This is a genomic window from Mycobacterium sp. UM_WGJ (assembly GCF_000455125.1).
Taxonomy (GTDB): domain Bacteria; phylum Actinomycetota; class Actinomycetes; order Mycobacteriales; family Mycobacteriaceae; genus Mycobacterium.
Genome location: NZ_AUWR01000008.1, coordinates 1 through 56,819 on the forward strand (window position 1 = coordinate 1; position 56,819 = coordinate 56,819).

Sequence of the window (56,819 nt, forward strand, 5' to 3'; positions counted from 1 at the left end):
CGGCGGCAACGGTGCTGCTGTCGGGCTGTGGCGGCCACCCGCCGGCGGAGCCGGTGGCCGAGATCCCGGTGACCTCGACGACGGCGGTTCCCGGCCCGGTTCCGTCGGCGGCCCTGCCGGCTCCCGAGGCGCTGACCGATGTGCTGTACCGGCTGTCGGACCCCGAGGTGCCCGGCGCGGACAAGCTGGCACTGGTCGAGGGCGCCAAACCCGCCGACGCCGCGACCATCGACAAGTTCGCCACCGCCCTCAAAGACGGCGGCTATCTGCCGCTGAGCCTCGACGCCGCCGCTCTCGGCTGGTCCGACCGCAACCCGGGCAACGTGACCGCGGACGTCACGGTGACCACGGCCGATCCCGCCACCGGCACGTTCTTCTTCCCGATGGAGTTCACTCCCCAGCACGGCGACTGGCAGCTGTCGCAGGACACCGCCAAGACCCTGCTGGCGTTCGGCAACGCCCGGACCGGCAAAACAGAGCCGGCGGCGCCGCCGACACCCTGAGTCTCACCCCACAGCGACACCGGCAGGGGCCGCAAAAACCAGTCGAAACCGGCGCGGCGAACCCGCGATAAACCGCTCACAACCGGCGCATACTCCGAGAATGCCCATCGAGCAACGGCTGATCGTCAGCGTCGTTGACGAGACACCGGATTCCATACCGATCATCACGTATCAGCGTGACGATCACTCGTGTAGCGGGGCGTGGTCACGCCCGAAGGTGCCAGCGCTGGTCTTCGCCGACAACTCCCACGACGGGTCGGCGGTGGCCTATCACCACGGCGTACTCGGCGGCGCACAGACGCCGGTACAGCTGGTGTTCTGGGGTGCCTGGTGGAACGGCGCGGGTTCGGCTCAGCGCGGTCTGATCGAGTCCCGCACGCAGGCCCTCTTGGCGAGCCGCTATTTCAGTGAGCTGGCGCAGTACTACATCGCCGGCGCCCCGACCTGGCGAGGCTCGGTCACCGTGCTCTCCCCCGCTCCGCCGCTGGGTGCCGTGGATTCCACCACGACAATGCGCCGGGTACTGGGGCTGATCGAGGACAGCATCGACGACGGCGTGTTCCCCGATCCCGACGACGGCCCGCGACTCGCCTTCATTGTCCTGATGCCCCAGGGCTTTACGGTGGCCGGCGGCGCCGTCGCGGGCGCGCATTCGACGGACTACACGTTCGATTTCCCGTTCGACACCGATCGCTACTGGGCGGGCTGGGTGCGCTACTTCGACCCGGCGACCGAGGATATCGAGCTGACGATGTCGACTCTGGGCCACGAGCTGGTGGAGATCCTGACCGACCCCGAGGCGGACGGCTGGCGACGGGAACCGCTGGACGGCAACTGCGAGATCTGCGACTGGAGCGATTCGACAGTCAGCGGCCGAACGGTACGGCAGCGCGCCTGGGTCAACGATGTGCGAGTGCAGTCGTACTGGTCGATCCGGCACGGGGCCACCATCATCCCGATCGACGACGACTACGGCGCGCAACTCGAGGCCAAGGTGACCGAGACCGGCCGGCGCGAGGTGTCGCGAGGAACCCTGACGACCGACCCCGCCGTCCGCCGTGCCTGCGCGACCATCCCGGCGTGCTGCATCGCCGACAACCACTACGAGTACGTGTTGTACTCGGTGTCCGAGACCGCTCGGATCCGGCTGGTGTGGACTCGGTATCGCACCCCGCGCGCAAGCTGGAGCATTCGGGGAATCGCCGTATCCGGTTCGGGCACTGTGCAAGTGACGCTCCCGGTGGACGGCTACACCGGCGAGAATCCGGTGACGTCGGTGCGGCGGGTGCGAGTGGACTACACCGCGAGCGACACCGTGCTGGATCTGACGGTGAACGATCCCGGCGGCAACTTCGATCTAGCGGTCAGCTGCACCGTGACCGATGCCTCGATCGCGGGGAACGTGGCGACGAACGTGATCGCCGCTCCCAGCATCGTCGTCGGCTTCGTCGGAGCCAACCTAGTCGCCGACGCGAATTACCTTGCCGCGCTGAGCCGCTGCTACAAGGCGATGCTGGACAAATACAAGGTCCAGTACCAGCCGATGGGACGACCGGGCCCGGGCGACCCGATCAAGTACGACCCGACGGTGCTCAACACCGGACTACCGGCGTACGCCGGCCTGACCGGACACCAGCAGCTTCAGGAGACCGGCAAGCTGATCCGCGCCGCGGCCTATCTGCTCGACACCGACGACGCCTACGCCTTTGTCGGACATCTTGTCCGGTCACAGCCGGCACTGGTGCGCGCCCTGCAAACCCGCACCGAGACCGATGTGGTGGCCTCGCTGCTGACGACGACGTCCTGAGCCGCTACGGCCGACCCCGTTTGCGCCCCAGCCGGGTGGGGGTGACGGTGTCCGGCGCCAGCCGGCGAGCGCAGACCAGGAACGCGGTGTGGCCACGCATCGCGTGCTGGGGCCGCACCGCCAAGCCGACGACGTTCCAGCCGCGCTGCATGGTCTCCCAGGACCGCGGCTCGGTCCAGCACTGCTGCTCGCGCAGCGCCTCGTTCACCTGGGACAACTGAGTGACCGTGGCGACGTAGATCACCAGCACCCCACCGGGAACCAGTACTCGCGACACGGTGCCCAGCACCTCCCACGGCGCCAGCATGTCCAGCACCACCCGATCGATCGAGCCGTCGGGCAGGTCGCAGTCGGCCACATCGCCCATCACCAGCTGCCAGTTGTCGGGCTGACGCCCGAGGAAGGTCTCGACGTTGGCGCGGGCATGCACGGCGTGATCGTCACGCAGCTCGTAGGAGATCACCTTGCCCTCGGGCCCGACCGCTCGCAGCAGTGACAGCGTCAGGGCCCCCGATCCGGCGCCGGCCTCGAGCACCCGCGCCCCGGGGAAGATGTCGCCCTCGTGGATGATCTGCGCGGAGTCCTTGGGATAGATGACCTGGGCTCCGCGCGGCATCGACATCACGTAGTCGACCAGCAGTGGGCGCAGCACCAGGAAAGGGTCGCCGTTGGCCGACTTGACCACGCTGCCGTCGGGCAGCCCGATCACCTCGTCGTGTGGGATGGCCCCGCGGTGGGTGTGGAAGTCACCGCCGGGGACCAGCACCGTGGTGTAGCGACGCCCCTTCGCGTCGGTGAACTGGGCCCGATCGCCCGCCTGAAAAATCCCGGATTCGGACACAGCCGTCCACCCTACGCAGCGTGTGCGAGCGGCGTTGTCGGTGCATGCCCGTAGGGTTCGCAAGTATGAGCAAGCCTGCGTTATCCCCGTCGCGGGCGGCCGACTTCAAACAGTGCCCGTTGCTGTACCGATTCCGGGCCATTGACCGGCTCCCGGAGCCGCCGTCGGCTGCGCAACTGCGTGGTTCGGTGGTCCACGGCGCCCTGGAGCGGCTCTACGCGCTGCCGGCAGCTCAGCGCGATCCCGAGACTGCCCGGGAGCTGGTGACACCGGCCTGGGAGCAGCTGATCAGCACCTCCCCGGAGGTGGGCTCGGGGCTGGACGCCGAGCAGCTCATCGCCGAGGCACGCAGGCTGCTGGCCGGCTACTACCGGCTGGAGGATCCCCGCCGATTCGACCCGCAGAGCTGTGAGCAGCGAATCGAGGTCGAGCTGGCCGACGGCACCCTGTTGCGCGGCTTCGTCGACCGCATCGATGTCTCGGCGACCGGAGAGCTGCGGGTGGTCGACTACAAGACCGGCCGCGCGCCGTCGGCTAGCGGGCGGCTGTCCGAGGCCGCCGAGTCGAAGGCGCTGTTCCAGATGAAGTTCTACGCGGTGGCCCTGCTGCGGTCCCGCGGCGTGATGCCCGCACGGCTGCGGCTGATCTATCTGGCCGACCGGCAGCTGCTGGACTACTCCCCCGATCACGACGAGTTGCTGCGTTTCGAGAAAACTCTGATCGCCATCTGGCAGGCCATCCAAACCGCCGGGGCCACAGGCGATTTCCGCCCGCAGCCGTCACGACTGTGTGACTGGTGCGCGCACCGCGCGCTGTGCCCGGCATTCGGGGGAACCCCGCCGCCCTACCCCGGCTGGCCGGCCGACAGTGCGGCATGACCGGCAGCTATTACCGGCGCGCGGCCGGGTCCGGCAGCACCGACCACGTGGTCTATGAATCCACCGACCTGACCCGCAGCAACTGGGGCCGGCTACAGCACGGGTCTCCACCGCTGGCGCTGCTCACCCGCGAGATCGAGCGACTGCTCGACGGATCGGATCAGCGGATCGCCCGACTGAGCCTGGACATCCTGGGGGCGATACCGGTGGCCCCGGTGCGGGTTTCGGCCCGGACGCAGCGGCCCGGCCGGCGGATCGCGCTGCTGGAAGCGCAGATGTTCACCCGCGACGACGACCGGCCGGTGGCGCGGCTGAGCGCCTGGACACTGGCCACCTCCGACACCACCGCGGTGTCCTGCGACCGGTATGCGCCACTGGTCAGCGGGCCGTCGCTGCCGCCGCCGGAGTGGTTCGCCCAGGCCAGCGGTTACGCCCAGTCGGTGCGCTGGCGAGTCCAGCCGGATGCGCCCGACGGCTCCGCGGTGGCCTGGCTGAGTCCGCAGGTCCACCTGGTGGACAGCGAGCCGACCACCGCCCTGCAGCGGCTGGCGATGGTGGTCGACTCCGCGAACGGTGTCGGTGCCGCCCTGGATGTCGACGAGTACATGTTCATGAACACCGACACCGTCGTGCACCTGCACCGGCTGCCGACCGGAGCGGATTTCGGACTGCGCGCCCGTGCCTCGATCGGCCCCGACGGGGTGGGCGTCACCACCGCCGAGTTGTTCGACGCCGACGGATTCATCGGCACGTCTGCGCAGGCGTTGCTGGTGCAGCGACGCTGAAAGGGCTCAGACCACCGCGGTCAGCGCGGCGATCGCGAAACCGCCCAGCACCGCAATGGCGTCCTCCGCCAGCGCGATCGGCAGATCGCGGCCGCCGTTGGCGGCGACCAGGCGCTGGCGTACCCGGAAACCGACCAGGGTGCCGATCACCGCACCGATGATGCCCGCGCCGAGCGCCGTCCAGGTGTAGTTCCAGGCCGTGCCGAGCACCGCACCGGCGAACCCGCCCAGCACGATCCGCGCGCCGAACTGCATCGGCACGGTACGCGCCGGTGTACTGGGCAGTTGGTCGGTGACGAGTTCACCGACCGCCAGCAAAGTCAAAACGGTGACGGTCACCGGATGGCTCAGCCACTCGACCCACGTCCCGTTCAGGTTGATCCACTGCAGGGCGGCCGCCCAAGCCATGACTGCCGGCGCGGTAAACGCGCGCAGTCCGGCAACGGCACCGATGAAAAGCGCGAGCACCAGCACGATGAAATGCGTCACCATTACCTCCCGGGCCAGTCGAGTCGATCACCGGACGCTAACACGGCAAAGGCTCAGCTACCGGGACTGCTCAAAATCGGCAGAATCTGATGTCCGAGGCGAGGATGGCCTTCGCACCGATCGCGGCCAACTGGTCCATGATCGCGTTGACCTCGCGCCGCGGCACCAGAGCGCGTACCGCGGCCCAGTCGGGGTCGGCCAGCGGAGCGATCGTCGGCGACTCCAGGCCCGGGGTGATCGCGACGGCCTGTTCGAGCACCGCACGCGGACAGTCGTAGTCGAGCATCAGGTACTGCTGACCGAACACCACGCCCTGCACCCGGGCGGCCAGTTGGTCGCGGGCGGCAGCAGTCTCGGCACTGCGGCCGTTGGCCTGCGCGCCTTCGATCAACACCGCTTCGGAATCGCACAGCGACTCCCCGAAAGCCACCAGACCGTGCTGGCGAAGGGTGCGCCCGGAGCCCACCACGTCGGCGATCGCGTCCGCCACCCCGAGTTGGATGGAGATCTCCACCGCTCCGTCGAGCCGGATGACGGTGGCCTCGATGCCCCTGGCCGCCAGGTCCTTGCGGACCAGGTTCGGGTAGGCGGTGGCGATGCGCTGGCCGGCCAGGTCCGCCGCAACCCAGTCCCGCCCGGCCGGAGCGGCGTAACGGAACCGCGAGTAGCCGAAACCCAGGGCCAACCGCTCGGCCACCGGCGCCCCCGACTCGGCCGCCAGATCCCGTCCGGTGATCCCGAAGTCGAGTTCACCGGACCCGACGTAGATGGCGATGTCCTTGGGCCGCAGGAAGAAGAACTCGACCTTGTTGGCCGGATCGATGACGGTCAGATCCTTGGCGTCGGCGCGGCTGCGGTAGCCGGCCTCCGACAGCATTGCCGCGGCAGCCTCACTGAGCGCCCCCTTGTTGGGCACCGCAACACGCAACATGCTCACAGCTTCCCGTAGACGTCGGACAGCGTCAGCCCGCGCGAGATCATCAGCACCTGGGTCCAATACAGCAGCTGGCTGATCTCCTCGGCCAGATCTTCATCGGACTGGTGTTCGGCGGCCAGCCACACCTCGCCGGCCTCCTCCAGGATCTTCTTGCCGATCGTGTGTACACCGGCGTCCAGCGCCGCCACGGTGCCGCTGCCGGCCGGCCGGGTCGCGGCACGCTCACCGAGCTCGGCGAACAGTTCCTCGAAGGTCTTCACGAGCAGGGATTGTTTCATGCGGCATCAGGACGGGTCACGCCGGTTTCCGGCGGCAACCGCTTGCGAGTCGGCCAGCTGGGCGCAGATTTCGTGCAGGTCGCTCAGCCCGAGCCCGGTCAGGGACCGCACCTGGTGGCGCCGGGCGCCGGCCGGCACCGGCAGCGCATTGGGCACCACCAGCACCGCGCATCCGGCCGCCTCGGCCGCGGCGGCACCCGTCGGCGAGTCCTCCACCGCCAGACACCAGCGCGGATCGGTGTCCAGCAGCTCGGCGGCACGCAGGTAGGGATCCGGGGCCGGTTTGCCCGCGGGCACCTCGTCACCACAGACCACCGCCGCGAAGTAATGCCGGCCGATGCTGCCCAGCGCCCGCTCGGCCAGCATCCGCGGGGTGTTGGTCACCAGGGCGGTCGGCATCCCCGCGCCGGCCAGCTCGTCGAGCAGCTCCCGGGCGCCGTCGCACCAGGGCAGGCCCGCATCGAACAGCTCACCGGTGAAGTCATGCAACCAGCGCGCCGAGGCCGCCATGGCCGCCGGATCGAGCGGCAGCCCTAGGTCGTGGTACACGATCCGCATGGTGTCCTCGGCGCACCCGCCGACCGTGGACGCCCGGACTTCCGGGGTCAGCACCCCGCCCAGGCGGTCGTAGAGCGCGTCCATCGCCACGTCCCACAACTTCTCGGAATCGACCAGGGTGCCGTCCATGTCGCACAGCACCGCGCGCAGCACCAGGGCTCAGTCCTCCGGGTTGTAGCCGAGGTTGGCGGCCAGCCAGCGCTCGGCTTCGACCAAGGTCCAGCCCTTGCGCTTCGCATAGTCGGCGACCTGGTCCTGGGCCAGCCGGCCGATCACAAAGTACTGCGACTGCGGGTGCGAGAAGTACAAGCCGCTGACGGCGGCACCGGGCCACATCGCCATCGACTCGGTCAGCTCGATGCGGGTCCGCTCGTGGACGTCCATCAGCTTCCAGATCGTCGCCTTCTCGGTGTGCTCCGGGCAGGCCGGGTAGCCCGGGGCAGGGCGGATGCCCTGGTACTTCTCGGCGATCAGTGCCTCGTTGTCCAACTGCTCATCCGGCTGGAATCCCCAGAACTCCTTGCGAACCCGCTGGTGCATCCGTTCCGCGAAAGCCTCCGCCAGCCGGTCGGCGACCGACTCCAGCAGGATCGCGCTGTAGTCGTCGAGATCTGCCTTGAACTCCGCGATCTTCTCGCCGCTGCCGAGTCCCGCGGTGACGGCGAAGGCGCCGATGTAGTCCGCCAGGCCCGTTTCTTTGGGGGCGATGTAGTCGCCGAGGCTCCGGTTCGGGATGCCGGCCCGGTGCTCACCCTGCTGGCGCAGGTTGTGAAACGTGGTCAGCACCTCGGTACGGGTGTCGTCGATGTAGACCTCGACGTCGTCACCGACCGCGTTCGCCGGGAAAAAGCCGATCACCGCGTTGGCCGTCAGCCACTTCTCCGCGATCAGGGTGTCGAGCATCTGCTGGGCGTCGTTGTACAGCTTGCGGGCAGCCTCGCCCGAAGCCGGATTGTTGAGGATGTCGGGGAAGCGCCCCTTCATCTCCCAGGCGTTGAAAAACGGCTGCCAGTCGATGAACTCGCGCAACTCAGCGAGGTCGTAGTCCAGAAACTCCCGCACGCCGAGACCCTGAACCGGCACCGGCGGTGTGTATCCGTCCCACTCGATCGGCGTGCGGTTCGCACGGGCCTTCTCCAGCGGCACCATGGGCCGCTCGTTCTTCTGCGCGTGGCGTTCCCGCAGGGACGCGTAGTCGGCCGCGGTCGACTCCAGCAGCGCCGGCCGCTGCTTGTCGTCGAGCAGCGCGGCCGCGACCGGAACGGAACGCGAGGCATCCTTGACCCAGACCACCGGACCGCTGCGGCGCGGCGCAATCTTCACGGCGGTGTGGGCACGCGAGGTGGTCGCGCCGCCGATCAGCAGGGGGATCTCGAGGCCTTCGCGCTCCATCTCGGCGGCGAAGCCGGCCATCTCCTCCAGCGACGGGGTGATCAGGCCGGAGAGGCCGACGATGTCGGCGTTGTATTCCTTGGCCGCAGCCAGGATCTTCTCGGCGGGCACCATCACACCGAGGTCGACCACGGTGTAGTTGTTGCACTGCAGCACCACCCCGACGATGTTCTTGCCGATGTCGTGGACGTCGCCCTTCACCGTCGCCATCACGATGGTGCCGTTGGTGTGCTCGGCTTCACCGGGCTGCTTCTCCGCCTCGATGTACGGCAGCAGGTAGGCCACGGCCTTCTTCATCACCCGGGCCGACTTCACCACCTGGGGCAGGAACATCTTGCCCGCGCCGAAAAGGTCACCGACCACGTTCATGCCGTCCATCAGCGGGCCCTCGATCACCTCGATGGGGCGACCGCCCCCGGCGGCGATCTCGGCCCGCAGCTCCTCGGTGTCGGTCTCGACGTCGGCGTCGATGCCCTTGACCAGGGCGTGCGTGATCCGCTCGCGCACCGGCAAGGATCGCCATTCGGCCGCCGCGGGATCTTCCGCCTTCTCCGCGGAGTTGAACCGTTCGGCGATCTCCAACAGCCGCTCGGCGGCATCGGGACGCCGGTTCAGCACGACATCCTCGATCCGTTCCCGCAACTCGGCGTCGATCGAGTCATAAGGCACCAGGGCGCCGGCGTTCACGATGCCCATGTCCAGACCGGCCTTGATGGCGTGGAACAGGAACACCGCGTGGATCGCTTCGCGGACCGGGTTGTTGCCCCGGAACGAGAACGACACGTTCGAGATGCCGCCGGAGATATGCACCCCGGGAAGGTTCTCCTTGATCCAGGCGCAGGCCTCGATGAAGTCGATCCCGTAGGTCGCGTGCTCCTCGATACCGGTGGCCAGCGCGAAGCAGTTCGGGTCGAAGATGATGTCCTCGGCCGGGAAGCCGACCTGTTCGGTCAGGATCCGGTACGCGCGTCCGCAGATCTCCTTGCGGCGCTCCAGGTTGTCGGCCTGCCCCTGCTCGTCGAAGGCCATCACCACCACGGCGGCACCGAATTTGCGGCACAGCCGGGCCTCGCGGATGAACTTCTCCTCGCCCTCCTTCATGGAGATCGAGTTGACGATCGGCTTGCCCTGCACGTTCTTCAGGCCCGCCTCGATGACCTCCCACTTGGAGGAGTCGATCATCACCGGCACCCGACTGATGTCCGGCTCGGACGCGATCAGTTTGGTGAACCGGTCCATCGCGGCGACGCCGTCGATCATGCCTTCGTCCATGTTGATGTCGATGACCTGCGCACCGACCTCGACCTGCTGCAGCGCGACCGACAGCGCGGTGTCGTAGTCCTCGGCCTTGATCAGGTTGCGGAACCGGGCGGAGCCGGTGATGTTGGTGCGTTCACCGATGTTGACGAACAGCGAGTCGTCGGTGATGTTGAGCGGTTCGAGGCCCGCCAGCCGGGTGGCGATCGGGATCTCCGGCAGCTCACGCGGCGGCTTGCCCTCGACGACCTTGGCGATCTCGGCGATGTGCGCCGGCGCTGTGCCGCAGCAACCGCCGACCAGGTTGACCAGTCCGGCGTCGGCGAAGTCCGCGATGTAGGAGGCCTGAGCCTCCGGCGACTCGTCGTACTCGCCAAATGCGTTGGGCAGGCCGGCGTTCGGGTAGCAGGAGATGTAGGTGTCCGCGATGCGTGACATCTCGGCGATGTAGGGCCGCATCTCCGGGGCACCCAACGCGCAGTTGAGGCCCACCGCGATCGGCTTCGCGTGCCGGATCGAATTCCAGAACGCCTCGGTGACCTGGCCCGACAACGTGCGCCCGGAGGCATCGGTGATGGTGCCGGAGATGATGACCGGCCAGCGGCGACCGCGCTCCTCGAACAGCGTCTCGACGGCGAACACCGCGGCCTTGGAGTTCAGCGAGTCGAAGATCGTCTCGATGAGCAGGATGTCCGCGCCGCCGTCGACCAGGCCGTTGGCGGCCTCGAGGTAGGCGGCGACCAGCTGGTCGTAGGAGATGTTGCGGGCGCCGGGGTCGTTGACGTCTGGTGAGATCGACGCCGTCCGCGTCGTCGGCCCGAGCGTGCCGGCCACGTAGCGGGGCTTCTCCGCAGTGCTGAACTCGTCGGCCGCCTTGCGGGCCAGCGCGGCGCCGGCGTAGTTCAGCTCATAACTGAAGTCCGCCATGTCGTAGTCCGCCAGCGAGACCGCGTTCGCGTTGAACGTGTTGGTCTCCAGGATGTCGGCGCCCGCCTCCAGGTACTCGCGGTGGATGCCCTCGATGATCTGCGGTTGCGTCAGGGTGAGCAGGTCGTTGTTGCCTTGCAGCGCGGTAGGCCACTCGGTGAAGCGGTCGCCGCGATAACCGGCCTCGTCCGGGCGGTCCCGCTGAATGGCCGTGCCCATCGCACCGTCGATCACCATGATCCGCCGGCTCAGCGCAGCCTTGAGTTCGTCGGTGCAGTCAGGCCGGATGTTGGGCGCGAAGGTTTCGGCCTCGGGCGCGGTCATGCGGGCTCCTTCCGTGACGGAAGGCGTCCTTAACTCTGTCGAGCGTGGCGGCCACCGGCAGAGACCGGCGAACCGTTGCAACGCCTCTCGACGGGGGAAAGTCTACGTGGTCGCCCGGGGTCGAGACGAATGCCCCGATGAACAAGCCGACTCCGCGGGTCCGGTGCGGCCCGTGATCAATGCCCAGGCCTTACCCTGGCCTTGTGACCCGACCGGATGACGGCCCCGCGCTTTCCGAACTGCACGACACCATCGTGGTGGCTGCGTTCGAGGGCTGGAATGACGCCGGTGACGCCGCCAGCGATGCGGTGCAGCATCTCAACAACATCTGGGAAGCCAAGCTGATCGCCGAGATCGACGACGAGGCCTACTACGACTACCAGGTGAATCGGCCGGTGATTCGCCAGCTCGACGGCGTCACCCGGGAGCTGGTCTGGCCGTCGATGCGCATTTCGCATTGCCGGCCGCCGGGCAGCGACCGCGACATCGTGCTGATGCACGGCGTCGAGCCGAACATGCGCTGGCGGTCGTTCTGCGCCGAGCTGCTGGCGGTGATCGAAGAACTCAACGTCGACACCGTGGTGATCCTGGGCGCGCTGCTGGCCGACACGCCCCACACCCGCCCGGTGCCGGTGTCCGGCGCCGCGTACTCGGCGGAGTCAGCCACCCGATTCGGGCTGACCGAGACCCGCTACGAGGGGCCCACCGGGATCACCGGGGTGTTCCAGGACGCCTGCGTGGCGGCCGGCATTCCGGCGGTCACCTTCTGGGCGGCCGTACCGCACTACGTCTCACAACCACCCAACCCCAAGGCCACGGTCGCGCTGCTGCGCCGCGTCGAGGACGCCCTGGACATCGAGGTGCCACTGGGCGACCTGCCGGCCCAAGCCGAGGAGTGGGAGCTGGCGGTCACCGAGATGGCCAGCGAGGACGACGAGATCGCCGACTACGTGACCTCTTTGGAGGAACGCGGCGACGCCGAGGTCGACATGACCGAGGCGTTGAACAAGATCGACGGCGACGCGCTGGCCGCCGAGTTCGAGCGCTACCTGCGGCGCCGGCGACGCTGAACCGCGGGTCTACTTCTCCATTTTCTCGTTGTAGGCACTGGTGGAGCGGCCCAGCGCGGCGACTTCGGCGTCCATCCGCGGCACGATGGTGGCGGCGCCCTTGATGAACGGGCCTTCCACCGGCCGCAGCGTCAGCACCGGCTTGATCCAGCGGAACACCCCCACCCAGCCCGGGCAGTAGACGCGGCGCCGACGGCCCTCGATGCCTGCGACGAAGGCGTCGACACACTTGTCGACCGAGGTAGTCTTGTTGAGCGGCCACGGCAGTTTGGACAGCATCTCGCCGAACGCCCCCAGATCGGCCTTGGTATCGCGAACCAAGGGTGTGTCAATCCAGGCCATGTGCGCCGATCCGACCTCAACGCCCTGGTAGGCGACCTCCTGGCGCAGCGCACTGGCGAAGTGCTCGACCCCGGCCTTGGCCACGTCGTAGGACGCCATCCCGGCCAGCGGACTGAACGCCGCCAGCGAGGACACCACCAGCACATAGCCGCGACGCTCGATGACCGACGGCAGCGCGGCCCGCACGGTGTTGAACACGCCCATCACGTCGACGTCGATCACCCGCTTGAACGTCTCGGGGTCCACGTTCAGCACCGACCCGTAGCTGGCGATGCCGGCATTGGCCACCACGGTGTCGATGCCGCCGAAACGCTCGGTGGCCTGCGTGACCACCGCCTGCATCGCGGCCAGATCCCGCACGTCGGCGACGGCGGTCAGCGCTCGGTCACCCAGATCCTCGGCCAGCGTGTTGAGGGCGGCCTCATCCAGGTCCGTCACCACCACAGAGGCGCCCTGGGAGTGCAGCCGGCGGGCCAGCTGCTCGCCAATACCGTGCGCGCCGCCGGTGATGAAAACGACTTGGGAGTGAATCGAAGACATGGGCTCAACCTACTCCCGCCGCGGGTGTCCTACAGCGCCACTCCCAGCAGCGCGTCGACCGCCGTGGCCACCAGCCGCGGTGCGTCGGCGTCATGGCCGCCGTACTCCAGCGCATCGGTAGCCCAGCCATCCAACGCGGCCAACGCCTGGACGGTGTCCAGGTCATCGGCCAGATAACGACGCACCCGGCCGATGACGTCATCGGCAGCCGGTCCGGCGGGCAGCGTCGTCGCGGTCCGCCAGCGGTTCAGCCTCGCCTCGGCAGCTACCAGGGTGGCGTCGTCCCAGAACCGGTCACTGCGGTAGTGCCCGGCCAGCAGCCCCAGCCGGATCGCGGCCGGATCGGTCCCCTGAGCGCGCAGCTTGGAGACCAGCACCAGGTTGCCGCGGCTCTTGGACATCTTGTGCCCGTCCCAGCCGATCATCCCGGCGTGCACATAGTGGCGGGCGAAACGGCGCTCCCCGGTAAGGGATTCGGCATGCGCGGCGGAGAACTCATGATGCGGGAAGACCAGATCGGAGCCGCCGCCCTGGATGTCGAGACCGGAGCCGATGCGGCTCAACGCGATCGCGGAACACTCGACATGCCACCCCGGCCGGCCGGCCCCGAACGGCGCGGGCCAACTGGGCTCACCCGGGCGGGCGGCGCGCCACAACAGGGCGTCGAGCGGGTCGGCCTTGCCGGCCCGATCCGGATCGCCGCCGCGCTCGGCGAACAGCTCCAGCATGGTGGCGCGGTCGAAACCGGATTCGTAACCGAACTGCTCGGTGGCGTCGGCGCGGAAGTAGACGTCGGGGTAATCGCCGTCGACGATGTAGGCCGATCCGGCGGCCAGCATCTTTTCGACCGACTCCACCACTTCGGCTATGGCCTCGGTGACCGCCACATAGTCGCGAGGCGGCAGCACCCGCAAGGCAGTCATGTCGGCGGCGAACAACTCCACCTGGCTGGCCGCCAACTCCTGCCACCGTACCCCGTCACGCTCGGCGCGCTCGAGCAGTGGGTCGTCGACGTCGGTGACGTTCTGCACGTAGTTCACCCGGTGTCCGGCGTCGAGCCAGAGCCGGTGAATCAGGTCGAAGACCAGATAGGTGGCGGCGTGGCCGAGGTGGGTGGCGTCATAAGGCGTGATGCCGCAGACGTACATGCTGGCCGTCGGGCCCGGCGACACCGGACGCACCTGGCGGTCGGCGGTGTCATAGAGGCGCAGCGCCGGGCCGCGCCCGGGCAGGACCGGAACGGCCGGCGCGGACCACGATTGCATGCCCACGACTGTAAGGCCCGCTCGCTATAGGACCGTCCGCCGCATGGCGTCCAACAGGATCGGCGCCACGTCGGGCCGGCACATCAGCAGGTCGGGCAGGTAGGGGTCGGGGCGGTTGTAGCGCAACGGCGACCCGTCGATCCGGGACGCGTGCAGCCCGGCCGCCAGCACCACACCGGCCGGGGCAGCCGAGTCCCACTCCCACTGCCCGCCGGCGTGCAGGTAGGCGTCCACGTCGCCGCGCACCACGGCCATCGCCTTGGCGCCCGCCGAACCCATCAGTACCGGCTCCACCGGCAACACCTCGCGGATGAGCCGGACCACCGCGGGCATTCGGGAAGCGCTGACCGCGACCCGAATGGGGTCCGGCGGTCCGGCAGGCGTGGCGGGCCGGGCGACGGTGTCGGTGCGGAAGACCACGTTGCTCCGGTTGTCGTAGGCCGGCAGTGACACCGCGGCGTCGGTGATGGTGCCAAACCCGTCCGGGCCGCCGCGCTGCCACAGCGCGATGTGCACGGCCCAGTCGTCGCGTCCGGGTGTGGTGAACTCGCGGGTGCCGTCGAGCGGGTCGACGATCCAGACCCGGTCCGACCGCAGCCGGGCCAGGTTGTCCGGGGATTCCTCGCTGAGCACCGCGTCCCCGGGGCGCGCGTCCCGCAGCCCGCGGAGGATCAGCTGGTTGGCCCGGCCGTCGCCGGTGTCGCCCAGATGCCACGGTTGGGCGAAGCCCACCTCGTCACGCACCGCCAGCAAGAGCTTTCCGGCCTCGACTGCCAGTTCGGCGGCCAGCGCCGCGTCGGTCAGCGTCACGAGTGGCAGTATCCCCGACGTGGACTAGAACGCCGGCCAAGGGATCGGGCGATGACGGTTCGGGCCGGGCATCACCGGGTGCTCCAGCAGGTCGGCGACGCGGCGGCGCAGGGCCGTGATCTCGCCGGCGGTCAGATGCGGTTGCAGCGATGCCGCCAGCGGACCCTCCAGCGCCACCAGCAGCCGCGACAGGGCCGGCAACGCCTCGTCGTCCAGGTCGGTCACCGACGTGCCCGCCCAGCCCCACAGCACGGTGCGCAACTTGTCCTGGGTGTGCAGGCTCACGCCATGGTCGACGCCGTAGACGCGGCCGTCGGTGCCGCACAGAATGTGTCCGCCCTTGCGGTCGGCGTTGTTGATCACCACGTCGAAAACGGCGAGCCGGCGCAACCGGATGTCATCGGCGTGCACCAGGGTGACCGGATCGCCGTTGTGGCCGTAGGCCTGCAACACCGGCAGGTAGCCCGCCGGAACGTGGTCCCCGGGAACCACGTCCACCAGGCCGGGCGCCGACGATGCATCCTGGGCTTGGTCGTCGTCTTCGGGTTGGTCCACCCAGCGCTGCACCATGCCCGGACCCGCCGGACCGCCGCGAATGATGGTGTAGGGCACCAGATTCCAGCCCAACTCAACCGAGATCAGGTGTGCGCCGAGTTCGCGGCCGGCCAGGGTGCCGTCGGGAAAGTCCCACAGCGGCTGCTCGCCGGCGACCGGCTTATAGACGCAGTGGACACGGTGCTCCCCCAGCCTCGCCTGGCACAGGAAGGTGGCGTTGCTCGCCGAGCGGATGCGGCCCAGGATCTCCAGTTCCCCGGAGTGCAACGCCTCCCGGTCGTCAGATGTCTGCGTCATCGGGCTCATCGTCGGGCCCGAAAGCACCCCGCCGATAGCCGTTGGTGCGCACGCACATGTGACCGGCGGGGTCCAGCGGCTCGTCGCACAGCGGACACGGCGGGCGGCCGGCCGAGATGACCCGGTTGGAGCGGGTGGCGAACTGGCGCGCGGACTCGGGGGTGAGGAACACCCGCACCGCGTCCGGCCCCTCGTCGGTGTCGTCGAGCACCATCGAGGCGTCGAACTCGGCGTCACTGACCGCGAGCAGCTCCACCACCACCGTCTGCGCCTCGGAGTCCCAGCCCAACCCCATGGTGCCGACCCGGAATTCCGCGTCCACCGGTGTGACCAGCGGGTCCAGGTCGTCGATCTCGGTGGGCTCGGGCGGCACCGGGGTGCCGAATCGGCGGTTGACCTCCAGCAGCAGCGCACCGATCCGTTCGGAGAGCACCGCGACCTGCTGCTTCTCCAGCACCACCGAGACCACCCGCTCGTCGTGGACGGCCTGCAGGTAGAACGTGCGGTTGCCGGGCTGGCCGACGGTCCCGGCCACGAAACGGTCGGGGGTGCGGAAGACGTGAATAGCTCGGGACATGGCAACTCCAAAATACCGGCAGTTGCGGCGGCCGACGGCATCTGGCTTCGGCGAGGTGGACCTAGGTGGTGGATCCGCCGACTACGGCGTCGCTTTCACCGACGGGGCCGGCCGGTGCACTGTGCACCGCGGCGGCCAACGACGCTCCGGTGTGGTTGAGGTGGATTACGAAGGGGCGCAACGGCGTGTAGCGGATCACGCTCGCCGAGGCCGGGTCGGCGGTGATCCGCTGAAAGCCGTCCAGATGCACGCCGAGCGCGTCGGCGATGACGGCCTTGATGACGTCGCCGTGGGTGCACGCCACCCACAGCACGTCGGCGCCGTGTTGGGAGGCCAACTGCCGGTCGTGATCGCGGACCGCGGCGACGGCCCGGGCCTGCACCTGCGCCAGCCCTTCGCCCTCGGGGAAGATCGCCGCGCTGGGCTGCGCCTGCACCACCCGCCACAGCGGTTCGGCGGTCAGTTCGCTGATCTTGCGGCCGGTCCAGGACCCGTAGTCGACCTCGGCCAGCCGGTCGTCGACGAGGGGGTCGAGCCCCAGGGCAGCGGCCAGCGGTTCGACGGTGCGCCGGCAGCGCAGCAGCGGTGAGCGCACCACCGCCTTGATCGGCAGGCCGTCGAGCCGGCCGACGAGCTGTGCGGCCTGCTCTCGGCCCTGTTCATCGAGTTCGACGCCTTCGGTGCGTCCGGCCAGCACCCCGGAGGTGTTCGAGGTGGACCGGCCGTGGCGCAGCAGGATGACGGTCATGGCATGGCCGCCAACGCCCCGGTTGCCAGCAGGATCAGGATCGTGGTCCCGGCGATGACCCGGTACCCGACAAACCAGTACATGGTGTGACTGCTGACGAACCGCAGCAGCCAACTGATCGCGGCGTAACCGACCAGGAAGGTGATCACCACCGAGACCAGCAACTGCGGCCCGGTCGCGCTCATTCCTTCGGTGACCGGATTGAAGGCGTTGGGCAGTTCGTGCAATCCCGAGGCGAATACCGCTGGGATGCCCAGCAGGAAGCCGAACCGGGCGGCCAGGGCCCGATCCATGCCCAGGAACAGGCCGGCACTGATGGTCGCCCCGGAGCGCGAGACGCCGGGCACCAGCGCCAGACACTGCGCGGCGCCGACCAGGAAGCCGTCCTTGACGGTCAATTGGTCGGCATGCCGCTGCCGGCGGCCGACATACTCGGCGGCGGCGATCACCAACGAGAATCCGACCATCGCGGAGGCGATCACCCAGAGGTTGCGTACGTCGCCGCGGATGAAGTGCTGGAACAGCACCCCGACGATCACGATCGGGATACTGCCGACGATGACGTACCAGCCCATCCGGTAGTCGGTCTTGCGTTCGGCGGGCAGCGGGGTCTTGGCCAGCGCCGAGGCCACCCCGGACAGCCAGGCCGTGGCGATGCGCGCGATGTCCTTGGCGAAATAGACCAGCACCGCGATCTCGGTGCCGATTTGGGTCACCGCGGTGAAGGAGGCGCCGGCGTCACCGACGAAGAACAGCCGGGAGACCAACGCCAGGTGTCCCGAGGAGGAGACCGGCAGAAACTCGGTGAGTCCCTGGACGATCGCTAGGACTATTACCTGCGGCCACGACATCACAGCCGTCTCGACCACCGATACGACCTCAGTCACGACGACGACCGTACCGGGCTGGTGTCAGCGGGTCAGACCGGATACCACGTCACGCACCGCGGCGGCCAGGCTGCGCTCGTCGGTGACATCGATTTCGAACAGGTGCCGGCTCGCGGTGGCCACCACGTCCTCGTCGTGCGGGACCGGGCCCGCCAGTCGAGGCCGGTAGATGTCCACCACCAGCTTCTGCTGCTCGGTGTGGAAGGAGAAACTGCGGCCGTCACCGACCTCGCCGAAACCACTGGCGAAGGCCCCCGTCCAGATCTCCTCGATGCGGAACTCCGAACATGCCAGCTGCCAGTCATCGACCACAGTCATGGCCGAGAGGTTACACCTAAGCGAACTTATTGTTCGGCCGGACATGCCAGCTTCACCTCGCCGCCTTCCTTAGAATCGGTCTCTGCACCAACCCGCCATCATGACGAGCTGGAAGAGCTGTCCTGTGCCCAAGTGCTCCACCCGCCGGCCACGCCGGTCCCTGCAAGGCCTGTTGCTGCCGCTGCTGCTGCTCACAGCGTGCTCATCCAATCCCATCACCGCGCCGCCGCCCACGATCGCGCCGGCCGAGCCCGCGGTGTCCCCGGTCGCCGCGGTGCGCCCGGCCGGCACCGTGCGGCCGCTGGCCGGCCACGCCACCGGCGCGGTGTTCGACGCGGCGACCAAACTGCTGGCGGTGCTGTCCCCCGGCCCGGACCCGCAGGCCGCCGCCACGCTCGGCCTGGTGGGCGACTCGAGCCGCCCGCCCACCGCGGTGGCGCTGCCGGGTCCGGCGAGCGCACTGGCCGGCGACGGCAACGGCGCGGCCTACCTGTCCGGGAACGGTGGCTACTACAGCGTCGACCTGGCCACCCGCGGCATCACCCGCGTCGACGTCGACGGCGCCGCCGGTGTCGAGTTCACCGCGATCGGCCGGCGCGCCGACGGAATCGTGGTGTTGGGCAGCGCCGACGGCGCGGTGTACACGCTGGCCGAGGACGGCACGCGGGTCGCCGAGCGGGCCAAGATCTTCGCCCGGGTCGACCAGATCGTGACCCAGGGCGATATCGCGGTGGTGCTGGACCGCGGCCAGACCTCGGTGACCACCATCGGCACCGACGGCGAGCCGCAGTACGCGCTGCGGGCGGGCCAGGGCGCGACCACGCTGGCCGCCGCGGCGCACGGGCCGGTGCTGGCAGCCGATCCGCGCAGTGGCCGGCTGCTGGTGTACGGCGTGGATCCGCTGATGCTGCACCAGGACTATCCGGTGCCGGATGCCCCCTACGGGCTGGCCGGGTCGGGCGGGTTTGCCTGGGTGTCGCAAACCGGGACGAACACCGTGGTCGGCTACGATTTGACCACCGGAATCCCCGTGGAGAAGGTTCGCTATCCGACCGTGCAGCAACCCAACACCCTAGCCTTGGACGAGAAGTCGGACACCCTGTACGTGGTGTCGGGCTCCGGCGCCGGGGTCCAGGTGATCGAGCACGCCACGAGGCCACAATGACCGCGTTGCGCCCCCGCCGGATGCCGGTCGGCTGGGACACCGACCTGTCCGATGACTACGAATGGATTCCGCTGCGACTGCCGCCGGAGGTCACCCGGATCGGGGCGTCCACCCGGTTGTCCATCGAAGCCGAATACCGAGGTTGGGAGCTGACCCGAGTGCGGTTGTACACCGACGGGAGCAGGCGGGTGCTGCTGCGCCGCAAGAAGTCTTCGGCGACGGCGATCAGCGGCGGCCGCTGCGTCGACCAGCCGGGACTGTAGGCCGATGGGTCTCTACGGCGCAGTGCGCCGGGCGTTCTTCCTGGTGCCGGCCGAGCGTATCCACACTCTCGTGTTCGCGGGGCTGCGCGGCGCCGCCGCGACGCCGCCGGCGCGCCGGGCCCTGCAGCGCCGCCTCGCGCCGCACGATCCGCTGCTGGCCAGCACCGTGTTCGGGGTGCACTTTCCCGGGCCGCTCGGGCTGGCCGCCGGGTTCGACAAGGACGGCCACGGGCTGAACGCTTGGGGTGCAATGGGTTTCGGCTACGCCGAGGTGGGCACCGTAACGGCGGCGGCACAACCGGGCAATCCCGCGCCGCGCCTTTTCCGGTTGCCCGACGACCGCGCGCTGCTCAACCGGATGGGCTTCAACAATCACGGGGCCGCCGCGCTGGCAATCCAGTTGGCGCGACACCGGTCCGACGTGCCGATCGGAGTGAACATCGGCAAGACCAAGGTCACCCCGCCCGAGGGCGCGGTGCAGGACTACCGCACCAGCGCCCGGCTGTTGGCCCCGCTGGCCGACTATCTGGTGGTCAACGTCAGCTCGCCGAACACGCCGGGGCTGCGCGACCTGCAGGCCGTCGAGTCGCTGCGGCCCATCCTGGCCGCGGTGCGTGCCGAAACCACCAAGCCGGTGCTGGTGAAGATCGCCCCGGATCTGGCCGACACCGATCTGGATGCCATCGCCGACCTGTGTGTGGAGTTGGGTCTGGCCGGCATCGTGGCGACCAACACCACGGTGTCGCGCGACGGCCTGGCGACCCCGGGGGTGGCCGAATTGGGGCCCGGCGGCATCTCCGGCCCGCCGGTGGCGCGGCGGGCGCTGGAGGTGCTGCGGCGGCTGTACGCCCGGGTGGGCGACCGGCTGGTCCTGATCAGTGTGGGCGGCATCGAGACCGCCGACGACGCCTGGGAGCGCATCACCGCCGGCGCCTCGCTGCTGCAGGGCTACACCGGCTTCATCTACGGCGGCGGTCTGTGGGCCCGCAACATCCACGACGGTCTGGCCCAGCGGCTGCGCGACGGCGGATTCGCCTCGCTGGCCGAGGCGGTCGGGTCCGCCGCCCGCTAGCGCGCGCTACTTCTGTTCGTAGGTGCCGACGATCACCGCGCGGGCGATCGCGTGCATGAACAGGTTGAAGCCCAGGTAGGCCGGGCTGGCGTCCTCGGCCAGCTCCAGCTTCTCGACGTCGACGGCGTGCACCGCAACGTAGTAGCGGTGCGTCCCGTGACCGGCCGGCGGCGCGGCGCCCACGTAGCGGCGCATCCCGGCGTCGTTGACCAGGGTCAGCGCATCGCCGGGCAGCAGGCTGCCGTCACCGGCGCCTTCGGGCAGCTCGGTGCAGGTGGCCGGCAGGTTGGCCACCGCCCAGTGCCAGAATCCCGACGCGGTGGGTGCGTCCGGGTCGTAGCAGGTGACCGCGAAGCTCCGGGTCTCCTCGGGAAAGCCCGACCAGCTCAGCTGCGGGCTGGCGTCTTCACCACCGGCCCCCATGATTCCGCTGACCTGGGCTTTGCCCAGCGACTGGCCGTCGGTCAGCGACGTGGAGGTGAGCGTGAAGGTCGGCAGCTTGGGCAGCGCGGCGTACGGGTCGGGGGTGGTGGTCATGACTGGTCCTCTCGTAGTGGATCAACTTCGTCGTTTGGTCAGCAGTGTGTCAGGAAGTGGTGCAGTACGCGGGTGCCGAACTCCAGTGCGTCAACCGGAACGCGTTCGTCGACTCCGTGGAACAGTGCGGAGAAGTCGAGGTCGGGCGGCAGTCGCAGCGGAGCGAAGCCGAAGCATCGAATACCCAACTTGGCGAACGCTTTTGCATCCGTTCCGCCGGACAGCATGTAGGGCACGGTCCGGGCGTCGGGGTCACACGCCAGCAGCGCGGCGTTCATCGCCTCGACCAGGTCGCCGTCGAAGGTCGTCTCCACCGGCGGCTGGTAGGCCACCCATTCCCGGGTCACGTCGGGGCCGATCAGTGCGTCGACCTCGGCCTCGAACGCCGCCTGGCGCCCGGGCAGCACCCGGCAGTCCACTACCGCCTCGGCCGTCGCCGGGATGACGTTGGCCTTGTAGCCGGCCTGCAGCATGGTCGGGGTCGCGGTGTCGCGCAGGGTGGCGTTGACGATGCGCGAGATCGGTCCCAGCTTCTCGATCATTCCTTCCAGGTCCGGGGAGTCGACGTCGATGGCGTGCCCGGTCTCCTCGCCGACCGCGGCCAAAAACTCCACCACGGCATCGGAGAGCACCAGCGGGAACCGGTGCCGGCCCAGCCGGGCCACCGCCTCGGTCAGGGTGGTGACGGCGTTGTCGTCGTTGATCATCGACCCGTGCCCGGCCCGGCCGTGGGCCCGCAGCCGCATCCAGGACAGCCCCTTCTCCGCGGTCTCGATCAAATACAGCCGACTCTCCCCGCCGTCGCGCCGCGGCACCGTGAGCGAAAAACCGCCGACCTCCCCGATCGCCTCGGTGACCCCGGCGAACAGATCGGGGCGGTTCTCGACGATCCAGTGCGCCCCGTACTTGCCGCCGGCCTCCTCGTCGGCCAGGAATGCGAACACCAAGTCACGCGGCGGGGTGATGCCGGCCCGGGCCAGGTGCCGGGCCACCGCGATCATCATCCCGCACATGTCCTTCATGTCGACCGCGCCGCGGCCCCAGACATACCCGTCCTCGATCGCGCCGGAGAACGGGTGCACGCTCCAGTCGCTGGCCTCGGCGGGCACCACATCGAGATGCCCGTGGATCAGCAGCGCCCCACGGCTTGGGTCGCTGCCTTTGAGCCGAGCGAAGACGTTGCCGCGTCCGGGCGCACCGGATTCGAGGTATTCGGTCTCATACCCCACTTCCTCGAGCTGGCCGGCCACCCAGCGTGCGCAGTCGGCCTCGCCCTTGGTGGTGGCCGGCTCTCCGGTGTTGGAGGTGTCGAAACGGATCAGCGTGCTGACGAGCTCGACCACCTCGCCCACTGCGGCGCCGGCGGGATCGGAGAAATCGGTCACAGCTACCTTTACTACCACTTCACGTTCCTGCGGATCGCGTTGCGAGGGCTGGGTTTGGGTCCAGCGGAGGGCATCCGTTAGCCTTAGCTGCCCGGCCGCGCCGGGTTGGTCCGAGTGGCGGAATGGCAGACGCGCTAGCTTGAGGTGCTAGTGCCCTATTAACGGGCGTGGGGGTTCAAGTCCCCCCTCGGACACATTTTCTGTGCGGAGTCGGGTCCTCGGTTACGGCCCGCTCCGACCATGTGGGCTGGTGCCCGGCTTTGAGCGACAACTGCTGTGGTGAGCCGGGATTGACCGGACGTGTCGCTCAGAGGCGGGCAACCGCCCTGCCGTCTCGGGGCGCGCAGGCCGGATCAGGCTCCGCTTTGACCGGCTGCGGAATGGCCGAGCTGAATCACCGAAGTCCCAACCGTCGTAGGCTCGATGGGGAGATGACTCGTCCAGGCGCGTACCTTCGCCAGCCGGCACCACGCACCTTTTCCGACCGCCGTGACGCCGGCCGGGCCTTGGCCGAGCTGGTGACGGGCTACCTGGCCGATTCCCTGCCCGCCGCAGCGGGCGCCCAGGGCGTGGTGGTGCTGGGACTGGCCCGCGGCGGGGTCCCGGTCGCCTGGGAGGTCGCCGCCGCCCTGCGGGCGCCGCTGGACGTGTTTCTGGTCCGCAAGATCGGGGTGCCGCAGCAGCCCGAGTTGGCGATGGGCGCGCTGGCCGGCGGCCAGGTGGTGATGAACGACGAGGTGGTCCGCAGCCTGGCTATCGGCCACGACGTGGTGCAGTCGGTGATCGAGCGCGAGACCACCGAATTACGCCGCCGCGAACGTGCCTACCGTGGCGACCGCCCGGCGACCGATCTGCGCGGCCGGGTGGTGATCTTGGTCGACGACGGTATCGCCACCGGTGCGAGCGTGCTGGCGGCGGTCCGGGTGGTCCAGGCGGCCGAACCGGCGTCGATCATCGTCGCCGTGCCGGTGGCGGCACGCTCCGCATGTCGCAAGATCGCCCAGGAAGCCGACGACGTCGTCTGCGTCACCAGCCCCGAGGCCTTCGACGCGGTGGGACAGGTCTATCGCAACTTTGACCAGACCACCGACGACGAAGTCCGCGACCTGCTGGCCGCGCCGACGACCGGCCGAACAGCGGCTAATCGGCCGGGTGCGTAGCGGGCTCCTCAGCGGCCACTTCGGTTGGCTCGGCGGCCTCAGCGTCGAAGTCGGCCACCTCAGCGGCCTCGGAGTTCTCGACGCCGGCATCGTCGGCCTCGTAATCGGCCGCGTCGTAGACCTCGTCGGCGGGAACCTCGGACTCCTCAACGGCGTCCCCGGCATCCGAGGGGGCCTCGACCGCCGGGGCGTTCGCGCGCCGCTCCCGCAGGGCGTCCACGATCAGCAGCAGTACGCCCAGCACGCTGGCGCCGATGCAGACCCACGCCACCAGCGCATTGCTGGTGACGACGGCGAACACCAATGCGGCCAGGCCGATTACCGCCAATACCAATGCGATGACCAGCATCGACTCACCTCCAGTCCGACGGGCGAACTACTCGACTCCGACGGTCAGTTGGTGCCGCGGTTGAAGTGGTTGAAGCCGCCGCCGTCGCCGCTGGCACTGCTGTCGACGGGCGCTGCCGAACCGCGCTGGCCCAGCTCCTCGAGCTGGGATTCCAGATAGGTCTTGAGCCGGGTGCGGTACTCGCGCTCGAAGGTGCGCAGTTGTTCGAGGCGGCCTTCCAGCACAGTGCGCTGCTGGTTGATCGTGCCCATGATCTCGGAGTGCTTGCGCTCGGCGTCGGCCTGCAGTGCGTCGGCCTTCTCCTGGGCCTGGCGCAACTGGGTCTCCGAACGGGTCTGGGCGTCGGAGAGCATGGCGTCGGCGCGCTGGCGGGCTTCGGCGACCGTCGTCTCCGCGGTCTGGCGTGCCTCGGTGAGGATCTGGTCGGCGTTGGCGCGGGCGTCGGCCATCAGCTTCTCCGACTCGGCCCGGGCGGTGCCGGTCAACCGGTCGGCGGTGTCCTGGGCCAGGCTCAGCACGCGGGCCGCCTTGAGGTGCTGCTCCTCGGCAGGCACTTCGGCGGCCGGCGCGGCGGCCACCGGCTGCGGCGGCGCCACCGGCTCCGGGGCGGGCTCGTAGGCCGGGATCGAGGGAATCGGCTGGGCGGCGCCACCGGCGCGGGCCGCGGCCAAGTCCTGGTCGAGCTCGCTCACCCGCTGACGCAGGTCGGCGTTCTCCTCGATAAGGCGCGTCAGCTCGGTCTCGACCAAGTCGAGGAAGGCGTCGACCTCGTCCTCGTTGTAGCCGCGCTTCCCAATCGGCGGTTTGCTGAACGCGACGTTATGTACGTCGGCCGGTGTTAGTGGCATCGTCTGCCCCCTCGAGTCAGGTAGTTGGTAGCGCCGATCGGGCACGTTAGTCGACCGGGAAAACGCTCGCGGTGTGTAACTGCCGTCCATCCTGTCACATCAGCCGCTGCGCTCGGCAATGTGAACGATATTAAGAGTGAATTTCAAATTGCTGCCACAGAAATCACGCATTGGCAAACGCAAGCTCCGCCGACGATCGGCGATCCCGGCCGGTGAGCGGTGCCCGGAGGCCATGGCGGTGAGGCCAAACCGCCGGGAACTGGGCCTCTGGGCACCGCCGACAATCGGCTGCGACTCCACCCTTCCGGCCGGCGGCAGCAAAGTGCTTAGGCTCCCAACCTGGGAAATGTGAGCTATTTCGCTACGCACCAACCGTGTCGGCCGCCCACCCCCCACGGCCGCGCTCGGCCGACGGGGGTACCGGTCCGGCCGCCGGCGCCGTATTATTCACAATATCGACCCGTAAATATTCCTGACGAGGTCGAACCGCGCGGAACCGACCGGAGGGACACTCGGGAATGACAACCAATGACGTGGTCATGGCGACCAGCGAAGCGGACTCGGCAGCCGTCGATGACATCCGATCTCGCTACGCCGAACTCCTCGGCCGCCAGGCCGCCTTGGGCGCAGCGTTGTTCGCCGCGGTCGCCGGGCCGACCTTCGATGAGGCACTCGGGGCCGTGCAGGTGTCCCTCGACCGAGCGGTACGACCGCAGTTACAGGCCGCGGTGGGCCTGATATTCCCGGCGTTGGCCGGCGTCGAGCGCTCGCGGCTGCTGGTCGAAGGCCTGCTCGGTGACATCCACCTGATCGAGCAACTGGCGGCGCGAATCGCCCACGGCACCGACCGGGTTCAGCGGGTCGCGCATGTCGAGGCGCTGCGCGTCCTGCTGGATGCAGTGCTGGGCAAGATCGCCGACCTGCTGCTGCCCGCACTCGCCCAGGCCAGCGGCGTCTCACTGGCCGCACTGGCCGCCCAACTTCCCGGCCTCGATGACGTCGCATCCGGGTCCGCTGCCACGGCCCAGCCCGGGCCCGCCGCCCACGGGCACGACGGCCACACCGGTTGCGGCTGCGGCGAGGAAGACGACGAGATGCCCGAACTCGACGTGCGCGAGATTCCGCACGCCATCAGACATGCCACGGTGTTCGGCGCCTTCGACGCGGTTCCGGTGGGCGGATCGCTGCTGCTGGTGGCCCCGCACGACCCGATCCCGCTGCTGCGTCAGCTCGCTGAGCGCAGCGGTGGCCGGCTGGCGGTCGGCTACGAGGAGCGTGGACCGGAGGCGTGGCGGTTGCGACTGACCCGGGTCTGAGCCCCGCTGACGCCGCTAAGCGGCGTGCTGCAGGGCCAGCTCCATGCCGACGAACGCGATCAGCAGCAGCACCATGATCGACAGGTCGATCCGCACCGCCCCGATGGTCAGCTGCGGAATGAGCCGTCGCAGCAGTTTCACCGGCGGATCGGTGATGCTCATGATCAGTTCCAGGATCACCACGGTGGCACCCGTCGGGTGCCAGTCACGGCTGAACGAGCGGATGAACTCGATGACGATCCGGGCGATCAGCAACAGCCAGAAGACAAATAGCGCGATACCAAGAATCGTGAAGAACAGCGCCAACGGAATGCGACCTTACTGACGAGGGTGTGCCCGCATCAGCAGTGCTGACCGGCTCGACTGCCGTTCCAGCCTACCGATAGGCGTAGAAGCCGGTCTCGGCGATGCGGCGACGCTCCTCCGGGGAGACGTCGACATCGGCCGGAGACAGCAGAAACACCTTGGTCGCGACCTTGTCGAAAGAGCCGCGCAGGGCGAAGGCAAGCCCCGCCGCGAAGTCGACCAGCCGCTTGGCGTCGGCGTTGTCCATCGACACCAGGTCCATGATGACCGGGGTGCCGTCGCGGAACCGCTCGCCGATGGTGCGGGCTTCGCTGTAGTCCTTGGGCCGCAGCGTGGTGATCTTCGACAGCGGGCTGCTCTCGTCGAACATCTGGGCCATCCGGCGCGGCTCCATCGCCAGGGCGCCGCGGGTCGAGCCGCGCAGCGAGGAGAACCGGCGCTCGAAGTCACGGGGCCGGTCGAACTCACGCGCGCGGTAGCGGGGGTCGCGGGCGTCGTCGTCGTAGCCGCCCCGGTAGCCGCCGGGCACGTCGTCGTAGTCGCGATCGTCGTAGCGGCCCTCCGAGCGGCCGCCTACCCGGTCGAAAACATCCTCGCCGAATCGCTCCGCCCGGGGCGCGTAGTCACGCGACCCGGCGCGGTCATCGCCGTCGTCGTAGTAGTCGTCGTCGTAGTCCTCCATAGGAGCCATCCCGAAGTAGGCCTTGACCTTGTGGAGTGTGCTCATCCTTGGACCCTTCTAGGCTGATGACTGTGATGAAGGTGTGACTGAAGTGACTAATAACGGTGACGGTAACGGCAGCGAGCGCGTTGACGCGGCACCGACACGCGGACAGCTCCCACCGGTTTCACCCACCCTTCCAGCGACCTCTACCGCGGACTCATTCCAGCCAGACCAGCGACGCCAGCCGGCCGGTGAGTCCGTCGCGACGGTGACTGAACAATTTCGGGTCCGCCGCCGTACAACGCGGGTCGGCGTCGATGGCCTGCACGCCCAATCCCCTTAGTTGACGCGCGATTCCGGCCCGCAGGTCCAGCCCTACAGTGCCCGCCGACGTGACGGTGCGACTGCCCGGCAGCGCCGCCTCGACCTCGTCGGCCATCTCAGCGGGCACCTCGTAGTGCAGTCCACTGACCGCTGGGCCCAGCAAAACCGAAATGTCGCCAGCGTGTGCCCCGGCCGCCAGCATGGACTCCAGCGTGCGAGCGACCACGCCATGCTGCGCGCCGACCCGGCCGGCATGGACTGCCGCGACCACCCCGGCCCGCGCGTCGGCCATCAGCACCGGAACACAGTCGGCGGTCACCACCACCATCGCCAGCCGGGGCTCCGTGGTGACCAGCGCATCGGTGGCGTCGAGCGGGGTGTCGCGCGGCCCGTCGACGACCGCCACATGATCACCGTGCACCTGGTTCATCCACACCAGCCGATCGGGACCGAGGCCGGTGGCCTTGGCCAACCGTGCGCGATTAGCCGCCACCGCGGCCGGGTCATCGCCGACGTGGTCGCCGAGGTTGAAGCTGTCGAACGGAGCCTTCGACACACCACCGGAGCGGGTGGTCGTCACCCGCCGGATGCGAAACGTCACCGCGCCGAAGCCCGAAGGTCAGTGGCGCATGAAGGGCGGCACGTCGACGTCGTCGTCGTCGCAGCCGTCGTCACCATTGCGCCCGCCCACACTGACCGTCGCACCGTTGGTGGGCGCCGGCACACTGACCGCATCCACCGGGTCGAACAGCGACGTGGTGACCTTGCCGGCCTGTCCGGGCGCCATCGCGTGCCGAGCCGCGCCGGGCGTACCGGTCACCGGCTTGCGTCCGGAGCCCGCCGAGTCGAAGCCGGCCGCGATCACCGTGACCCGCACCTCGTCGCCGAGGGAGTCGTCGATCACGGTGCCGAAGATGATGTTGGCCTCGGGGTGCGCGGCGTCCTGCACCAGCGATGCCGCCTCGTTGATCTCGAACAGCCCCAGGTCGCTGCCGCCGGCGACCGACATCAGCACGCCCTGGGCGCCTTCCATCGAGGCTTCCAGCAGCGGCGAGTTGATCGCGATCTCGGCGGCCTTGAGCGCCCGGCCGTCACCGCGGGCCGATCCGATGCCCATCAGCGCGGTGCCGGCGCCGCTCATGATGCCCTTGACGTCGGCGAAGTCGACGTTGATCAGGCCGGGCGTGGTGATCAGGTCGGTGATGCCCTGGACACCGTTGAGCAACACCTCGTCGGCGCTGCGGAACGCGTCCATCAGCGAGACCTGGGCGTCGCCCATCTGCAGCAGCCGGTCATTGGGGATCACGATCAGGGTGTCGCAGCTCTCCCGCAGCGCGGTGATGCCGTTCTCGGCCTGGTTGCTGCGCCGCTTGCCCTCAAAGGAGAACGGCCGGGTGACCACACCGACGGTCAATGCGCCGAGCTTGCGCGCGATGGTCGCGACCACCGGGGCGCCGCCGGTGCCGGTGCCGCCGCCCTCCCCGGCGGTGACGAACACCATGTCGGCGCCGCGCAGCAGCTCCTCGATCTCATCCTTGGCGTCTTCGGCGGCGCGACGGCCCACTTCCGGGTCGGCGCCGGCGCCGAGCCCGCGGGTGGAGTCACGGCCGACGTCGAGTTTGACGTCGGCGTCGCTCATCAGCAATGCCTGCGCGTCGGTGTTGATCGCGATGAACTCAACGCCCTTGAGGCCCTGCTCGATCATCCGGTTGACGGCGTTGACGCCGCCACCACCGATACCCACGACTTTGATGACGGCCAGATAGTTGTGCGGTGGGGTCATCGTTCGTCTTCCTCCCTGGTGGGATTGGAGTCCTCTTCGGGCCGGGCTTGGCGCGGAACTCCCGATTCTGTCTTCGACAAAACCCTCAACCTCAACCATAGGCTTAGAGTTATGTCAAGTTGTTCCGCGCAACCGCCACAGTAGGACCGCCTGCGCCCTCATCGGCGCCGACGCGCCGAGACACGCCCGGTGAATTTTCCTGTCGGGCGGGGGCTTCCCGCCCGCGAACCTTCACCGAGTGCGAACCCGGCGACGGGATTTCCGCGTGCCGTGCAGCCGGATTCACACTCGCAGGCCACCGACGGGTCGTTCGACGGCGCTACCGGACGGTGGGCAGGTCCGGACTCGACACGTCATAGGTGTGGCCGGGCTGGGTCAGCAACGCCGCCAGCTTCTGTGCCTTCTCCGCGGTGCGGTCGGTGTTGCCCCACACCACCACCCGGCCATCGGCCAGCGTCAGGGTGATCGACGCCACCGACGGGGCGGCCACCCGGCTGATCTGGCCGGCCACCTCGGGCGCCAGCGAGGTCATCACCTGCAGAGCGGCCAGCGTGGACGGGTCCGCCGGGCCAGGGTTGTCCACATCGAAGAACGGCAGCATTCTCGGCGGCGCCCCGGTCGCAAAGTCGACGCCATCCCGGTCGAACAGGTGCGGGCCGTCCGGAAAATCCTTGTAGACCACCGGGACCCGTTCGACCACCGCGATCCCCAGCACCGAGGGGTACTGCCGCTGCACCCGGGTGCTGGCCACCCGTCGAATGGTCGCGACCCGATCGGCCACGCTGCCGGTGTCGATCTGCAGCAACGGCGTTCCGTGCCGCACCCGCGCCACCTCCAGCACTTCCTCCCGGGTCACCGTCGCGATCCCGGTGACCTCGATATCGCGCACCGACATCAGCGGGGTGAAGTACAAAATGAGCCCGAGCCCGACGACCAGCACCGCCGCCAGAAAGACCGCCAGCACCATCTTCAGCCCACGAATGGTGCCGCGGGGAACGCCTTTGGGCGCGTCGGCAGAACCGGCGCGCAGTCGCCGCTTGGCCTCTCTACGGGCCTGTTCGATGGCCTCGGCGCGCGCCTGCGCGGCGCGCCGCTCCGCGCGTTCGCGACGGGCCCGGCGTCGTGGACCCTCCACCTCGGCGGGCTCGTCGGCGGCCTCCGCCTCCTGGCCGTCATCCGCGGCGACGTCGCCCTCCGCGACCTCCGCGTCCGTTTCCGGGGTGTCGGCGGCGGCCTCCGTCGCGTCCGTTACTGGAACGTCGGCGGCATCATCCGGATCCTCCGGTGGACCGGCCGGGGTCTCAGGCGGGACGGTCACAGCGCCCCCGGACTGCCGGGAGGGGTCCGATCGGCGCGTGCCCGCAACGCGCTGACGATCTCCGGCCCCAACATGGTGACGTCGCCGGCGCCCATGGTGATGATCACGTCACCGGGACCGGCGGCCGCTGCCACCGCGTCGGGCACCGCCGAGAAGTCCGGCAGGTAATGCACCGGCACACTGACATGTTCGGCGACGCTGGCGCCGCTCACCCCGGGCAACGGCTGCTCACGCGCACCGTAGACGTCGAGGACGAAAACCTCGTCGGCGCCGTCCAGCGACCGGCCGAACTCGGCAGCGAACTCCTTTGTCCGCGAATACAGATGCGGCTGGAACACCACCAGGCTGCGCCCGGTTCCGCGCTCGTTCAGCAGCGCCCGGACCGCGGTCAAGGTCGCGGAGATCTCGGTGGGATGGTGCGCGTAGTCGTCGAAGACCCGCACCGAACCCGTGACGCCTGCCGACCCGACCAGCTCGAAACGTCGGCGCACCCCGTCGAACCCGGCCAGCCCGTCGAGCACCGCATCGAGCGGCGCACCGACCTCGACCGCCGCCAGCAGCGCGCCGAGCGCATTGAGTGCCATATGACGTCCCGGCACCGACAGTCGCATCGCCCTGCGCTCGCCCGTTCCGGCCAGCATGATCTCGGCGACCGCTCCGGTCCCCTGCTGCTCCCAACGGACCAGCTCGCCGTCAAGCGGCGCCGTCCCGGCGCCTTCGGTGCCGTAGCGCAGCACCCGGATGCCCTGGGCCGCAGTGCGCTCGGCCAGCTCGGCCCCACCGGGGTCATCGACGCACACCACCACCGCCCCGCCCGGCGCGATGCGCTCGACGAACGCGTCGAACACCTGGGTGTAGGCCTCGGCACTGCCGAAGAAGTCGAGATGGTCCGCCTCGATGTTGGTCACCACCGCCACGTTGGGGGTGTACTCCAACAGCGAGCCGTCGCTCTCATCGGCCTCGGCGACGAACAGCGGCCCGCTGCCATGATGGGCGTTGGTGCCGGCTTCTGCACCGGCAGAACCCAATTCGCCGCCGACCGCGAACGACGGATCCAAGCCGCAGTGCTGCAACGCGACCACCAACATCGACGTCGTCGTGGTCTTGCCGTGGGTGCCGGTGACCATCAGCGTGGTGCGCCCGGCCATCAACTTCGCCAGCACCGCCGGTCGCAACACCACCGGGATGCCGCGACGCCGCGCCTCGACAAGCTCGGGGTTGGTCTTGGGAATCGCCGCGTGGGTGGTGACGACGGCGGTGACCCCACCGGGCAGCAGATCCAGGGCCGACGCGTCGTGACCGATGCGCACCTGCGCGCCGCGGGCCCGCAGTGCGTGAATCCCGCGGGACTCCTTGGCATCCGAGCCCGAGACCAGCCCCCCGCGGTCCAGCAAGATGCGGGCGATTCCGGACATGCCCGCGCCGCCGATACCGACCATGTGTACCCGGCTCAGCTCCGGTGGCAGCCGGTCGGAGCTCATGCCCGGCTCCCAGACCGCCGGGCGCTCGCGACATCCAGTGCGACCCCGCTCATGCCGCTCACTGGCCGTCCCTCGCTGCGCTCGCAACCTCCAGTGCGACCCCGCTGATGCCGCTCACTGGCCGTCCCTCGCTGCGCTCGCGACATCCAGTGCGACGGAAGCGACCCGGCGGGCAGCCTCGGGGTGCCCGGCCAGGACCGCGGCGCTGGTCATCGCGGCCAGCCGCGCGGTGTCGGTGAGCAGCCCCGCGACCGTCTCGGCCACGAAATCCGGCGTCAGCGCGGCGTCGTCGACCAGGATTCCGCCCCCGGCATTGACCACCGGAAGCGCGTTGAGGCGCTGTTCCCCGTTGCCGATCGGCAGCGGGACGTACACCGCGGGCAGCCCGACCGCCGACACTTCGGCAACCGTCATCGCCCCGGAGCGGCAGATCGCCAGGTCGGCGGCCGCATAGGCCAGGTCCATCCGGTCCAGATAGGGCACCGCGACGTACGGCGGATCGCCCGCGCCGGCTTCCGGCAGGTCCAGGGTGTTCTTCGGGCCGTGCGCGTGCAGCACCGAAACACCGGCGGCAGCGAGTTGTTCGGCCGCCCCGGCCACCGCCTGGTTGATCGAGCGGGCGCCCTGCGAGCCGCCGAATACCAGCAGTACCCGGGCGTCGTCGGCGAAGCCGAACTCGGCGCGGGCCGCCGACCGCAGCGCGGCCCGGTCCAAGGTGGTGATGGCCGCCCGGACCGGCACCCCGACCACCTCGGGGTGGGCCAGACCGCAATCAGGAACTGCGGACAGCACCCGTTGCGCGCCCCGGGCGCCGACGCGGTTGGCCAGGCCGGCGCGGGCATTGGCCTCGTGGATCACCACCGGCACCCGCTTGGCACCGAGACCCCGCGCGGCTAGATATGCCGGCAGCGCCACGTAGCCGCCGAAGCCGATCACCACGTCGGCCTGCACGTCGCGCAGCACCGCCCGGGTCTCCCGGACCGCACGCAGCACCCGCAGCGGCAGCCGGGCCAGGTCGGCATTGATCTTGCGGGGCAATGGCACCGGGGTGATCAACTCCAGGTCGTAGCCACGGGCCGGCACCAGCCGGGTCTCCAGGCCGCGGGCGGTGCCCAACGCGGTGATCCGGACGTCGGGGTCCAGTGCGCGCAGCGCGTCCGCGACCGCCATCGCAGGTTCGACATGGCCGGCAGTGCCCCCGCCGGCGAGGACTACCGATAACGACGCACCGCGGTCCGATGAGATGACCGAGTCGTTCACTCCCCTATCGCTGACCTTCCAATGCGCGTACGCGTCCGCCAGTCGGACGCGCCCCGGCGTGACGCCGGCCGCCTCCATTTTGCCCTGCACGCCCGGCGCCTCGACCGGCTGCCCGGGCCGGCGCCTGCGCTGCGGCGCGCTGCCGGCCCGACCGCGCCGGCGCCTGTCCGCTCGTCTGGGCCGTTCGTGGCCGTGCGGCCGGCCGTGAGCGTGTCCGCAGCCGGTCACGCAAAGCCTCAAGACGGGTCGGCGAGTAGGGCTCGGGTAGCGGCAGCCGCAGTATCCGGTTCATCCGGTCGTCCTGGCCGGCCCGCAGCGCCGCCACGGCCTCCGGTTCGTGCCGGGCCGCGTTGGCCATGATGCCGACCATGAACAGCGTTGTCGCCGTGGAGGTTCCGCCGGCAGAGATGAGCGGCAGCTGAATTCCGGTGACGGGCAACAGCCCGATCACATAGCCGACGTTGATGAACGACTGACCGATCACCCACATCGTGGTGGCGGCGGTCAGCAGCCGCAGGAATGGGTCCGCGGAGCGCTTGGCGATCCGCATGCCGGTGTAGGCGAACAACCCGAACAGCGCCAGCAGCCCGAAGCCGCCGATGAAGCCGAGCTCCTCGCCGATGATGGCGAAGATGAAGTCGTTGTGCGCATTGGGCAGGTAGTTCCATTTCGCGGTGCCCTGGCCCAGACCGTCGCCGAAGATGCCGCCGTTGGCCAGTGCGAACTTCGCCTGACGCGCCTGATAACCGGCGCCCTGCAGGTCGGCGTCGGGGTCCAGCCAGGACCGCACCCGGTCGGACCGGTAGCCCTCGGTCACCGCCATGATCGCGGCGGCGGCGACAATGGCCGTCAGGGACGTGAGGAACACCCGCAACGGCAGACCGGCGTACCACAGCAGCGCCAGCAGGATGATGCCCAGCGAGACCGTCTGCCCCAAGTCGGGCTGGGCGACGATCAGCACCAGCGCGACCACGGCGGCCGGCACCAGCGGGACGAGCATCTCGCCCAGCGTCGCCCGCTCCATGCGCCGACTGGCCAACAGGTGTGCACCCCAGATGACGAAGGCGATCTTGGCCAGCTCGGAGGGCTGCATGGAGAAGCCGGCGATGACGAACCAGCCGCGAGAACCGTTGGACAAGGTGCCGATGCCCGGGATCAGCACCAGCACCAGCAGCACGATGGTGAAGGCGTAACCGGCAAAAGCCATGCGCCGCATGAACCGGACCGGCATCCGCAACGCCACGTAGCAGCCGACCAACCCGATCACGGTCCACAGCACCTGCTTGCCGAAGATCCGCCACGCCGATCCATCGGTGCCGTAGGACTCCACCCCGGAGGCCGACAGCACCATGATCAGGCCGAGCGTGGTCAGCAGCGCGGCCACCGCCACGATCAGATGGAACGACGTCATCGGCCGGCCCAGCCAGGCGCCGAACCGGGTGCGCGGCTCGGGCTTGGCGGCCGTGACAGCGGTTTCGTCGGAGGAGGCGTCTGCGGCCCCGGCGTCGCGCCGCAGCCGGGCCAGGATGCCGATCACACCGATCCTGCCGCGGAACGTGCCGCGGCGGCGAACGCGTCGCCCCGGGCACCGTAGCCGGCGAACTGGTCGAAGGATGCCCCCGCCGGCGCCAGCAGCACCGTGTCCCCGGGCCGGGCCAGGTCGCGGGCGGCGGCCACCACCGCGGTCATCACCCGGGAGCCCAGCGTCTCTTTGGACCCATCAGCTACTCGCTTCACATGAGTAACTGGAGACACAGCAGTATCACCCATATCAATATCCTCGCCCGTCACAACGTGGACGACGGGGACATCCGGTGCGTGTCGTGATAACGCCTTGGCAACCTCGCCGCGATCTCGGCCGATCAATACGGCCCCGGCCAGGTGAGCAGCGATTCTGGCGACGGTCGGCTCGACCGAGGCCCCCTTGAGCAGCCCCCCGGCCACCCAGATCACCCGCGGGTGGGCCAGCACCGATGCCTCGGCCGCGTGCGGATTGGTGGCCTTGGAATCATCGACGTAGCTGATCCCGCCGTCGACCACGATCAGTTCGGCGCGATGCCGGCCGACCTGGAACGACGCCAGCGCCGCGGCGATCGCCTCGGGGGGCACGTCGACGCTGCGGGCCAGCGCGGCGGCCGCCAGCGCATCCAGGATCCCGACCGGGCCGGGCACCGGTATCGACGCCACCGGGGCCAGCGCCACCTCATCGGCGAAGGCGCGATCGACCAGCATGCCGTCGACCACGCCGAGCTCACCGGGCGCCGGTTCGCCGAGCCGGAAACCCACCTTGACCGGGGCAGGCGCGGTGTCGCGCAGCGCCGCGGCACGGGCGTCGTCCATGCCGACCACCGCCACCCGGCCGGCCAGCGCGCGGGCCTTGTCGGCGGTGTAGGCGGCCATGCTGCCGTGCCAGTCCAGGTGGTCCTCGGCGATGTTGAGCACCGCGCCGGCCTCGGGGCGCAACGACGGGGCCCAGTGCAGCTGGAAGCTGGACAGCTCCACGGCCAGCTCGTCGGATTCATGCGGCGGTCCCAGCTTCCGCTCTCCTCCGTCGAGCCTCGCTGAACCGCCGGCGGGCTCCCCCAGCACATCCAGCACGGGGCTGCCGATGTTGCCGCACAACTGGGCACGCCGGCCCGCGGCCGACAACATGGCGTACAACATCGAGGTGGTCGTGGTCTTGCCGTTGGTGCCGGTCACCACCAGCCAGCGCCGCGGCGGCCCGTAGTGGCCCGCGACGTCGAGCCGCCAGGCCAGCTCCACGTCACCCCAGATCGGCACGCCGGCCGCTGCGGCGGCGGCCAATACCGGTGTGTCCGGGCCGAATCCGGGGCTGGTGACCACCAGCGCGTAGCCGCCGATCTGCGCGGCGGCTTCGGCGGGGCTGCAGGTCGTGACGTCGGGGTGGGCGTGCAACGCGGCAACATTGTCGTCGCACAGCGTCAGGTCCAGCTCGAACGGCGCCAACGCGGTGAGGATGGCCCGGCCGGTGATGCCGGCCCCGGCGACCAGCACCCGCGCTCCCGGAGACAGCGGGGCCAACCCGGCCACCTCAGCCACCAACGGCGGTGAACCACTCGCCGTAGAACATGGAGACGCCCAATCCGCAGGCGATGGCGGTGAGCAGCCAGAACCGGATGATCACCGTGGTCTCGGCCCAGCCGGCCAACTCGAAGTGGTGGTGGAACGGGGCCATCCGGAACACCCGCCGGCCGGTGCTGCGGAACGCCAGGATCTGGACCACCACCGAGGTGATCTCGGCGACGAAGAGCCCGCCGAGCACCACCGCGAGGATCTCGGTGCGGGTGGTGATCGACATTCCGGCGATCACGCCGCCCAGCGCCAGCGAGCCGGTGTCGCCCATGAAGATCTTCGCCGGGGCGGCATTCCACCACAGGAATCCGATGCAGGCGCCCGCGGTCGCGGCGGCGATCAGCGCCAGGTCCAGCGGGTCGCGCACGTTGTAACAGCCCAGTCCAGGGGCGCTCGCGCAGGCGTTGCGATGCTGCATCACGGTGATCAGCACGTAGGCGCCGCTGACCATCGCCATGGATCCGGCGGCCAGCCCGTCCAGGCCGTCGGTGAAGTTCACCGCGTTCGACCAGGCGCTGACGATGAGGATCACGAACAGCACGAACGCCGCCGCGGGCAGCGTGACGGTGGCGATGTCGCGCACATAGGACAGTTGCAGGCTGCCCGGGGTCAGACCGGAGCTGTTGCGGAAGCACAGCACCAGCAGACCGAACAAGGTGGCCGCGGTGACCTGCCCGATGGTCTTGGCGGTCTTGTTCAGGCCGAGGTTGCGCGACCGCCGGATCTTGATCAGGTCATCGAGGAACCCGACGCCGCCCAGCGCGGTAGCCAGCCCCAGGACCAGCAGGCCCGAGGCCGTCGGCCCGGTGCCGTAGAAGACCAGGCCGGCCAGTTCAGCGGCCAGGTAGCCCGCCCAGATCCCGGCCACGATGGCCACGCCGCCCATCGACGGGGTACCGCGTTTGCGCTGGTGGCTGGCCGGTCCGTCTTCGCGGATCTCCTGGCCGAATCCCTGCTTGGTGAACACCCGGATCAGCACGGGGGTCAGCAGGATCGCGACCAGCAGCGCGACTCCGGCCGCGATGAGGACCATTATCATCGGCGATCTCCTGGGTCTTCGCTGGTCAGCGCCTGCGCCAACGCGGTCAGGCCCGCGGAGTTCGACGCCTTGACCAATACCACGTCCCCCGCCTGCAACTCGGCGCGCAACAGGGCCAGGGCGGCATCGACGTCGGGTACCGCGGTGGCTTCGGCGCCCCAGGATCCCTCCATCACTGCGCCGTGCAGCATCGCGCCCATCGATCTCCCTACTCCGACGACAACGAGACGAGACACATCTAAGCGCACCGCGAGCCGCCCGATGCGGTCATGCTCAGATATTGCGTCCTCGCCGAGCTCGGCCATCTCCCCCAGCACCGCCCAGGTGCGGCGCTTCGCCCCCGGATTCTCACCGCGGGCGATCCAGGCCAGCGCCTGCAGCGCCGCCCGCATCGAGTCGGGGTTGGCGTTGTAGGAGTCGTCGATCACGGTCACGCCGTCTGCGCGGGTGCTGACCTGCATCCGGTGCGCCGAGGCCGGTCCGGCACCGGCCAGGGCGTCGGCCACCTGGTGCGGCGTGGCACCGCATTCCAAGGCCACGGCGGCGGCGCACAGGGCGTTGCCCACCTGGTGATCACCGGACACGCCCAGCCGTACCTCCGATTCGCCTGCGCCCGAGTGCAAGGTGAACCGCGGGCGGGCCAGCTCGTCGAGCACCACCGGCCCGGCCCACACGTCGGCGGGAGCGGAGCGGCTGACCCGTACCACCCGCGCGACGGTCTTGTCGGCCATCGCGGCGACCGCCGAGTCGTCGACGTTGAGGATCACCACGCCGGATTCCGGAACAGCTTGGGCCAGCTCGGCTTTGGTCTCGGCGATCGCCTCGCGGGAGCCGAACTCGCCCAGGTGTGCGGTCCCGACGTTGAGCACCACCGCGATCTGCGGCGGGGCGATCGCCGCCAGCGCGGCAATGTTGCCGCGATGCCGCGCCGACAGCTCGAGGACCAGATAGTCGGTGTTCTCGTCGGCCCGCAGCACCGTCCACGGGTGGCCCAGCTCGTTGTTGAACGACCCGGGCGGGGCGATCACCTCCCCCAACGGCGCCAGCACCGCGGCGATCAGGTCCTTGGTGGAGGTCTTGCCCGACGACCCGGTCACGCCGACGATCGTCAGCCCCTCGGCCACCAGGGTGGCGGCCACCGCGGCGGCCAGTTTGGCCAGTGCGGCCAGCACCGCAGCGCCGGAGCCGGCCTCGTCGTCATGCTCGAGCGCACCGGATCGACTGTCGGAGGCGACCGGCTCCACCACAATGGCCGGCACCCCGACCGGACGGGCGGCCAGCACCGCCACCGCGCCGGCATCGACCGCCGACGCCGCATGGTCGTGGCCGTCGGCCTGCGCGCCGGGCAGCGCCAGAAACAGTGCGCCCGGGGCGATCCGGCGGGAGTCGAATTCCACGGGGCCGGTGACCACGGTGCGCTCGGCCTGCTCCGGGGTGATGTCGGCCAGCCGGCCGCCGACGATCTCGGCGATCTGCGCGACGGTCAGCGCGATCATCCGTGCTCCCCGCGCGTTTCCAGCGCCCGGGCCAGCTCCACCCGGTCATCGAACGGCTGGGTGTGCCCGGCGGCGGTCTGCCCGGTCTCGTGTCCCTTGCCCGCGATCAGCACCACGTCGCCGGGCTGAGCCCAGGCCACCGCGTGCCCGATCGCGGCCCGCCGGTCGCCGATCTCGACCACCTGAGCGCTGCCGGCGGCGGCACCGGCCAACACGGCGCGCCGGATGTCGGCAGGGTCTTCGCCCCGCGGGTTGTCGTCGGTGATCACGACCAGGTCGGCCGACTCCGCGGCGATCCGCCCCATCGGCTCACGCTTGCCCTGGTCACGGTCGCCACCGGCGCCGAACACCACGGCCAGGCGTCCGGTGGTGCCGCGCAGTTCCTGGCGCAGTGTTGCCAGCACCGCCGCCAGCGCCCCGGGCTTGTGCGCGTAGTCGACCAGCGCCAGGAAGCCCTGCCCCCGATCGATCGACTCCATCCGTCCCGGCACCCGCGCCTCTCGCAGGCCGGGGGCCGCCTGCTCCGGCGACACCCCGACTGCGTCGAGAATAGCCAGCGCCACAAGGCAATTGGACACGTTGTAGGCGCCGGGCAGGCCGATGCCGACCGGGTGGCGCACACCCGCGGGGTCGACGGCGACGAACTCGCCCCCGCTCACCCGCTCCACCCCCCAGTCCGCGGGGCGGCCCGTCGCGCTGACAGTGACCGGCGCGGTCGCCCGCGCCGCCATTGCCGCGCCGGCGTCGTCGTCGATACAGATCACCGACCGCGCCGCGTGCAGTGGCGACGCCGGATCGAACAGCCGAGCCTTGGCCTCGAAGTAGTCGGCCATGGTCGGGTGGAAGTCGAGGTGGTCGCGAGACAGGTTGGTGAAGGCGCCCACCGCGAACCGGGTGCCGTCGACCCGGCCCAATGTCAGGGCGTGACTGGACACCTCCATGACCGCGGTGTCCACCCCGCGCTGTGCCATCGCGGCCAGCAGCGCCTGCAGTGCGGGCGCCTCTGGGGTGGTCAAAGCGCTGGGAAGATCGACGCCGTCGATGCGGACGCCGACCGTGCCGATCAGCCCGGCGGTGCGACCCGCAGCCCGCAGCCCGGCCTCGACCAGATAGGTGGTGGTGGTCTTGCCCGACGTCCCGGTGATGCCGATGACGGTGACCTGCTCACACGGATGTCCGTAGACCTGCGCCGCGAGTTCGCCGAGCACGGATCGGGGCGCCGGATGAACCAGGACAGCTATGCCGGGTAGCGCTGCAGCGTCGGCGATCTCGGCGGCCCCGGCCCCGTCGGAAAGCACCGCGACCGCGCCCCGGGCGACCGCGTCGGCCGCGAATCGTGCCCCGTGGGTGGTCGCGCCAGGCAGCGCCGCGAACAGGTCACCCGGCCGCACGTCCTGGGCGCGCAGCGTCAACCCGGTAATGGGCAGCTCGGGAACCGCCTCACCGGCTACCGCAACCGCCCCGATCTGCGCTGCGAGCACCCGCAGCGACGTGCCTGCACCGACGTCGGGGCGCAGAGCAGCAGGCACCAACATCACCTCCATCCGCTGCGGCCGGGTCGTCCGGATCGGCCCTGAGACTACCCAGGCGGGCCGTGTCCACAGCGCAGGCGCGTGGGCTCGACGGCCTCAGCCGTCAGAAGGTGGCGGTGGCTGCTTGAGCTTCTTGTCGAACATGCACTGGAAGTCCCCGGGCGGACATCCGTACTGAGTCGGGTCCGGCACTTCCTCGCAGGTTCCCTGCTTCGTCATGAAACAGCCGCTGGCGTGGTGGTCACTTGCGATGGGTGTGCCGGTGGGCGTGCCGAGCAGCCCCAGCGCGACGACGCCTGCCGCCGCGGCGAGAACACCCGGAATAGCGATAGTTTTTCGGGCCATGATCGACCCTTTCTCTTCGGCGCGGAACCCCCTTATCGTCTCCGCGTTGTCCGCACAATAAGCGCACGATCACCACCAACGCGGCGGAATCACGTCTTTTTTTGCGGACGCCAGTGGACGGTTCGGCGGCAGGGGGTGGCGCCTACATCGCCTGCAGGACCAGCGGCGGTCCTGGGTCCGGCGACAGTGGCACGTTGTGGCGCTGCAACAACCACCCGGCGATGTTGTGGAACAGCGGTGCCGCCGAGGTGCCCGGCGAGCCGTCCGCGGCGCGATGCGGGTTGTTCATCATCAGGCCGATGACGTAACGCGGATTGTCCGCCGGCGCTATCCCGGCGAAGGTGATCCAGTAGACGTCGTCGTAGTAGCAACCGCACGCCGGGTTGATCTGCTGTGCGGTGCCGGTCTTTCCGGCGATCTGATAGCCGTCCACAGCGGCCTGCCATCCGGTGCCCTGCTGAACACCGGTCGGATCACGTTGCACCACCGAGCGCAGCATGTTGCGCACGGTCGCCGCGGTCTGCTCCGAGACCACCCGGACCCCCTCCGGTCGCGGTTCCTCGGCGCGGCCGCCGTCGGGGGAAATGGTCGCCTTGATGATACGCGGCGGGATCCGCACGCCGTCGTTGGCGATGGCCTGATACATCCCGGCCATCTGCAGCAGTGTCATCGAAAGACCCTGGCCGATAGGCAGGTTGGCGAAGGAACTGCCCGACCATTGGTCCACCGGCGGCAGCAGACCGGCGCTCTCACCGGGTAGCGCGACACCGGTGCGCTGTCCGAGCCCGAACTTCTCCGCCATGTCGAACCAGCGCTCGGGCCCCACCCGCTGAGCCAGCATCAGGGTCCCGACGTTGGAGGACTTCCCGAAGATTCCGGTCAGGGTGTAGGGCGCGACGCCGTGCTCCCAGGCGTCGCTGACGGTGACGTCTGCGACGTTGATCGATCCGGGCACCTGCAGGACGTCGTCGGGATGACCGAGGCCGTATTCGATGACCGAGGCCGCGGTGATGATCTTGTTCACCGAGCCCGGCTCGAACGGCGAGGACACCGCCAGGTTGCCGAGCTGGCGGTCCTCCTGGCGCCCAATGTCCTGGGACGGGTCGAACGTGTTGTCGCCGGCCATCGCCAGCACCTCGCCGCTCTTGGCGTCCAGCACCACGGCCGTGACATCGTGTGCGCCGGTGACGTTCTTGGCCTGCTGCACCTGTTGCTGGACATAGAACTGAATGTCGTCGTCGAGGGTGAGCTGGATCGTCGACCCGTTGACGGCCTTGTGCCGATTGCGGTAGCTGCCCGGGATCACCACGCCGTCCGAACCGCGGTCGTAGGTGACCGACCCGTCCGTTCCGGCCAGCACCGCGTCCATCGAGTCCTCCAGACCCAACAGCCCGTGGCCGTCCCAGTCGATGCCGCCGATGATGTTGGCCGCCAGCGAGCCGCCCGGGTACTGGCGCAGATCCTGCCGCTCGCTTCCGACCTCAGGGCACTTCTCGGTGATGATCTCGGCCACCGCGGGGTCGACGGCACGGGCGAGATAGACGAACGTCTCGTTGCTGCGCAGCTTCTTCAGCAGGGCTGCGGAGTCCGGCTTGTTACCGAGGCGGGTAGAGATCTCCTTGGCTATCTGCTGCAGCCGCAGCTGCGGATCGGGGGCGGACGGATCCTTCTTCTTGGCGTCGGCAAGCTGCTTGCCGATCTTGACCGGCTGGAAGGACAGCGCCCGGGCTTCGATGGTGAACGCGAGCTTGTCCCCGGTGCGGTCGATGATGTCGCCGCGCATCGCCTGTTGGACGTCGGTGACCTTGAGTTGTCCGGCGGCCTCGGCACGCAGCCCGGAGGCCCGCGGCACCTGCAGGTAGAACAGCTGAGCCGCCGACAGTGCCAGTACCAGGAAGATGACCGCGTTGCCGGTGCGGTGCCGGAAGACGAACGAAGCGCTGCGCAGGCCCATCTCGGTGGCTTGGCGGGTGCGACGCTCGCGGGCCGAATGTCCGGTTGTGGTGGACGCTTTCGCCGCCTTAGCGGGCTTGGCGGCTTTGGCCGGCTTGGCGGGCGTGGTGACGGAGCGGCGGGTCTTTCGGGAGGCGGCTGTGGTCGAGCCGTCGGCGCGACGTGCCGGTCCGGTTCCCCGCGCGGGCCGTCTCATCGCGCGGCTCCCGGAGCCACCGGCGTCGCCGGTACTTCCGGCGGCAGCGGGGGTTGCGGGGGTTGCGGAGGCAGGACGGACTCGGGCGCCAGCACCGGCCCGGGCGGCACAGCGACGGGCGGCAGGACGTCAGACGGGATGACCGAAGGCGTGGTCAGGTGCGGGATCTCTTGTGCGCCAGGCCCTGGCAATGGCCCGGCCGCAGGCAGGCCGGGAACTCCCGGCAGGCCCGGAATGATCAGCGGCGCGCCGGGCACCGCCGGAGCCGGCGGGACTGCGGCCGGCAGGTGCCGGCTGTCGAGCTTCGGCCCGGCCGGGGGCACCCGAACCGGCACCTCGGCCGGCGGTGCGACATCGTCGGGCAGCTTGGTGTTCAGTGGCGGCGGGGGCGCACCGTCGGCGGGTTTCGGGGTCCCGACCACCACCCAGTTGCCGATCGGGTCCTGGACCAGATGCGCGGTGTCGCGGCTGGGAATCATGCCCAGTTCGCGGGCCGCCTCGGCAAGCGCCGGTGCGGATTCGGCGGTGAGCACGTCGCGCTCGAGCGCTTCCTTCTGCTGCATGAGGACCCGGTTGTGCTCCCGGATGTTGCCCAGCTGGTAGGACCGCTCGGCGGCGTCCGTCGACAGCCACAGGGTGATTCCCAGCCCGATGCCGAGCGCGCCGATGATCAGCACGACGAACGGAACCTTGGCCGCCAGCGTGCGCGGTCGCAGGTCGATCGAGGCCAGCCGAGCGATCAGACGTTCGCGCAGCGGGACGCGTACAACCTTGGGTGCCTTGGCCTTGCGTGCCTTCGCCCGCGCTTTGGCCTGCTTGGTGCTCTTCGGCGGCACCGGCCTGGGGTCGGGACGAAGCGGCGCCGCTTTCTGCGGGCCGGTGCCCGGCCGTGATTCGCGACCCGCCGTAGGCGTGGTCCCACGCTGCCGCCGTGGGCCTCGGGCCTGCGTCTGCTCAGCGACCCGCCGCGGGCCGGTCCGGGTTGCGCTCTCGGGGTTACGGCGACGGTCGCCCTGCCGTACCGCGGGCTTGCGCTTAGTCGCCATCACTTCCCCCTCGATGCCACGACCGGGCCGGCCTGGACCCGCTCAACCGCACGTAGCCTGACCGAGCCCGCTCGTGGGTTACGTTCAACCTCATCCGCCTCGGCCTTCTCGGCGCCCCGCGTCAGCGTGATGAATCTCGGTTCGTCACCGGGTAATTCGACCGGGAGCCCCACCGGTGTGCGCGACGCGGTGGCCGCAGCGAACTGCTGCTTGACGATGCGGTCCTCCAACGACTGGTAGGACATCACCGCCACCCGTCCACCCACCGCCAGCGCATCCAGCGCCGCCGGCAACGCATCCCGCAGTGAGTCCAGTTCGCCGTTGACCGCGATGCGCAGCGCCTGAAAGGTGCGTTTGGCCGGGTGTCCCCCGGTGCGTCGCGCCGGCGCTGGAATCACCTCGTAGAGCAGCTCTGTCAGTTCCCCGGTCGAGGTGAACGGGGTGTGGGCCCGCCGGCGCACGATGTAGGAGGCGATCCGCGAGGCGAAACGCTCTTCCCCGAAGCGCCGCAGAATGTCGGTCAGCGCCGCCGCGTCGTAAGTGTTCACGATGTCGGCGGCGGTGAGGTCGGCCTGCGGGTCCATCCGCATATCCAGCGGCGCGTCCTGCGCGTAGGAGAAGCCGCGCTCCACCCGGTCGAGCTGCATCGAGGACACCCCGAGGTCGAACAACACCGCATCTACCGATCCGGTTGCGGCCAAGCCTGATTCGGTCAGCGCTTCAGCAATGCCGTCGTATCGGGTGCGCACTGTCTGGAATCGATCGGCGAAGCGGGCCAACCGGGCACTGGCGATGTCAAGTGCGGTGGTGTCGCGGTCCAGACCGATGACGCGCAGGCCGGGGAACTGGCTCAGAAACCGCTCCGTATGTCCGCCGGCGCCGAGGGTGGCGTCCACCAGGGTCGCGCCCCGGCCGTCAGGCGATCGGCGGGTCAATGCCGGAGCCAGCAGTTCTACGCAACGCTCCAACAGCACCGGTACATGCCCGAATTCGCCCTGTGCGGCCACAGCAACACCTCCCTGATGCGGCCAGTGATGGGCACGAAGTGCGGCCGGCGCCCGGCCCGGTCGCCCGGCCACACTGCGCGCGACTCGCCCGCAGGCCCTTACCTCGAGGTCCCTGCCCGACGGCACGAACCTGACGTTGGGGAAGTACGTCAGGGTCGGTTCGGACAGAGGCCACGAGGCACGGGCGTGCGCCTCAGATGATGTCGCTGAGTGCTTCATCGCTGGCCGCGGAGAAGTTCTCTTCGTGCGTCTGCTGGTAGTCGCTCCAGGCCTGTGCGTCCCAGATCTCCAGGTAGTCGACCGACCCGATGACCACGCATTCCTTGGACAGGTTGGCGTAGCGACGGTGGTCGGGCGACAGGGTGATCCGGCCTTGGGCGTCGGGGTGCTGTTCGTCGGTGGCGGCGGCCAGGTTGCGCAGAAATGCTCGCGCGTCCGGGTTGCTGCGCGAAGCCTTGGCCGCCCGGCGGGCCAACTGCTCGAACTCCGCGCGGGGATACACGGCCAGGCTGTGGTCCTGACTCTTGGTGACCATCAGCCCTCCTGCCAGCGCATCACGAAACTTGGCGGGCAGTGTCAGCCGCCCCTTGTCGTCGAGCTTGGGCGTATAGGTGCCGAGGAACATCGGCCACCTCCCGCCATGTCGACATCGTCAGCCCACGATACCCCACAATCCCCCACTACGCACCATTTCCTAGGCCTAATCCACCGCAACGCCCCACCGGATCGGCCATCTTGCCGCCCAGGCATGCCAAATGGAGCCCGATCGGGCGTCAAAAACCCAGGTCAGAGCGGATGGAAGGAAAGTGGGGCGGGGTGGGGCGCGCGCCCGAAGTGCTCCCCGGAGACCCGGCCCCGCGGCCACCGCGCCATGACCGCGCCACGACCGCGCAGAAAAAAAGGGGCAGCCGATCGGCTGCCCCTTCTACATCACGTGCCGCTGGATCGGCCTACGGCTCGAACCGGCGACGGAAACGGTCTTCCATGCGGCTGGCGAACGTGCCGCCGCCACCCTTGACGCGCCGCTGCGCGCCACCGCCCGGCTTCGCCGCACCGTCGCGGCCGGCGGCCGCGTGGTTGCCGGTGATGGCGAACACCACCCCACCGAACATGACCACGAAGCCCAGCACACTCAGAATCAGAAACGCCGAATTGACGGTGGTCGCATAGAACGGGATACCCGAGACCAGCATCACCAGACCGACCACCAACAAGGTCATACCCTGCACCCTTCGGCGGGTGGTCGGGGTACGCAGGGCACCGCCGCGAACGCTGGAAGCGAACTTGGGGTCCTCGGCGTACAGCGCGCTCTCGATCTCGTCGAGCATGCGCTGTTCATGATCGGAGAGTGGCATTCGTCCCTCCTTGCCGACGGCCGCTCATGTCACTGCCCACGGCGCGATACGGACTGGTGCGGGCAGCTAACACTGATAATACGAGGTAGGCCTGCGCCGTACCACAGGCTTCACCAGCCGATTGTAGCGGCGGCGTGGCGATGCCGATCCACAACGGCCGACGCCGCCGGACGCAATCGCCGATAATGGGACTCCGGCATCGCGCACGCTCCCACTTCTGCGGGAAAGGAACCTGCACGTTGGTGACCTTCCTCCTCGACATGTCGCCGCGCGAAATGGCCGATCACCTCGGTGCGGCGCTGCGCGTCTACGTCACTGCGATGGGCTACCCGCCGGGCACCGAGAGCCAACGCGCCGCGATGTGGCTCGATCACACCCGCCGCAGTGGCTGGCGGGCGGTGGCCGCCTTCGCCGACAACCAAGCCGGCGACGTCGGTGAGATTCGTCAGCTGGACGCCGCGCCGGGCGGACCGAAAGGCGCCCAGCTGCTGGGTGTGGCCTACGGCTACTGCGGCGCGCCCGACCAGTGGTGGCAGCAGCAGGTGGTGCTGGGCCTGCAGCGCCGCGGCCTGCCCCACCCCGACATCGCGCGGCTGATGGCCAGTTACTTCGAGCTGACCGAATTGCATGTCGCGCCGCGCGCGCAGGGCAGCGGCCTGGGTGAGGCCCTGGCGCGCCGTCTGCTGGCCGGGCGGCCCGAAGCCAACGTGCTGCTGTCCACACCGGAGACCAATGGCGAAGACAACCGCGCCTGGCGGTTGTACCGGCGGCTGGGCTTCACCGACGTCATCCGCGGTCATCACTTCGCCGGCGATCCCCGGCCATTCGCCATCTTGGGCCGGGCGCTGCCGTTGTAGCCAAGCGCCGCGTCGTCACCGGACCCGCCGACTGGTCTGGCACGATGACGTCGTGCATGTTCGGCGTTCGCTACAGCCCGCTCGGCAACCCGTTCCCGCGCCCGCTCAGCGCCGGTTTCGACAGTGGGGCACCTACCGTCGCCTGGTGGCCCTGGTCGCGCTCCTGCTGATCGCGGCGCCGTTGGCCGGGTGCGTGCGTATCCGGGCCAACATCACCGTCTCCCCCAACGATCAGGTCTCCGGCCAGATCGTCGTTGCGGCCAAGCCGCGCAACGACAACGACACCGGCCCCAAGCTCACCGCCGACCTGCCGTTCCCGCAGAAGGTCGCGATCTCCAACTACAGCAGGGACGGCTATGTCGGCTCGCAGGCGGTGTTCTCCGACCTGACCTTCGCCGAACTGCCGCAGCTGGCCCAAATGCACCGCGACGCAGCCGGGGTGGACCTCTCGCTGCGCCGCGCCGGCAACCTGGTGATCCTGGAAGGCCGGGTGGATCTCACCTCGCTGGGCGACCCGGAGGCCGACGTCGCGTTGAGCGTCGCGTTCCCCGGCGAGGTGACCTCCACCAACGGCGAACGCATCGGCAGTGACACCGTGCAGTGGCGGCTCAAGCCAGGCGTGGTGAGCACCATGAGCGCCCAAGCCCGCTACACCGATCCCAGCACCCGCTCCTTCGCCCACGCGGCGCTGTGGCTGACCCTGTCCACGCTTGCCGCGGCGGGCGCGGTCGCGGCAATCGCCTGGTACGGGCGGGACCGCTCGCCGCGCTTGCGCTCCCCCGACGACAGCGCCGGCTGAGGATCAGCGGGTCTCGGGCGACCAGTACTCCAGCATCTGCGCGAAGGTGCGGAATGCCGCCGCGGACACCCCGTAGGTGGCCTCGAAATGGATGCTCAGCGGGAAGCCCAGGTCGGCGACGCCGTCGATCACCCGCTTGTACAGGTCGAGCATCAGCTTGCACCGCTGGTCGGGGTCACTGTCGGCGAGCGTCTTGACGAAGTCCTGTTCGGCGGCCACCGCCGCGTTGCCCGGATCCTGAATCAGCCAGTTGATCAGCCCGATCCGGTTTTCGAACGACGGCACGAAGCCGAACGACAGCAACAGTTCCGGGCGCGCTTCGCTGTGCTTGGCGAACTCGGTCAGGAACGGCACGATCGCGTCGGAATACAGCAGCTGGGTCAGCCCGAACGTCGCCCCGCGCTCGCATTTGAAGTTGAACCGGCCGATCTCGTCGGCCCGGGTGGGAATCAAGATGACGCCGCGGTTGGCCACGTCGGCGCGGAAGGTCGCAAGCGCGTCGGTCGGCGGCACCCCCGCCCCCTCGCCGTCGGCCATGGTGCGGGGCACGCCGACGAAGACCACGCCCTCGATCCCCGCGCCGGTCAGGTCACCCAGCCGGCTCCGCAGCGCCGCCTCGTCGGAGAACGAGGTGACCTGAGTGCACAACCCGGCCATGCCCGGCAGCTCGGGCCGAATCGCGTTCCAGAAGTCCAGCACGTCGAGCTTGGGCTTCATCTCGATCGGGCGGTCATCGTCCTCGTCGATCATCCCCGGCATCAGGATGTGGCGGATCCGCCCCTCGAGGCCGGCCTCGGCCGCAAACCGCACAACCTTGTGCGCCTCTTCGATCGTCTGCTCGGGGCCCTTTTCCACGTTCGGTGGGACAAGCTCGAGTGCGACGGTGTTCAAGGTCACGTACCAGCTCCTCATGAAAGACAGTCGACAGACAGTCAACAGTGCCACAGGGCAGGAACGGGCAGCGTTGGCCGCCTCCGGCCGCTACCGGCCTGAGTCCCCCCGGCTGTGGTGGCACACTCTACGCTGGACCCACGCTGGGGGTCCCCGGCCGGGCAGCACAGAAAGGGGCGCCGAGCTGAGTTTCAAGGCATCCGCAGCGACTACACCGTCGGCCGCCGAGCTGGCCGCGGCCGTCACCGAAACGCTGCGCTCCCACCTGCGCACCCGCCGCACCGAGACCGCCTACATCGGCGACGACTACGAGGCGTTGATCACCGGCCTCGAAGAATTCGTGCTCATCGGCGGCAAACGACTGCGCCCGGCGTTCGCCTACTGGGGCTGGCGTGCCATCACCGGACGTGATGCCGACGACGGCGAACTGCTGCTGTTCTCCGCGCTGGAGTTGCTGCACGCCTGCGCGCTGGTGCACGACGACGTGATCGACGCCTCAGCCACCCGACGCGGCAGCCCCACCACCCACCGCAAGTTCGCCGAGCTGCACCGCGCCCGCGGATGGCGCGGATCGGCCGACCAGTTCGGGATGTCGGCCGCCATCCTGCTCGGCGACCTGGCGCTGGTGTGGGCTGACGACATCGTCGCCGGGGCCGATCTGCCGGCCGACGCCCGGCGGCGCGTGCGGGGCGTCTGGTCGGACATCCGGACCGAGGTGCTGGGCGGCCAGTACCTCGACATCGTCGCCGAATCCAGCGGGGTGGACTCGATCGCCTCGGCGATGCGCGTCAACACCTATAAAACCGCCTCCTACACGGTGGTGCGGCCGTTGCAGCTGGGCGTGGCCGCCGCGGCCGACCGGCCCGACATCCACGCGCTGTTCCACGAACTCGGCACCGACCTGGGCGTGGCGTTCCAGCTGCGCGACGACGTGCTGGGGGTGTTCGGCGATCCGGCGGTGACCGGCAAGCCTTCCGGCGACGACCTGCGTTCGGGCAAACGCACCGTGCTGCTGGCTGAGGCCGTTGAGCTGGCCGACAAGTCGGATCCGGTGGCGGCCAATCGGTTACGCAGCGCGATCGGCACCGCGCTGACCGAGGCGCAGGTCCGCGAACTGTGCGAGATGATCGAGGCGGTCGGCGCGCTGGCAGCCGTGGAGGACCGTATCGATCTGCTGACCCGCCGCGCCCTGGCCGCGCTGGCGGCCGCACCCATTGACGAGGTTGCCAAAGCCGGACTGACCGACCTGGCTCGCCGGGTCGCCGACCGGTCCGCCTGATCGCCCGGAGCGCCGATGTCGAATCCCACCACCCCACCGGTCCCCGGTGCGTCCCGCGACGCCGTCAGCGGCCTATCCCGACTGCGGCAGTTCGCCGCCGGCGAGCAGGCCGGAGCGGCGTGGCTCGGCTGCCTGGGCGCCCTGCTGATCACGCTGGGCGGCTTGGGCGCCGGCAGCACCCGCATCCAGGACCCGGTGCTGGACGGGCTGCATCTGTCCTGGCTGCGCTTCGGCCACGGCCTGGTGCTGTCGTCGGTGCTGCTGTGGGCCGGGGTCGCGGTGATGCTGGTGGCCTGGCTCGGCCTGGGGCGGCGGGTGATCGAGGGCACCGTGAGCACCTACACGTTGATCGCCACCACCGGCTTCTGGCTGGCGCCGTTGTTGCTGTCGGTCCCGGTGTTCAGCCGCGACACCTATTCCTATCTGGCCCAGGGCGCCCTGCTGCGGGATGGATTCGACCCCTACTTGGTGGGGCCGGTCGACAACCCCAACCCCCTGCTCGACGATGTCAGCCCGATCTGGGCGGCGACGACGGCACCGTACGGCCCGGCGTTCATCCTGGTCGCCAAGCTCGTCACGATGCTGGTCGGCAACAACGTGGTGGCCGGCACCATGCTGCTGCGCTTGTGCATGCTGCCCGGGCTGGCGCTGCTGATCTGGGCCGCCCCCCGGGTGGCCACCCGCGTCGGTGGCAGCGCGCCCGCGGCGCTGTATCTGGCCGTGCTCAACCCGCTGGTGATCATCCACCTGATGGGCGGGGTCCACAACGAGATGCTGATGGTCGGCCTGGTGATCGCCGGGATCGCGCTGACCCTCGAACGCCGCCACCTGGCCGGGATAACGCTGGTGGCGCTGGCGGCGGCGGTAAAGGCAACCGCCGCAATCGCATTGCCGTTCCTGGTGTGGATCTGGATGCGCCGCCTGCAGGAATCCCGCGGTTCAGCGAGGCTCGACGAAGCAGAGCCGAAGCTGGAACCGCGGCAGAAATCCCGCGGTTATCCGACGGCGGTCGCCTTCGTCGCCGCATCAGCGGTGTCCACGGCGATCATCGTCGCGGTGTTCGCGGTGTTGTCCGCCCTGGCCGGAGTGGGCATGGGCTGGTTGACCGCGCTGCTGGCCGGCAACGTCAAGATCATCAACTGGCTCACCGTGCCGACCGCGGCCGCCAATCTGATCCACGCCGTCGGCGGATTGTTCGCCCCGGTCAACTTCTATGCCGTCCTGCACGTCACCCGGATCAGCGGGGTCGTGGTGATCGGGCTAGTGCTGCCGGTGCTGTGGTGGCGGGCGCGGCGCGACGATCGCGCTGCGGTGGCCGGGATCGCCTGGGCCATGCTGGTGGTGGTGCTGTTCGTGCCCGCCGCCTTGCCCTGGTACTACACCTGGCCACTGGCGGTGGCGGCCACCGTGGTCCGCTCACCGACCGCGATCGCCGCGATCGCCGCGGCGTCGACCTGGATCATGGTGATCTTCAAACCCGACGGCTCGCACGGTATGTACACCTGGCTGCAGGTGATCGGCGCGACCGGATGCGCCGTGTATGCCTGGTACCGGCTGTCGCGGGCCGAACAGGCGCCCGCCCTCGACGCTGCCTGAAACCTCAGTACGCCATGGCCTGCGCCCGGCGCATCACCTCACGAGCCTCGTGGGCGTGCAGCGCATCGATCGGGCGAGCGTTGTTTACCGACTCCCGCGCCCCGTCGCGGGTCAACGACAGCGACGAATCCGGGGTGAACAGCCACCGCACGATGTCGGTCTGCTGATAGCCACCGTCGTGCAGCACGGCCAGTAGTCCGGGCAGACTCTTGACGACGTCCCCCTCGGCGGTGAAAAACACCTGCGGGACCACCAGCACGCCGGACCGCCGCACCGCGACCAGGTGGTTATCACGCAGGAACTGGTGCACTTTGGTGACCGGTACCCCGAGCATTTCGGCGACTGTCGGCAGGTCAAAGGTCGGTTCGTCGGGCTCAAGTACGTCTTCGGAGGCCGGAATGCTGCTCACGACACAAGTTTAAAGCCGCCGGACCGGCCACCCGCACACATACCATGACCAGGTGACTGGAGCGTGGGGCGGCGACCCGCTGGAGGGCGCGCTGCTCGACGGCCGGTACCGGGTGGGCGCCCGGATCGCCACCGGCGGTACCTCCACGGTGTACCGCGGTCTGGACGAGCGCCTGGACCGCCCGGTCGCGGTCAAGGTGATGGATCTGCGCTACGCCGGCGACCAGCAGTTCCTGACCCGCTTCCAGCTCGAGGCCCGCGCGGTCGCCCGGCTCAAGGACCCGGGTTTGGTGGCGGTGTACGACCAGGGCTTCGGCACCCCGCACGATCCCGGGCAGCCGTTTCTGGTCATGGAACTCGTCGAGGGCGGAACCCTGCGGGAGTTGCTCAACGAACGTGGCCCGATGCCGCCGCACGCGGTCGCCGCGGTGTTGCGGCCGGTGCTGGGAGCCCTGGGGATCGCGCATCAGGCCGGGCTGGTGCACCGCGACATCAAACCGGAGAACATCCTGATCTCCGATGACGGCGACGTGAAAGTGGTCGACTTCGGGTTGGTGCGCGCTATCGCCGCGGCCGGAATCACTTCCACCAACGTGATTTTGGGCACCGCGGCCTACCTGTCCCCCGAACAGGTCCGGGACGGTAATGCCGGCCCCGCCAGCGACGTGTACGGGGCCGGCGTGCTCACCTACGAGCTGTTGACCGGCCACACGCCGTTCTCCGGTGATTCGTCGTTGACGGTGGCCTACCAACGTCTGGACCACGATGTACCCGCGCCGAGTTCGGCTATCGACGGAGTCCCCGGCGAATTCGACGACCTGGTGGCCCGGGCCACCGCCCGCGAACCGGCGGAGCGTTACGCCGACGCGCTCGAGATGGCGCAGGCGGTCGACGCGATCACCGAGCGGCTGGCGCTGCCGGCGTTCCGGGTGCCGGCCCCCCGAAACTCCGCCCAGCACAACGCCGCCGCCCCGGCACGGCGCGCCGCCGAGCACCCAGCGCCGCCCCAACACCCGACATCGCAACACCAGGTACCGCAACATCAGACACTGCACATGACCCGCGGACCGGCGGACTGGGTGGAGGACACCGACACCCAATACGAGTTGGTGACAGGGCAGTTCGGCGGCGTCGAACTGAGCCGCTTTGTGTTGGAGCGCCAACACGCGCGCCGGATGGTGGTCATCTGGCTCGCCGTGTTGTTCGCAACCACGACACTGGTCGCCGCGTTGGCGTGGGCGCTGGGCAACAACGTCGGCGCGCTGCTGTAACCGCGCCCACGCCGAGCACGGGAACCAGCTAGCCGCGCAGCATCTCCGCGACCAGGAAGGACAGCTCCAGCGACTGCTGGGTGTTGAGCCGCGGGTCGCACGCGGTCTCGTAGCGGCCGCCCAGGTCCGCATCCGAAATGTCTTGGGCGCCACCGAGACACTCGGTGACGTCCTCCCCGGTGAACTCCAGGTGGATGCCGCCGGGGTGGGTGCCCAGTGCGTGATGCACCTCGAAGAAGCCCTGGACCTCGTCGACGATCCGGTCGAAGTGCCGGGTCTTGTGACCGGTGGAGGCTTCGTGGGTGTTGCCGTGCATCGGGTCGCACTGCCAGATCACCTGATGACCGGTGGCCTGCACCTTCTCGATGATGCCCGGAAGCAGGTCACGCACCTTACTGTTGCCCATCCGGCTGATCAGCGTCAGACGCCCCGGAACATTGTGCGGGTCAAGGCGTTCCACGTATTCAACTGCCTGGTCCGGCGTCGTGGTGGGACCGAGCTTGACCCCGATCGGGTTGGCGATCACCTCGGCGAGCGCGATGTGTGCGTGATCGAGCTGGCGGGTCCGCTCCCCGATCCACACGTAGTGCGCCGACAGGTCGTAGAGCTGCGGGGAGCCCGAGATGTCGGCCATCCGCAGCATGGCCCGCTCGTAGTCGAGTACCAGCGCCTCGTGGCTGGCGTAGATCTCGGCGGTCTGCAACTCCCGGTCGGCGACCCCACACGCGCTCATGAACTTCAGGCCGCGGTCGATCTCACCGGCCAGCGCCTCGTAGCGGGCACCCGCCGGCGAGGTGCGGACGAATTCCCTGTTCCAGTCGTGCACCAGCTCCAGCGACGCCAGCCCCGACGACGTCAGCGCCCGCACCAGGTTCATCGCCGCACTGGCGTTGGCGTAGGCCCGCACCAAACGCGACGGGTCGTGTTCACGCGATTCGGCATCCGGGGCCAGGCCGTTGACCATGTCGCCGCGGTAGGACTTCAGCCCCAGCGAGTCGATGTCAGCAGAGCGCGGCTTGGCGTACTGACCGGCGATGCGAGCCATCTTCACCACGGGCATGCTGGCGCCGTAGGTCAGCACCACCGCCATTTGCAGCAGAGTGCGGATGTTGCCCTTGATGTGCGGCTCGGTGTTGTCGGTGAAAGTCTCCGCGCAGTCGCCGCCCTGCAGGAGGAAAGCCTCCCCGCGGGCGACCTGGGCCAGCTGTACCTTGAGCCGCTCGATTTCGGAGGCCACCGTGATCGGCGGAACGCTCTCCAACACGGTCCGCATGGCCTTGGCCTGGTCAGCGGGCCAGCTCGGCTGCTGGACGGCCGGCCGGGCCAGCGCGGCGTCGAGGCGCTCGCGCAGATCCGCGGGCAGCGGCGGCAGCGCCGGCAGCTGGTCGATGGGTACGTCAACGGTCCAGTTCACCCGACCATGGTAGCCGGGCGCCGACCCTGCCTGATCAGGCCAGTTCAGTCCGGGTGATCACCTGGAAACGGCGCAACTGGTCGCGGGCGTCCACCAGCGCATCGTGACTGCCCGTCGACCGCGGTGGCAGCCGCGGCCGGTCCCGGTCTTCCCACAGTTGCCGAAGCTCGTGGGTGAAGCGCGGAATCGGCGCCGGCAGATCGGGCATGGTGCCCCACAACTGGCACAGCACCACGTGGTCATAGGCGCCCACCCACGCCCACAACTCGATCGGATCCCCGCGCTCGACTCCGAAGAACTCCTCCAGATCCGCGCGGATACGGCTACGCGAGCGCCACACCTGGGAAGCCGGCGACGGCAGCTTGGGCAGGACATGGGTACGGACCCACGACCCGGCCCGATCCGGGTCGAATTCGGTCGAGACCGCATAGTATTCGCGCCCGTCCTCGGCGACCACGCCGATCGAGATCAGCTCGATGGTGCGGCCGTCCTCGATGAATTCGGTGTCGTAGAAGTACCTCACTGCCACGGCCTGCCCGGCCGGTGTATCCGGGGAGACGACAGCGGCGCCGAGAAGGGCCGGGTCGGCGCCGAAGCCTCCGAAACCGCCCGGTTGGGCCCCGAGCGACCGGCAACACCCGCGGCGGGCGCCGGCCGGACCGGCGGCCTGCCGATGGGCACCTGCTGCCGGGGGGCCATGAACCGCACCGTCGGGGCGGAGGCCTCCCGCACCTCACGATCGAGCTCGGCGTCGACGGCCCGCTCATCGGGCACCTGCGGCCGGCCCGCGACCGCATCCTGCAACCAGAGCTTGGCCGCGATCACCGGCCGGCGCAGCCGGCGCTCCCGCTCCAGCGCCCGGTGCATCCGCGCCCGATCAGGCAGGTAGCGCCACCGCGCCCAGGGCGCGTGCGGCCGGGACAGCCGCACCGCACCCACCACCAGCAGCGGAACAAAGAACATCCCGATCAACCCGGTCCACACCTTGCCTTTCAACAACACCATCACGCCCAACGGCAACGCCGTCACCAGGCCGATGAACACCCCGGCGCGAATCCACGGCGACGACGTATCGTGCCACGTCCCCACCAAAAACGTCAGCGGGTGGAACCCCAGCACCAACAACCCCGCGACCGCGGCGGCGGCGAACACGGCATCGACCGAAGCGCGCCCGTCCTCCTCCCAGTACACGTCGGACAGGTGCAGGATCAGCGCGTACTCGTCGAGCACCAGCGCCGCCCCGATCCCGAACGCTATCGCCGCCAGGCTGAACGCCGGCTCGTGCGCGTTCGGCCCGGCGGCCACCAGAGTCACTCCGGCGACCATCACCAACAAGACTCCGAAGACGACGTGGTGAATGTGCTTGGAGCCGAAGTGCAGATTGCGGGGCTGCCACCACCGCGGCGGGTCAGGATTTGCGGCCTGGCTGCGGATGTAGCGCACCACGGTGCGGGTTACCAGAAAGGTCACCAGGAAGGCCAGCAAACAGCCGAGCAACGGCAGCCTGCCACGGCCGACGATGTCCTCGCGCAACCATTCCAGCACCTAATGCAACGTACGCCCTCGCGGCACACCACGCCGGGATCGCCACAGGGATGGCTCGGTTTAACGTCGCTACCCGATAGG

Annotated in this window: 55 protein-coding genes, 1 tRNA gene and 1 pseudogene; 16 read left to right on the forward strand and 41 right to left on the reverse strand. The window is 69.4% G+C overall.

Translation table 11 applies throughout. From position 1 onward, the window contains the following. Window positions 1-503, forward strand: a 503-nt coding sequence (locus N416_RS23440; protein ID WP_024440444.1) for a hypothetical protein, incomplete at its 5' end; no start/stop codon positions are given. Window positions 504-603: 100 nt separating this feature from the next. After that, window positions 604-2,310 carry a hypothetical protein gene (locus N416_RS0101900; RefSeq protein ID WP_024440445.1) on the forward strand — a complete coding sequence of 569 codons (1,707 nt, stop codon included), beginning with the start codon at window positions 604-606 and terminating at the stop codon, window positions 2,308-2,310. A 4-nt stretch (window positions 2,311-2,314) separates the two neighbouring features. On the opposite strand, the gene N416_RS0101905 is transcribed toward N416_RS0101900, so the two are convergent. After that, window positions 2,315-3,151 carry a tRNA (adenine-N1)-methyltransferase gene (locus tag N416_RS0101905; protein WP_024440446.1) on the reverse strand — a complete coding sequence of 279 codons (837 nt, stop codon included), beginning with the start codon at window positions 3,149-3,151 and terminating at the stop codon, window positions 2,315-2,317. Between the two features lie 44 nt (window positions 3,152-3,195). On the opposite strand from N416_RS0101905, the gene N416_RS0101910 reads away from it, so the two are divergent. Together N416_RS0101910 and N416_RS0101915 are read left to right on the forward strand one after the other, a co-directional pair. Then, a complete protein-coding gene (locus N416_RS0101910; protein ID WP_036457020.1) occupies window positions 3,196-4,029 on the forward strand; it encodes a RecB family exonuclease in 834 nt (277 codons plus the stop codon). Continuing rightward, window positions 4,026-4,814 (forward strand): thioesterase family protein, encoded by a 789-nt coding sequence (locus tag N416_RS0101915; RefSeq protein ID WP_024440448.1) that lies wholly within the window; start codon window positions 4,026-4,028, stop codon window positions 4,812-4,814. Before N416_RS0101910 ends, N416_RS0101915 begins: the two co-directional genes overlap by 4 nt. Window positions 4,815-4,820: 6 nt before the next feature. On the opposite strand, the gene N416_RS0101920 is transcribed toward N416_RS0101915, so the two are convergent. From N416_RS0101920 to metH, 5 genes are all read right to left on the reverse strand, one after another. Beyond that, window positions 4,821-5,303: a DUF4126 family protein gene (locus tag N416_RS0101920; protein WP_024440449.1), complete on the reverse strand. Its 483-nt coding sequence runs from the start codon at window positions 5,301-5,303 to the stop codon at window positions 4,821-4,823. A gap of 70 nt (window positions 5,304-5,373) precedes the next feature. Further along, the gene (hisG, locus tag N416_RS0101925; protein ID WP_036457022.1) at window positions 5,374-6,234 is read right to left on the reverse strand and encodes an ATP phosphoribosyltransferase; all 861 of its coding nucleotides are present in this window, start codon (window positions 6,232-6,234) and stop codon (window positions 5,374-5,376) included. A 2-nt stretch (window positions 6,235-6,236) separates the two neighbouring features. Next, window positions 6,237-6,518: a phosphoribosyl-ATP diphosphatase gene (locus N416_RS0101930; protein ID WP_024440451.1), complete on the reverse strand. Its 282-nt coding sequence runs from the start codon at window positions 6,516-6,518 to the stop codon at window positions 6,237-6,239. A 6-nt stretch (window positions 6,519-6,524) separates the two neighbouring features. Then, a complete protein-coding gene (locus N416_RS0101935) occupies window positions 6,525-7,226 on the reverse strand; it encodes an HAD family phosphatase (protein ID WP_024440452.1) in 702 nt (233 codons plus the stop codon). Window positions 7,227-7,235: 9 nt separating this feature from the next. After that, window positions 7,236-10,976: a methionine synthase gene (metH, locus tag N416_RS0101940; protein WP_024440453.1), complete on the reverse strand. Its 3,741-nt coding sequence runs from the start codon at window positions 10,974-10,976 to the stop codon at window positions 7,236-7,238. 179 nt (window positions 10,977-11,155) lie between these two features. Here metH and N416_RS0101945 point away from each other — a divergent pair, with 179 nt between their 5' ends. Beyond that, on the forward strand, window positions 11,156-12,046 hold the full coding sequence (locus tag N416_RS0101945) for a PAC2 family protein (RefSeq protein ID WP_024440454.1): 891 nt from the start codon (window positions 11,156-11,158) through the stop codon (window positions 12,044-12,046). A 9-nt stretch (window positions 12,047-12,055) separates the two neighbouring features. Here N416_RS0101945 and N416_RS0101950 read toward each other — a convergent pair whose 3' ends face one another. The 8 genes from N416_RS0101950 to N416_RS0101985 form a co-directional block, all read right to left on the reverse strand. Beyond that, complete coding sequence (locus N416_RS0101950) at window positions 12,056-12,928, reverse strand: SDR family oxidoreductase (protein WP_024440455.1); 873 nt, start codon at window positions 12,926-12,928, stop codon at window positions 12,056-12,058. Window positions 12,929-12,957: 29 nt separating this feature from the next. Continuing rightward, entirely contained in the window at window positions 12,958-14,193 is a 1,236-nt protein-coding gene (gene mshC, locus N416_RS0101955) for a cysteine--1-D-myo-inosityl 2-amino-2-deoxy-alpha-D-glucopyranoside ligase (RefSeq protein WP_024440456.1), read from the reverse strand. Window positions 14,194-14,217: 24 nt separating this feature from the next. Beyond that, complete coding sequence (locus N416_RS0101960; RefSeq protein WP_024440457.1) at window positions 14,218-15,003, reverse strand: 3'(2'),5'-bisphosphate nucleotidase CysQ; 786 nt, start codon at window positions 15,001-15,003, stop codon at window positions 14,218-14,220. Between the two features lie 24 nt (window positions 15,004-15,027). Next, complete coding sequence (locus N416_RS0101965) at window positions 15,028-15,855, reverse strand: SCO1664 family protein (protein WP_024440458.1); 828 nt, start codon at window positions 15,853-15,855, stop codon at window positions 15,028-15,030. After that, the gene (locus N416_RS0101970; protein ID WP_024440459.1) at window positions 15,839-16,432 is read right to left on the reverse strand and encodes a DUF3090 domain-containing protein; all 594 of its coding nucleotides are present in this window, start codon (window positions 16,430-16,432) and stop codon (window positions 15,839-15,841) included. The genes N416_RS0101965 and N416_RS0101970 overlap by 17 nt, the downstream gene beginning before the upstream one ends. Before the next feature lie 61 nt (window positions 16,433-16,493). Next, window positions 16,494-17,180 carry a histidine phosphatase family protein gene (locus N416_RS0101975; RefSeq protein WP_024440460.1) on the reverse strand — a complete coding sequence of 229 codons (687 nt, stop codon included), beginning with the start codon at window positions 17,178-17,180 and terminating at the stop codon, window positions 16,494-16,496. Then, a complete protein-coding gene (locus N416_RS0101980; RefSeq protein WP_024440461.1) occupies window positions 17,177-18,031 on the reverse strand; it encodes an undecaprenyl-diphosphate phosphatase in 855 nt (284 codons plus the stop codon). Before N416_RS0101980 ends, N416_RS0101975 begins: the two co-directional genes overlap by 4 nt. Window positions 18,032-18,091: 60 nt before the next feature. Then, window positions 18,092-18,385, reverse strand: coding sequence for a hypothetical protein (locus tag N416_RS0101985; protein ID WP_024440462.1), 294 nt, complete (start codon window positions 18,383-18,385; stop codon window positions 18,092-18,094). 124 nt (window positions 18,386-18,509) lie between these two features. Between N416_RS0101985 and N416_RS0101990 the strand changes: the two genes are divergently transcribed. From N416_RS0101990 to N416_RS0102000, 3 genes are read left to right on the forward strand one after another with little or no spacing between them, the layout of a single operon-like run. Further along, on the forward strand, window positions 18,510-19,550 hold the full coding sequence (locus tag N416_RS0101990; RefSeq protein ID WP_024440463.1) for a hypothetical protein: 1,041 nt from the start codon (window positions 18,510-18,512) through the stop codon (window positions 19,548-19,550). Next, window positions 19,547-19,813, forward strand: coding sequence for a DUF5703 family protein (locus N416_RS0101995; protein WP_024440464.1), 267 nt, complete (start codon window positions 19,547-19,549; stop codon window positions 19,811-19,813). Before N416_RS0101990 ends, N416_RS0101995 begins: the two co-directional genes overlap by 4 nt. A 4-nt stretch (window positions 19,814-19,817) precedes the next feature. After that, entirely contained in the window at window positions 19,818-20,885 is a 1,068-nt protein-coding gene (locus N416_RS0102000) for a quinone-dependent dihydroorotate dehydrogenase (RefSeq protein WP_024440465.1), read from the forward strand. Window positions 20,886-20,891: 6 nt separating this feature from the next. Here N416_RS0102000 and N416_RS0102005 read toward each other — a convergent pair whose 3' ends face one another. Further along, window positions 20,892-21,422 (reverse strand): YbhB/YbcL family Raf kinase inhibitor-like protein, encoded by a 531-nt coding sequence (locus N416_RS0102005; protein ID WP_024440466.1) that lies wholly within the window; start codon window positions 21,420-21,422, stop codon window positions 20,892-20,894. 38 nt (window positions 21,423-21,460) lie between these two features. Next, window positions 21,461-22,807, reverse strand: a complete 1,347-nt coding sequence (locus N416_RS0102010) for a M20/M25/M40 family metallo-hydrolase (RefSeq protein ID WP_155943302.1) — start codon at window positions 22,805-22,807, stop codon at window positions 21,461-21,463. Window positions 22,808-22,915: 108 nt separating this feature from the next. On the opposite strand from N416_RS0102010, the gene N416_RS0102015 reads away from it, so the two are divergent. Continuing rightward, window positions 22,916-23,001, forward strand: a tRNA-Leu gene (locus tag N416_RS0102015). Between the two features lie 237 nt (window positions 23,002-23,238). Continuing rightward, on the forward strand, window positions 23,239-23,967 hold the full coding sequence (locus N416_RS0102020) for a phosphoribosyltransferase (protein WP_024440468.1): 729 nt from the start codon (window positions 23,239-23,241) through the stop codon (window positions 23,965-23,967). Here N416_RS0102020 and N416_RS0102025 read toward each other — a convergent pair. Then, window positions 23,948-24,316 (reverse strand): hypothetical protein, encoded by a 369-nt coding sequence (locus tag N416_RS0102025; protein ID WP_024440469.1) that lies wholly within the window; start codon window positions 24,314-24,316, stop codon window positions 23,948-23,950. The two genes, N416_RS0102020 and N416_RS0102025, sit on opposite strands and share 20 nt — an antisense overlap. A 44-nt stretch (window positions 24,317-24,360) precedes the next feature. Further along, a complete protein-coding gene (locus tag N416_RS0102030) occupies window positions 24,361-25,164 on the reverse strand; it encodes a DivIVA domain-containing protein (protein ID WP_024440470.1) in 804 nt (267 codons plus the stop codon). Between the two features lie 518 nt (window positions 25,165-25,682). On the opposite strand from N416_RS0102030, the gene N416_RS0102035 reads away from it, so the two are divergent. Next, window positions 25,683-26,480, forward strand: coding sequence for a DUF2249 domain-containing protein (locus tag N416_RS0102035; RefSeq protein ID WP_024440471.1), 798 nt, complete (start codon window positions 25,683-25,685; stop codon window positions 26,478-26,480). A 15-nt stretch (window positions 26,481-26,495) separates the two neighbouring features. On the opposite strand, the gene N416_RS0102040 is transcribed toward N416_RS0102035, so the two are convergent. The 18 genes from N416_RS0102040 to N416_RS0102125 form a co-directional block, all read right to left on the reverse strand. Next, a complete protein-coding gene (locus N416_RS0102040; protein ID WP_024440472.1) occupies window positions 26,496-26,786 on the reverse strand; it encodes a YggT family protein in 291 nt (96 codons plus the stop codon). Window positions 26,787-26,856: 70 nt separating this feature from the next. Further along, window positions 26,857-27,513: a cell division protein SepF gene (locus tag N416_RS0102045; RefSeq protein ID WP_024440473.1), complete on the reverse strand. Its 657-nt coding sequence runs from the start codon at window positions 27,511-27,513 to the stop codon at window positions 26,857-26,859. Window positions 27,514-27,667: 154 nt separating this feature from the next. Continuing rightward, window positions 27,668-28,375, reverse strand: coding sequence for a peptidoglycan editing factor PgeF (gene pgeF, locus N416_RS0102050; protein WP_024440474.1), 708 nt, complete (start codon window positions 28,373-28,375; stop codon window positions 27,668-27,670). An 18-nt stretch (window positions 28,376-28,393) separates the two neighbouring features. Continuing rightward, the gene (gene ftsZ / locus N416_RS0102055) at window positions 28,394-29,557 is read right to left on the reverse strand and encodes a cell division protein FtsZ (protein ID WP_024440475.1); all 1,164 of its coding nucleotides are present in this window, start codon (window positions 29,555-29,557) and stop codon (window positions 28,394-28,396) included. A gap of 319 nt (window positions 29,558-29,876) precedes the next feature. Next, window positions 29,877-30,875, reverse strand: coding sequence for a cell division protein FtsQ/DivIB (locus N416_RS0102060; protein ID WP_024440476.1), 999 nt, complete (start codon window positions 30,873-30,875; stop codon window positions 29,877-29,879). Further along, window positions 30,872-32,356 (reverse strand): UDP-N-acetylmuramate--L-alanine ligase, encoded by a 1,485-nt coding sequence (gene murC / locus N416_RS0102065; RefSeq protein WP_024440477.1) that lies wholly within the window; start codon window positions 32,354-32,356, stop codon window positions 30,872-30,874. The genes N416_RS0102060 and murC overlap by 4 nt, the downstream gene beginning before the upstream one ends. Before the next feature lie 114 nt (window positions 32,357-32,470). Continuing rightward, the gene (murG, locus tag N416_RS0102070; RefSeq protein WP_024440478.1) at window positions 32,471-33,616 is read right to left on the reverse strand and encodes an undecaprenyldiphospho-muramoylpentapeptide beta-N-acetylglucosaminyltransferase; all 1,146 of its coding nucleotides are present in this window, start codon (window positions 33,614-33,616) and stop codon (window positions 32,471-32,473) included. Window positions 33,617-33,620: 4 nt separating this feature from the next. After that, the gene (gene ftsW, locus N416_RS0102075) at window positions 33,621-35,153 is read right to left on the reverse strand and encodes a putative lipid II flippase FtsW (protein WP_024440479.1); all 1,533 of its coding nucleotides are present in this window, start codon (window positions 35,151-35,153) and stop codon (window positions 33,621-33,623) included. Next, a complete protein-coding gene (murD, locus tag N416_RS0102080; RefSeq protein WP_231383972.1) occupies window positions 35,150-36,667 on the reverse strand; it encodes a UDP-N-acetylmuramoyl-L-alanine--D-glutamate ligase in 1,518 nt (505 codons plus the stop codon). Before murD ends, ftsW begins: the two co-directional genes overlap by 4 nt. 1 nt (window position 36,668) lies before the next feature. Further along, entirely contained in the window at window positions 36,669-37,748 is a 1,080-nt protein-coding gene (gene mraY / locus N416_RS0102085; protein WP_024440481.1) for a phospho-N-acetylmuramoyl-pentapeptide-transferase, read from the reverse strand. Further along, the gene (gene murF / locus N416_RS0102090) at window positions 37,745-39,244 is read right to left on the reverse strand and encodes a UDP-N-acetylmuramoyl-tripeptide--D-alanyl-D-alanine ligase (protein ID WP_024440482.1); all 1,500 of its coding nucleotides are present in this window, start codon (window positions 39,242-39,244) and stop codon (window positions 37,745-37,747) included. Before murF ends, mraY begins: the two co-directional genes overlap by 4 nt. Further along, window positions 39,241-40,779 (reverse strand): UDP-N-acetylmuramoyl-L-alanyl-D-glutamate--2,6-diaminopimelate ligase, encoded by a 1,539-nt coding sequence (locus N416_RS0102095; protein WP_024440483.1) that lies wholly within the window; start codon window positions 40,777-40,779, stop codon window positions 39,241-39,243. The genes murF and N416_RS0102095 overlap by 4 nt, the downstream gene beginning before the upstream one ends. 93 nt (window positions 40,780-40,872) lie before the next feature. After that, window positions 40,873-41,121, reverse strand: a complete 249-nt coding sequence (locus tag N416_RS0102100; protein ID WP_024440484.1) for a hypothetical protein — start codon at window positions 41,119-41,121, stop codon at window positions 40,873-40,875. A 142-nt stretch (window positions 41,122-41,263) separates the two neighbouring features. Next, the gene (locus tag N416_RS0102105; RefSeq protein WP_024440485.1) at window positions 41,264-43,270 is read right to left on the reverse strand and encodes a penicillin-binding protein 2; all 2,007 of its coding nucleotides are present in this window, start codon (window positions 43,268-43,270) and stop codon (window positions 41,264-41,266) included. Continuing rightward, complete coding sequence (locus N416_RS0102110) at window positions 43,267-44,319, reverse strand: hypothetical protein (RefSeq protein ID WP_369797560.1); 1,053 nt, start codon at window positions 44,317-44,319, stop codon at window positions 43,267-43,269. Before N416_RS0102110 ends, N416_RS0102105 begins: the two co-directional genes overlap by 4 nt. After that, complete coding sequence (rsmH, locus tag N416_RS0102115) at window positions 44,316-45,542, reverse strand: 16S rRNA (cytosine(1402)-N(4))-methyltransferase RsmH (protein ID WP_081654426.1); 1,227 nt, start codon at window positions 45,540-45,542, stop codon at window positions 44,316-44,318. Before rsmH ends, N416_RS0102110 begins: the two co-directional genes overlap by 4 nt. Beyond that, window positions 45,517-45,948, reverse strand: a complete 432-nt coding sequence (mraZ, locus tag N416_RS0102120) for a division/cell wall cluster transcriptional repressor MraZ (RefSeq protein WP_024440488.1) — start codon at window positions 45,946-45,948, stop codon at window positions 45,517-45,519. The genes rsmH and mraZ overlap by 26 nt, the downstream gene beginning before the upstream one ends. Window positions 45,949-46,273: 325 nt before the next feature. After that, entirely contained in the window at window positions 46,274-46,678 is a 405-nt protein-coding gene (locus tag N416_RS0102125; protein WP_024440489.1) for a DUF3040 domain-containing protein, read from the reverse strand. A gap of 239 nt (window positions 46,679-46,917) precedes the next feature. Here N416_RS0102125 and N416_RS23070 point away from each other — a divergent pair, with 239 nt between their 5' ends. Both N416_RS23070 and N416_RS0102135 read left to right on the forward strand, forming a co-directional pair. Continuing rightward, complete coding sequence (locus tag N416_RS23070) at window positions 46,918-47,535, forward strand: N-acetyltransferase (protein WP_024440490.1); 618 nt, start codon at window positions 46,918-46,920, stop codon at window positions 47,533-47,535. A gap of 145 nt (window positions 47,536-47,680) precedes the next feature. Then, window positions 47,681-48,334 (forward strand): DUF3153 domain-containing protein, encoded by a 654-nt coding sequence (locus tag N416_RS0102135; RefSeq protein WP_036457030.1) that lies wholly within the window; start codon window positions 47,681-47,683, stop codon window positions 48,332-48,334. A gap of 3 nt (window positions 48,335-48,337) precedes the next feature. Here the strand turns inward: N416_RS0102135 and N416_RS0102140 are convergent, their stop codons facing one another. Beyond that, entirely contained in the window at window positions 48,338-49,231 is an 894-nt protein-coding gene (locus N416_RS0102140; protein ID WP_024440492.1) for a mycobacterial-type methylenetetrahydrofolate reductase, read from the reverse strand. Between the two features lie 223 nt (window positions 49,232-49,454). Between N416_RS0102140 and idsA2 the strand changes: the two genes are divergently transcribed. After that, complete coding sequence (idsA2, locus tag N416_RS0102145; RefSeq protein WP_036457098.1) at window positions 49,455-50,504, forward strand: bifunctional (2E,6E)-farnesyl/geranyl diphosphate synthase; 1,050 nt, start codon at window positions 49,455-49,457, stop codon at window positions 50,502-50,504. Window positions 50,505-50,519: 15 nt separating this feature from the next. Further along, the gene (locus tag N416_RS0102150; protein ID WP_024440494.1) at window positions 50,520-52,100 is read left to right on the forward strand and encodes an alpha-(1->6)-mannopyranosyltransferase A; all 1,581 of its coding nucleotides are present in this window, start codon (window positions 50,520-50,522) and stop codon (window positions 52,098-52,100) included. A gap of 4 nt (window positions 52,101-52,104) precedes the next feature. Here N416_RS0102150 and N416_RS0102155 read toward each other — a convergent pair whose 3' ends face one another. Beyond that, window positions 52,105-52,509 (reverse strand): Rv2175c family DNA-binding protein, encoded by a 405-nt coding sequence (locus tag N416_RS0102155; RefSeq protein ID WP_024440495.1) that lies wholly within the window; start codon window positions 52,507-52,509, stop codon window positions 52,105-52,107. A 52-nt stretch (window positions 52,510-52,561) separates the two neighbouring features. On the opposite strand from N416_RS0102155, the gene N416_RS0102160 reads away from it, so the two are divergent. Then, window positions 52,562-53,779 carry a protein kinase gene (locus tag N416_RS0102160; RefSeq protein WP_231383960.1) on the forward strand — a complete coding sequence of 406 codons (1,218 nt, stop codon included), beginning with the start codon at window positions 52,562-52,564 and terminating at the stop codon, window positions 53,777-53,779. A gap of 28 nt (window positions 53,780-53,807) precedes the next feature. Here N416_RS0102160 and N416_RS0102165 read toward each other — a convergent pair whose 3' ends face one another. From N416_RS0102165 to N416_RS0102175, 3 genes and pseudogenes are all read right to left on the reverse strand, one after another. Beyond that, window positions 53,808-55,193: a class II 3-deoxy-7-phosphoheptulonate synthase gene (locus tag N416_RS0102165; protein WP_024440497.1), complete on the reverse strand. Its 1,386-nt coding sequence runs from the start codon at window positions 55,191-55,193 to the stop codon at window positions 53,808-53,810. Window positions 55,194-55,227: 34 nt separating this feature from the next. Then, entirely contained in the window at window positions 55,228-55,716 is a 489-nt protein-coding gene (locus N416_RS0102170) for a polyadenylate-specific 3'-exoribonuclease AS (RefSeq protein WP_024440498.1), read from the reverse strand. Between the two features lie 188 nt (window positions 55,717-55,904). Further along, window positions 55,905-56,738: pseudogene (locus N416_RS0102175) on the reverse strand (hypothetical protein); the annotation flags it as partial. Between the last annotated feature and the right edge of the window lie 81 nt (window positions 56,739-56,819).

Excerpts from the sequence above, each read along its gene's own strand:
- N416_RS0102125 (WP_024440489.1), bottom strand. The coding sequence starts at position 46,678 with ATGCCACTCTCCGATCATGAACAGCGCATGCTCGACGAGATCGAGAGC.
- N416_RS0101900 (WP_024440445.1), top strand. The coding sequence starts at position 604 with ATGCCCATCGAGCAACGGCTGATCGTCAGCGTCGTTGACGAGACACCG.
- N416_RS0101980 (WP_024440461.1), bottom strand. The coding sequence starts at position 18,031 with ATGTCGTGGCCGCAGGTAATAGTCCTAGCGATCGTCCAGGGACTCACC.
- N416_RS0102030 (WP_024440470.1), bottom strand. The coding sequence starts at position 25,164 with ATGCCACTAACACCGGCCGACGTACATAACGTCGCGTTCAGCAAACCG.
- N416_RS0102020 (WP_024440468.1), top strand. The coding sequence starts at position 23,239 with ATGACTCGTCCAGGCGCGTACCTTCGCCAGCCGGCACCACGCACCTTT.
- N416_RS0102045 (WP_024440473.1), bottom strand. The coding sequence starts at position 27,513 with ATGAGCACACTCCACAAGGTCAAGGCCTACTTCGGGATGGCTCCTATG.
- N416_RS0102035 (WP_024440471.1), top strand. The coding sequence starts at position 25,683 with ATGACAACCAATGACGTGGTCATGGCGACCAGCGAAGCGGACTCGGCA.
- N416_RS0101910 (WP_036457020.1), top strand. The coding sequence starts at position 3,196 with ATGCCCGTAGGGTTCGCAAGTATGAGCAAGCCTGCGTTATCCCCGTCG.
- mraY (WP_024440481.1), bottom strand. The coding sequence starts at position 37,748 with ATGATAATGGTCCTCATCGCGGCCGGAGTCGCGCTGCTGGTCGCGATC.
- N416_RS0101970 (WP_024440459.1), bottom strand. The coding sequence starts at position 16,432 with ATGTCCCGAGCTATTCACGTCTTCCGCACCCCCGACCGTTTCGTGGCC.
- N416_RS0101965 (WP_024440458.1), bottom strand. The coding sequence starts at position 15,855 with ATGACGCAGACATCTGACGACCGGGAGGCGTTGCACTCCGGGGAACTG.
- N416_RS0102025 (WP_024440469.1), bottom strand. The coding sequence starts at position 24,316 with ATGCTGGTCATCGCATTGGTATTGGCGGTAATCGGCCTGGCCGCATTG.
- N416_RS0102150 (WP_024440494.1), top strand. The coding sequence starts at position 50,520 with ATGTCGAATCCCACCACCCCACCGGTCCCCGGTGCGTCCCGCGACGCC.
- N416_RS0102100 (WP_024440484.1), bottom strand. The coding sequence starts at position 41,121 with ATGGCCCGAAAAACTATCGCTATTCCGGGTGTTCTCGCCGCGGCGGCA.
- metH (WP_024440453.1), bottom strand. The coding sequence starts at position 10,976 with ATGACCGCGCCCGAGGCCGAAACCTTCGCGCCCAACATCCGGCCTGAC.
- N416_RS0102000 (WP_024440465.1), top strand. The coding sequence starts at position 19,818 with ATGGGTCTCTACGGCGCAGTGCGCCGGGCGTTCTTCCTGGTGCCGGCC.
- N416_RS0101995 (WP_024440464.1), top strand. The coding sequence starts at position 19,547 with ATGACCGCGTTGCGCCCCCGCCGGATGCCGGTCGGCTGGGACACCGAC.
- ftsZ (WP_024440475.1), bottom strand. The coding sequence starts at position 29,557 with ATGACCCCACCGCACAACTATCTGGCCGTCATCAAAGTCGTGGGTATC.
- N416_RS0102005 (WP_024440466.1), bottom strand. The coding sequence starts at position 21,422 with ATGACCACCACCCCCGACCCGTACGCCGCGCTGCCCAAGCTGCCGACC.
- N416_RS0101985 (WP_024440462.1), bottom strand. The coding sequence starts at position 18,385 with ATGACTGTGGTCGATGACTGGCAGCTGGCATGTTCGGAGTTCCGCATC.
- murC (WP_024440477.1), bottom strand. The coding sequence starts at position 32,356 with ATGAGCTCCGACCGGCTGCCACCGGAGCTGAGCCGGGTACACATGGTC.
- N416_RS0101975 (WP_024440460.1), bottom strand. The coding sequence starts at position 17,180 with ATGACCGTCATCCTGCTGCGCCACGGCCGGTCCACCTCGAACACCTCC.
- N416_RS0101930 (WP_024440451.1), bottom strand. The coding sequence starts at position 6,518 with ATGAAACAATCCCTGCTCGTGAAGACCTTCGAGGAACTGTTCGCCGAG.
- N416_RS0101915 (WP_024440448.1), top strand. The coding sequence starts at position 4,026 with ATGACCGGCAGCTATTACCGGCGCGCGGCCGGGTCCGGCAGCACCGAC.
- hisG (WP_036457022.1), bottom strand. The coding sequence starts at position 6,234 with ATGTTGCGTGTTGCGGTGCCCAACAAGGGGGCGCTCAGTGAGGCTGCC.
- N416_RS0101950 (WP_024440455.1), bottom strand. The coding sequence starts at position 12,928 with ATGTCTTCGATTCACTCCCAAGTCGTTTTCATCACCGGCGGCGCGCAC.
- mshC (WP_024440456.1), bottom strand. The coding sequence starts at position 14,193 with ATGCAATCGTGGTCCGCGCCGGCCGTTCCGGTCCTGCCCGGGCGCGGC.
- N416_RS0101945 (WP_024440454.1), top strand. The coding sequence starts at position 11,156 with ATGCCCAGGCCTTACCCTGGCCTTGTGACCCGACCGGATGACGGCCCC.
- murF (WP_024440482.1), bottom strand. The coding sequence starts at position 39,244 with ATGATCGCGCTGACCGTCGCGCAGATCGCCGAGATCGTCGGCGGCCGG.
- N416_RS0102095 (WP_024440483.1), bottom strand. The coding sequence starts at position 40,779 with ATGTTGGTGCCTGCTGCTCTGCGCCCCGACGTCGGTGCAGGCACGTCG.
- mraZ (WP_024440488.1), bottom strand. The coding sequence starts at position 45,948 with ATGTTCCTCGGCACCTATACGCCCAAGCTCGACGACAAGGGGCGGCTG.
- N416_RS0102105 (WP_024440485.1), bottom strand. The coding sequence starts at position 43,270 with ATGAGACGGCCCGCGCGGGGAACCGGACCGGCACGTCGCGCCGACGGC.
- rsmH (WP_081654426.1), bottom strand. The coding sequence starts at position 45,542 with ATGAAGCACTCAGCGACATCATCTGAGGCGCACGCCCGTGCCTCGTGG.